The organism is Cohaesibacter marisflavi, assembly GCF_900115225.1.
GTDB classification, from domain to species: domain Bacteria; phylum Pseudomonadota; class Alphaproteobacteria; order Rhizobiales; family Cohaesibacteraceae; genus Cohaesibacter; species Cohaesibacter marisflavi.
Genome location: NZ_FOVR01000020.1, coordinates 1 through 40,877, shown reverse-complemented (window position 1 = coordinate 40,877; position 40,877 = coordinate 1). Strand labels below are relative to the sequence as shown.

The following is a 40,877-nucleotide window of genomic DNA, read 5'->3' as shown; positions in this document are numbered from 1 at the left end:
ACCGTCCACCGCCAGGTGAAGTATCTCAACAATGTTGTCGAGGCCGATCATGGCAAGTTGAAGCAATTGATCAGGCCTGTTCGTGGGTTCAAAACGATGAAAACAGCGTATGCGACCATCAAGGGATTTGAGGTTATGCGCGCCTTGAGAAAGGGGCAGGCCAATCATTTCAATCTCTCAAATGACATCCTTGGAGAAGCTCGGATTGTCGAGCGGGCCTTTGGTGTTGGTCCGGGAGCTATAGCAGAGGCTATCACTCTGCTCGAGAAAAGAGCATCGAGCTCTATGGCCTAAGTGGCAGCCGGGCTGAGCCTCTCGACTGCTCCTCAGAGTTTTTGCAACAGAGCCCTCCGGCAGCCCTTCGCACTGCAATAGATGCCGGTGCTGACACCGTCAATTGCGGATTTCGCAATGAGACTAACGCTCGTAACTTTCCTGGGCTCAACTTCTCGATCAAAGAAATGCGCCAGGGAATCGAATATGCCGTAGCTCGAGGGTCCAAGGTGTTGACGGCAGTAAACACCTTCGCACAGGCTGGCAATATAGTTTTATGGCAGAAGGCGATTGACGAAGTAGCGGTCTCCAATGCGCATGCCATAATTCTTGCCGATCTCGGCATGCTCGATTATGCAGCCAACAAACATCCTGATCTACGGCTGCACCTCTCGGTTCAAGCTGCAGCTGCCAATGCCGACATGATCAATTATTATGTCGATGAATTCGGTGTAAAGCGTGTTGTACTGCCCCGTGTTTGAACTGTTCAGGAAATCGCGGCAATCAATGCTAAGATCAATTGCGAGACCGAAGTCTTCATTTTCGGCGGCCTCTGCGTCATGGCCGAGGGACGCTGTTCCCTCTCCTCCTATTGCACCGGCAAATCTCCCAACATGAACGGCGTCTGCTCCCCTCCCGGATCGGTCAAATATGAAGATCGCGGCGCCCATTTGGAAAGCTCCCTCGAAGGCATCACTATCAATCAATATCCCAAAGGGGAACCTGCTGCTTATCCAACCCTCTGCAAGGGGCGCTTCGAATCCGATGGTAAGATTGGGTATGTTTTTGAAGATCCAGTCAGCCTCAATGCCGCTCATCTACTGCCCCAATTGCAGGAAGCGGGTGTCACAGCCCTCAAAATCGAAGGACGACAGCGTGGCAAGGCCTATATGGCGCAGGTGGTAAAAAGCTTCCGACAGGCAGTGGATGCTATGGCATCCGGCAGAAGTGTCGATCTAGACGCCATGCTTGCCCCGCTAACGGAGGGTCAGAAGAGCACCAAAGGCTCCTACCAGAAGACATGGCGCTAACAGCGCAAAAGGGAAATGATAATGAGTCCGCGCTGAACAATGCCTAAGCCATTGAAGTTTTGTATGTGCGAAGCAATGGTACAATATTCGTTTTGACTGTTTTCGGCGTGATTGTTCCCAGCCAGAGCAGCAAAAATATGATCGCATTGAGGATCAGACGCAGGTTATGCCCCGCTGCTGCCAAGAGGGCGTTGATGGCATCGCCATCTTTGCCATTGAGGAAGTTCCGGTCAAGTCGTCCATCTGTTTTCATGTGGCCGATGGTCGCCTCGATCGCTGATCGCCGTTTCAGCTCGCGCTTCATCTGTGCCGTCAACCCGCGCCTCTGGCCGGAGATCATGACCTTGGCTTCACCTTCATAATCATGGCCACGATACCCACGGTCCACATAAACCCGATCAGGCTCTACCCCGCAAATCTGTTTGGCCTGACTGATAGTGTCATTCAAGGTGTGCCCATCATAGGGATTGCCCCGAAACGCTCTGGCTGCAAGAACCAGTCCTTCCCGGTTGGTAGTGGCAATGCCGATCTTGGACCCAAATTCATAAGGCGTTCGCGCCTTGCCCTTGGCAATACAGGCCACTTCCGGCGCATGCATGGAATAGAGCTTGTCCTTATCCTTGGGCTTCTGGGCCAGAAGCCGCTCCACCAGGCCCAGAAGGCGAGCAAAGCGATGCTTGAGGCCATCATTGTCAGTAATCTTGCGGCAGATGTCGCGATAGACCCGACCCAGATAGGTCTTCAGCTTCTTGAGCTCCCGGCGCATGCGCTTGAACTGTCTGGCATGCGCATAGCGTCCTGCCATCAAGGCCGCTTTCTTGGCTACCCTGGTATGGCTGCGGCGTAAAATGATGCCTGCCCGTTTGGCCTGACGAACCAGGAGCAGCAAGGCCTTGTGATAAAGCCGGCTATCGGTGGGGTGTGCGATGGCTTTGGGCTGGACAGTTGTGTCAACCGAGATCCGCTCAAGGCTGCTTTTCTTGATGGTCCCACGCTCAATCGCCACCCCGACAGTAGCGGCCAATAGTTTTTCCATTCCTTCCGGACCAATCCGCTTGCGCCAACGGGTCATTGTTGAGGGGTCAATCGGCAACTGGTGCTGAAAGAACTCAAAACCGCAGAAATACTGCCAGTATGGGTTCTCGACCCAACGCTCCACCGTCTCTTCATCAGAAAGATCGTGCATGTGCTTGAGATAATGCAGGCCAGCCATCAGACGCGTAGGCTTGGCTGGCCGCCCCATAGGTCGATAATGCTTGCCAAAGTCCACGTCAAACACATCCCAAGGCACCAGGCCGGAAAGCCGTACCAATGAATGGTCCATGTCGATGATTGCATCAAGGCGTTCCTTGAAAAGATCGCCACTCCGTCTCTTGCGCTTCGAAGGTCTCATGAAAATATGCCAGAAAATGAATGCCCAACTTAAACTCCTTGGCATTTTCTCATATCCAAAACCACAAGGGAATCCATATCCTTCAATTACTTAAAGGGTTCTTCAGTGCGAACTAATGAAAAAACCAGAACTCACCCTTGGCCCTTGCCTGTTCAACTGGTCTGAGGATGATTGGCGAGATTTTTACTTCAAGATCGCCGATGAGGGAGATTTTGATCTCGTCTATATTGGCGAAGCAGTCTGTTCCAAACGGCTTCCCTTTCGCGACAAAATTCTGCCCGATGTGCTCGATCGCTTGGAAAGCGCTGGCAAAAAAGTGGTGCTCTCCACCCTTGCCCTTGTCACCACCAAGCGGGAACGCAAAATCCTCGCCGAGCAATGTGAGCAGGATATGTTGACGGTTGAAGCCAATGACCTCACCGCCCTCGCCTTCCTCAAGGGTCGCCAATATATTATCGGCCCCTATATCAACATCTATAACGAAGCGACTATTGAAACCCTGGCCAAACGCGGTGCCGTCCGCTTCGTTTTGCCGCCAGAAGTATCCGCCAAGACCGCAGCCAAACTGATTAAGGTAGCCCCGCAGCCGGATTATGAAATGCAGGTCTTTGGCCGTTTGCCGCTCGCCCTCTCAGCGCGCTGTTATCATGCCCGCCTGCATAATCTTTCAAAGGATAACTGCCAATTCATTTGTGACAAGGACCCCGATGGTCGCGACGTCAGAAGTCTCACCGGTCAGCCCTTCCTTGCCGTAAATGGCGTTCAAACCTTGTCTTATAGTTCTCAACTCATACTTGAAGAATTGCAGGGACTTCGAAACATAGGTATATCCGCCTTTCGACTCTCACCTCATACCGGAGATATGTTAGGATTGGCAAAGATGTTTCGATCTGTACTTCATGGCCTTATTGACACTACCGACGCACGCGCAAAAATCTCGCGACTTATGCCCGATCATCATTTCATCAACGGTTTTGTCTATGGCCAACCTGGCATGTATCAGATCGACCACGGTTTGGATATATGAAATACCAGCCAGAAGCGTATGCTCATCAAGCATATGATTTACTTAGACGTAATCTGTTTTTCATCGCTTATCAATACTTCTTGCCGCCAATTCTCGACGTAGGTTTTTCACTTCCTCAAATTTTTCAGATACATCACGCATAATAGCGACTATGCCTTCAACCCTCCCTTCGTCATTGCGAAGCATTGTGATCGTAAATTCAACAGAAATCTTGCTTCCATTTTCTTTAATAGCTGGGACAGCTAGAAGAGAGCCGCTCCCATATCGACTGGTACCCTTATTGATCGAATCCCACCAACCCGCCCAATGGCGTGCTCGTAAATTCTCAGGAATAATAATATCGAGCGTTTGCCCAATGGCTACGTTCGCCGCAAAACCAAAAATGCGCTCTGATCCAGGATTCCAAAAAGTGATAACACCTTCGCGATCGGTGCCAACAATCGCATCTGCCGAGTTATACAAAACTGCATTTGCGATTATTTCATCAGTCTTACTGCTGTACATGTTTTCATTCATCCATTCAAAATTATGCTATTTCTATCATTCGCTTTGCACGAAAATTGCCTAACCGTGACGCGCTATAAATCTATCAAATGTCAACTAGACGATCACAGCCATCGGTTCACCCGACTGGTTTGAAACTCTTGATTACATTTGGATCTGTTTCGATTTCGCCAGCTCCGATCAAGTGAAGACAATATGGGATGGCAGGAAAAACCGCATCCAGACACAACTGAATTGCGGCAGGTTTACCAGGTAGGTTGATGATCAAGGTTCGCCCTCGAGTGCCAGCAGTCTGGCGCGAGAGGATGGCGGTCGGTGTCTGGTCCAGACTGATGCGGCGCATAAGTTCTCCAAAGCCCAAAAGCTCTTTTATCAGAACGGCACGCATCGCTTCTGGAGTTTCATCGCGCGGGGCAGGCCCCGTTCCTCCTGTCGTGAGTACGAGATCCACTCTCTCCTGATCGCAAAGGTCAATTAGGGTGTCGCGAACGGATTCAAAACCATCAGGAATGATGCGTCTTGTTACATCAAAAGGGGATGTAATCGCTGTTGTAAGCCAATCTTCAATCAACGGCCCACTCAGATCCTCATATATGCCTTTGCTGGCGCGATCAGAAATGGTAACGACAACAATATGCATCTTAACCTCCCAAGACAGACATGTGGCGATCAATACCTTTGACCAAATGACTTTCGATTTTGAATGAGTGGCCTTTTGGTTTGTTTCGAACGGTATCCCGGATGAGCCTCTCCAAGGCAGCATCCCCCTCGCTCCCTCGTAATGCTGCGCGCAAATCAACCGAGCCTTCATTCCCCATGCATGTGTAAAGACCGCCCGTACAGCTCACTCGCACCCGGTTGCAGGCAGAACAGAAATCGCAGGACAGAGGTGTAATGAACCCAAGGCGGCCGCCTGTTTCCTTGACCCTTACATATTTTGCCGGTCCACCTGTTGTCTCGCTTAGCGTTTCAAGGGTCCAACGGCGCATCAGGTCAGCACGCAGTTTGACAAGCGACAGATGACTGTCGCTCCTTTGATGAGAGACTTCTCCCAAGGGCATCTCTTCAATCAGGGTAATATCCATGCCATCCCCATGCGCGAACCTGATCAGGTCATCAACCTCATTTTCAAAACTCCCCGCTGCGGCGACCACATTGATCTTGACCTTCAGCCCGGCACTACGTGCTGCTTCAAGACCTGACAAAACCTTTTCGATTCTGCCAAGACGGGTGATAGTCGCATAGCGTTCAGCATTGAGTGTATCGAGAGAAACATTGACCCGACGTACGCCTGCAGAAAAGAGATCTCGGGCATATCGTGAGAGTAATGTGCCATTGGTTGTTAATGTGAGCTCATCCAGATCGTTGTGTTTGACATGTGAACCAAGAAGCTCGAACAATTGCAAAATATCTTTGCGAACCAATGGTTCACCGCCAGTAATGCGTATCTTGCGCACACCATAGCGCATAAAAACAAGGCTTAGACGATAAAGCTCTTCGTGAGTAAGCACCTCTCTCCTCGGCACAAAGGTCATATGTTCGGCCATGCAATAGGTGCAGCGTAAATCACACCTATCTGTCACGGACAGCCGCAAATAGTCCGCCGTCCTACCGAAATTGTCACGTAAGAAGTAGTTTGGATATTGATCAGGCGGCATTTCGTAGCCTCCTCGCATATTTAATGGCTTGACGACACCAAACAAGCACTGCTTGTTCTTCTTGCTCAAGTGAAATTGAAAACCCGTCCGAAAACTCCACCCATGGTTCAATGTAAGATTGTTTGACTGGGGTCAGCAGAGGAATGTTGGCAATGGCAACGGTTTCAAACACTGACCTCAAGCCAGTTCCTTCACTTTCCCCTTTGCCGAAACGATTCAAAATGACTATATCTGGATGAAATTCCACCGCTTTAGATAGGCTTGCTGTTAAAGTCGTCATTGCATGAGGATCAAGCCTGCACCCCCTGGCGTGTAGGCCAAGTGTCTGCATAATCTGATGACGTTCGCCCGTTTCAATATTTTCCACTTCGATGGCTCTGCGACACTCTCCCACCTCATCTGTTGCAAACTGCAGAAAGCCAACTACCCTGTACCCTTCAGCGAGAAGTGTCTCCGTCACTCTTTTAAGAATGGAATCGACTGGGTCGTCCTGTACAAAAGGAACCGCTGCGACAAGCTTGGTGTTATTGATCATAAAAACTTGCTCCCAAGGCCTTGCTAGTGGTCGAGAGCGGAAACCAAGAAAACGTATCTCCAGCGTTGGTATGTCCAACCTCTGAAGATAAAACCACCATTCCATCAGCTTGCGCTAGAGGGAAAAGCGTGCCAGAACTGCCATGTCCTAAAATCTCAATAACCGGCAGACCCTCATCATACCCAACGATACGCGCTGGCAGAAATTCAGTCCTGCCGCTTTTTCTTTTGATTGGGTGCCTCAAGATGGCCCTTACCTTCGTTGTTCTTCTAGGATTAGCACCGGAAAGAATATCAATCTGCGCGCGCACGAAGATTTCAAACCCCACAAACACGGCCAACGGATTACCTGGCAAACCTGTATATAAAGACGCTCCCAGTTTGCCAAAAAAAACCGGCTTTCCAGGCTTGAGGGCAACACGATGCGCAACAATCTCTCCGTTTGCAACGCCGAGAGCTTCTCGCAAAAGATCTCGCGCACCCAATGAAGCAGCGCCAGTCGATATGATCAGATCGTACAGGCACGAGATCTCACACAATTTATCGGTCATCAATGCCAGATTGTCAGGCAAAATCCCTAGATCAGTGACGTCAGTCATGGAACTCTCGCACAAGGCCATCAACATTGGTGCGTTGGCATCAAATATATTGGCAGGTCCATCCAATTTGTCGTTACGTCTCAATTCATCGCCAGTTGACAAAATACCTATCCTAACTGGGCGTGTTACACTTACGTTGAGAATACCATTAGAAGCGAGCAAGCCAACATGATGTGGCTCCAACCTCGTCCCAGCAACCAGTAAAAGCTCGCCCTGAGCGATGTCTTCACCACGATAGCGTATGTTGTCACCATGAGAGGGTCTTGAACGCACTGATACCATCGAACCATTAGCCACACAGTTTTCCTGCATGACGACTGTATCAAATCCAGAAGGCACCGGAGCACCTGTAAAAATACGGTAAGCACCAGCTTGGGCTGGAACAGGTCTTGGAATGTTGCCAGCAGCAATAGTGCCTAAAACTGGGAAGGTCCACGGCCCATCTCCAAGCATGTCTTCTACTCGCAGGACATACCCGTCCATCGCTGAGTTATCGAAAAACGGCATAGACCGATCCGCGTAAAGACTTTTTGCCAGCACACGACCACAGGCATTACGAATTGAGATCGTTTGCTCAGTTACGAGCGGTTTTGCAAGCCCTTTCGCAACCTCGACCGCTTCCTCAACTGACATCAAGCCTTTTTGTAGATCAGATACTTCGCAGTTACAGGCTTTCTGTGTAACTTCAGGCATTGGTTCTATTCCTCTTTTCAAAAGCCGCCTTTACCTTTGACTTCTATCCCACGTCGAGCGGCCATACGGGCGCCTATCATGACCAGATCAGTTGCACTGAGGCACGCCCGTGCCAAGGGAATAATGATAGCGTTTTCAACGATAAGATGACGACGTTCAGCCACTGCAAAATCATGAAGCAACTCCAGAAATTCTATAGAAAATGGGGCTCCATCATTAAGACCTATCAATATAAGCCTCGCTCTTTCTCTATCGCGTGTGTGTTCGGAACTGAGTTTCCCAAGTAGGTGCTCAAGTTGACCGTCGTCGTCGACACGACGACGCAGGAGAGGAAACAAATCCTCTTCTTCATCGAGGGAATGAAGCGCAAAATCAGATTTCAGAAAGCTGATGGCTGCCTCTACATATGCTGCGCCCAGATGAGCGCCAACACTCAAATTGTCGAGAAGGCCAAATAAGGCCCGCTGGCGCATATGCTCATCAAGCAAGAACTCAAGCGGCGAAGCAAAGCAGTCTTTATTCTGCTTTTTACGAAGCAGATCCAAAGCAATACGATTGGCCTCATCATGCTTCTTCATCGCAATACCCTACTGCACCAGTGAGCTTTCAGCACCGGTCATGCTGATACCTTTGATTTCGGCATTAGAGGTCAGCAGAGCAATATATTGAGAAACTGCCCTAGACCATGCCGATGCTTCCAACCAACCGGCAACGCGCTCCTGAACCATATCAAAGGGCAATTGGCTTCCTTCGATCTTGCGATCCAGCCGAATGATGTGAAAACCGTAACGGCTTTCAACCGGTTCTTGCGTTATTTCCCCCTCCTGAAGCTCTTCAAGCGCATTTTCAAATTCATCGACAGTGCTGCCTCTGGAGAGTTGGCCAAGATTGCCACCTTGCGACGCTGAGGGACAAACGGAAAAATCTCCTGCAAGTGCAGAGAATTCAGCCGGCTTTTCCTTCAAGATAGCCAAGAGCTTTTGAATTGTGTCGAGGGCTGCTTGTCTGGAGCCTGATTGCTCGAAGCCAATTAGAATATGGCGCGCTTCCCACAGCGGCTCAGAGCTGAACCGCTCTTTGTTATTTTCGTAATATCTCAGACACTCATCTTCACTGGCTTGAGGAACGTCAATTTCTGTCTCAATCAGAAGGCGGATGGTTGCGTCTTCCTCGGTTTCAGTTCGGCTTTCGGTCTCATCGCGGAGCTCAGCCTTTACGCCCAGTTCTTTTGCGCGACAAAGAAGCAACTGCCTCACAACGAGCGCCTTTGCTGCAGCGAACAGCGCCTCGCTGGGATTGTCTGCCGGATGGTTCTGAGCTTCGCTCAGAATCGATTGCTCGGGAATTTCGTCCCCATTGACGCTAATCTGATCGAAACACGGCCTCGCTTTGGGCGGGACGGTTGTGTCTATTTCCTGATAAGTGCCATAGCTTTCAGATGCATCTTGCGCGGGCCTGGCACTCTTCTTTCTAATTGTGTTCAAAAGATTGGCCATTGTGATTTACTCCGCAGGTGCCCGATTGGCTTTGGAACCGTCCCCTTTTTGACGCACAACCTGATAGCCCGGGCGCCAGATATAACGAACCGGTACGCTCAGCATATGTACGAGGCGGGTAAAGGGAAACAGGAAGAGAATTGTCAGCCCCAGAAACAGGTGCAGTTTGAATATGATCGGCGCATCAGTAACATAGCTCGAAGCAGATAAGTCAAATGTGAAGATGCCTTGAGCCCAACTCATGAATTTCAGCATCTCGTGACCATCAATATGGGCAATCGAGACCGGTATTGTCGAAAGACCAAGAAAAAGCTGCACCCAAAGCAGCACGATAATGAGCGTATCTGTGCTGCTTGATTGAGCGCGCACGCGCGGATCGAAAAGCCGTCGGTGAACGAGCAATGTAGCACCCACAATTCCCATGGTACCTGCAATGCCTCCAGCTACCACAGCAAGCGTTTGCTTGGCCTGGTGACTGACACCTAAAGCATCCCATATCCAGATGGGTGTAAGCAAACCAACGAAATGACCCGCAAAAATGAAGAGGACACCCAGATGAAACAGCACTGAGCCCCACATGAGCTGTTTGCGACGAAGCAATTGGCTGGAACCGGATCGCCAGGAATAGGGTTCCCGGTCATAGCGGATAATCGAGCCGACCACCAATACCACCATTGCGATATATGGATAGATCCCGTAAAGAAGCGTGTTGAGATAGCTAAACATTGTCATTCCTCTCAGACCATTGGATTGGTTGCTGCCCCGTCTGGTCGCCGCTGGGCGGCGCGCATTTGGGTTCTCAAACGATCCGGGCCACAGGCTCCTTCACCCGCATTCCCGCCAAAGGTGACAACCTCCTCTTCCCAGATACGATCAAGTGCAGTGAGGTCGTCCGGGTCGTCTTCTTTCATCGACAACAATTCCGAAAGAAGCGCCTCGTCAGGTTTCACCCCCGAAAATAGGGACAGCGCTGCAAAAGCATGGGCATAAGCTGATCCCCGCTTTTTCAATCTTGCACCGACGACTGCAGTGATATGGGCGGTTTCGGCTAATAGCGCACAGGCTTCTTGCGATGGCAAGACGGAAAGAAACTCTAGAAAGAGCGGCAGATAATCCGGCATTTCTTTGGTGTCGAGTTCGAAACCATGATCCTCATACATCGCTTTCAAATCGACCATCGCCTGCCCCCTATCACGGCTTTCTCCATGCACATGTTCAAACAGATGCAGAGACAGGGATCGGCTGCGATCAAAGAGAGAAACATAGCGTTCCTGGGCTTCATAGAGATCCAGACTGGCGAGATCATCGATCAGCCTGGAAAGAAGCTCAGGAACGCCCTTGGGGGCCTCAGAATTACTAAGAGCCTGTTTCATCTCCGTAAGACCATCCAGCTGCGTTTGTTCTGGATAGCTCAAGAGCAGCGAAATAACCTTCAGTGCGATAGTCATTAGACCTGCTCCTTGAAAATGTCTGTCGGTGTCTGGACGACTTTGCGGCGATTTGCTCCGAATAGGTCCGCTTTGGAATTCCCACCAGAACAGCCATTTCCGAAAGAAAACCCACATGAACCACGTATGTCGTAGGCATCCTCTGAGGCCTCTCGGTGGGTCGTTGGAATGACGAAACGATCTTCGTAGTTGGCAATTGCCATGATCTGATACATGTCTTCGATCATCTGGCTGCTCATGCCGACCCTGGCGGCAATAGTCTCATCAATGACACCGTCAATCGTCTTGGCTCGCATATAGCTGCGCATGGCCAGCATGCGTTCGAGCGCCGAGACGACCGGCTCTTCTTTGCCTGCGGTCAGCAGATTGGCAAGATAGCGAACGGGAATACGCAAGGAACGTACATCCGGCATGTCTCCGTCCATACCCAGTTTTCCTTCCTGAGCGGCGGACTGAAGTGGAGAAAGCGGAGGGATGTACCAGACCATCGGCAATGTCCGATACTCAGGGTGCAGCGGGAAAGCAACCTTCCACTCCATCGCCATTTTATAGACAGGGGATGTTTTAGCAGATTCCAACCATGCTTCCGGCACCCCATCCTTGCGGGCTTGCTCGATAACAGCCGGGTCATTGGGGTCGAGAAACACCTTCAGTTGCTCCTCATAGAGATCTTTTTCGTTCCCTGTCGATGCGGCTTCAGAAATCTTGTCTGCGTCATACAGAACGACACCGAGATAGCGAATGCGGCCTACACAGGTCTCAGAACAAACTGTTGGTTGACCGGCCTCGATGCGCGGATAGCAGAAAATGCATTTTTCCGACTTGCCTGAGTTCCAGTTGTAATAAATCTTCTTGTAGGGGCAACCTGAAACACACATTCGCCAACCGCGGCATTTCTCTTGGTCAATCAGAACTATGCCATCGTCTTCGCGCTTGTAGATTGCTCCCGAAGGGCAGGCCGCGACGCAAGTGGGGTTGAGGCAATGCTCGCACAGGCGCGGCAGGTACATCATGAAGGTATCTTCGAACTGGCCGTAGATTTCCTTCTCAATACCTTCAAAGTTTACATCTTTCGATCGCTTCTCGAACTCACCACCAAGGATTTCTTCCCAGTTGGGGCCCCATTCGATCTTCTCCATCCGCTCACCCGTCAACTTCGATCGCGGACGCGCGGTTGGCATGGTTTTGCCTTCCTGCGCACTTTGAAGGTGGCCGTAGTCGAAATCAAAGGGTTCGTAATAGTCGTCGATTTCCGGCAGGTCCGGATTGGCGAAGATCTTGGCGAGGATGCGCCATTTGGGGCCCATTTTGGGTTCGATCTTGCCATTCTTCTTGCGGACCCAGCCACCGTTCCACTTTTTCTGGTTTTCCCACTCCTTGGGAAACCCGATGCCTGGTTTGGTCTCGACATTGTTGAACCAGGCATATTCAACGCCTTCACGATTTGTCCAAACATTCTTGCAAGTGACGGAACATGTATGGCACCCGATGCATTTGTCGAGGTTCAAAACCATACCGATTTGTGCGCGGACCTTCATTCTGCCACCTCCAGGGTTTGAGGGATTGTGTCGCTGTCTGGCTCGTCCATCCAATCGACCTGATCGAGCTTTCTGACCACGACAAATTCATCGCGGTTCGCTCCCACCGTCCCGTAATAGTTGAAGCCATAAGACTGATGGGCATAGCCACCAATCATGTGCGTTGGCTTGGTAATGGCCCTCGTAACGGAATTATGGATGCCACCGCGTTGCCCAGTTGTTGGAGAGCCCGGTGTATTCACGATCTTTTCCTGTGCGTGGTACATAAAGATCGTGCCGTCTTTCATGCGTTGGGAAACTACCGCGCGGGCAATGAGAGAACCATTGGAGTTATAGACTTCGACCCAGTCATTATCGATGATGCCAGCACGCTTGGCGTCAGGCTCCGAGATCCAGACAACCGGGCCACCCCGGTTGAGGGTCAGCATCATCAGGTTGTCTGTATAGGTTGAATGGATGCCCCATTTTTGATGCGGCGTAATGAAGTTCAGCACCAGATGCGGTTTGCCGTCGGCCTTATCGACAATGGTCGGCGTAACCGATTTGGTGTCGATTGGCGGCCGATAGACACAAAAGCCCTCACCAAAAGCACGCATCCACAAATGATCCTGATAGAGCTGCTGGCGGCCGGTAATCGTACGCCACGGTATCAGTTCATGCACGTTGGTATAGCCCGCGTTGTAACAGACCTTCTCCGACTCCAGGCCCGACCAGGTTGGTGAGGAAATGATCTTGCGCGGCTGCGCCACGACATCACGGAAGCGGATCTTTTCATCCTCCTTGGGGATAGCCAGATGGGCGTGATCGCGGCCTGTAAACTTTGAAAGCGCATCCCACGCCTTCACAGCCACTTCGCCATTGGTCTCTGGAGCGAGCGACAGGATGACTTCGGTCGCATCAATGTCAGTTTCAATTTTCGGGCGACCATTTGTGACACCCTCTTCTGTTACCGTGCCATTGAGGCGCCCCAGAAGCTCGACCTCGTGTTCCGTGTTCCACGAAATTCCCTTACCGCCATTGCCGAGTTTGTCCAGAAGCGGACCAAGTGCGGTGAAGCGCTTGTAAAGGTTCGGATAGTCACGTTCGACAACAGCGACGGTCGGCATGGTCTTGCCGGGCACCGGATCGATCTCGCCGGTCTTCCAGTCTTTCACATCAAACGGCTGGGCCAGTTCGCCAGGCGTATCATGCAAAGTGGGCACCAGCACAATATCCTTTTCAACGCCCAAAACCTCTGGGGCGACATCAGAGAATTTCCGCGCAATGCCCTTGAAGATCTCCCAGTCGCTGCGTGCATCCCATGCCGGATCCGCGGCACTTGAAAGAGGATGGATGAACGGGTGCATATCCGAGGTATTGAGATCATTCTTTTCGTACCAGGTCGCAGTAGGTAGAACGATGTCGGAATAGACACAGGTAGTCGACATGCGGAAGTCAAGTGTCACCAGCAGATCGAGCTTCCCTTCCGGCGCTTCATCGTGCCATACGGCCTCTTTGGCTTGTTGTCGACCTTCCTCACCCAGGTCCTTGCCAAGCACGCCATGCGATGTGCCAAGCAGGTGTTTGAGGAAATATTCATGCCCCTTACCAGACGAGCCGAGCAGGTTGGAACGCCAGACAAACAGATTGCGTGGCCAGTTTGCCTCCGCATCCGGGTCTTCGCAGGACATCGAAAGCGTGCCTGTCGTCAAGGCGTCAGCAACATAGTCCTTTGCCTCCTTACCTGCAGCCGCCGCATCTCTGGCAACCTGTAGCGGATTGGTTTTCAGCTGTGGTGCAGACGGCAACCAGCCCATGCGTTCCGCCCGGATATTGTAATCAATGAGCGAAGCATCCCAATCGCCGTCCGGCGCTGTTGGTGAGAGGATCTCATCCACTTTCAGTGTTTCGTAGCGCCATTGGTCTGTATGCGCGTAGAAGAAAGAGGTGGAATTCATGTGTCGTGGCGGACGGCTCCAATCAAGCCCGAATGCCAGTGGCAACCAACCGGTTTGCGGACGCAATTTTTCCTGACCGACATAGTGGCTCCACCCCCCTCCGGACTGTCCAATGCAACCGCACATCACCAGCATGTTGATGATGCCACGGTAGTTCATATCCATGTGATACCAGTGGTTCAGCCCCGCCCCGAGAATAACCATGGAACGGCCATTGGTCTTTTCGGCGTTGGATGCAAATTCTCGTGCGACCGCGATGATCTGGTTCTTCGGGACACCCGTGATTTTTTCCGCCCAAGCGGGTGTATAAGGTAGGTTTTCATCATAGGATTTGGCGCAATTCTTGTCTTTCAGGCCGCGTTCGAGACCATAATTGGCAACAAACAGATCGAAAACCGTAGCAACAAGCGCCTCACCATCAGCGAGTTTGATCTTTCTTGCAGGCACCTTGCGAACCAGAACGCTGTCATGGTCTGTCCCTTCAAAAAAATCATGTTCTTTGTTGCCGAAATATGGGAAGCCGACATTTGCGATCTCGCCATTGTCGCCATCGCGAATGAAGGACATTGTGAGGTCGACATCTTCACCCTTTCCATCTTTGGCCTCAAGGTTCCACTTACCCTGCTCACCCCAGCGAAAACCGATGGAACCAGAGGGCGTGACATAACTCTTCGATTTGCTGTCATAGGCCACTGTCTTCCATTCGGAATTGTTCTTTTCTTCCAAGTCGTTCTCAAAATCTGACGCGCGGATGAAACGGTCTGGAATATAGTGGCCATTTTTTTCGACGAGCCGCACCAGCATGGGCATGTCCGTGTATCTGCGGCAATAATCGTCAAAATAGTCCGTTTGGCGATCCAAATGAAATTCTCGCAGGATGACATGGCCCAACGCCATTGCAAGCGCCGCGTCCGTACCTTGCTTGGGGTGCAGCCAAAGATCCGAGAATTTTGCCGCTTCCGAGTAATCCGGAGAGACCACAACCGACTTTGTTCCCTTGTAGCGCGCCTCAGTGTAGAAATGCGCGTCCGGGGTTCGCGTTTGTGGAACGTTGGATCCCCAGAGCATAAGGAAGCCAGCATTGTACCAGTCAGCAGACTCTGGAACGTCCGTCTGCTCACCCCAGGTCATGGGAGATGCAGGAGGCAGGTCACAATACCAGTCATAAAATGACATGCAAACGCCGCCCAACAAGGACAGATAGCGCGAGCCTGCTGCATAAGAAACCATGGACATGGCCGGGATGGGAGAAAAGCCGATGACGCGATCCGGGCCCCATGTTTTCGCAGTATAGGCATTGGCTGCGGCGATGATCTCATTCACTTCATCCCACGTGGAACGAACGAAGCCTCCAAGACCACGCACTTTCACATAGTCTGCCCGCTTTTTAGGGTCTTCCTGGATGGCAGCCCAAGCCCCTACGGGTGTTTTCAGTGTTCGTTCTTTGCGCCACAGCTTCAACAAACGGGAGCGGATCAGGGGATATTTGACGCGATTTGCGGAATACATGTACCAGCTGTAGCTGGCGCCACGCGAGCATCCTCTCGGTTCATGGTTCGGTAGATCCGGACGTGTACGGGGATAGTCTGTCTGCTGTGTTTCCCACGTCACAATGCCGCCCTTGACATAAATCTTCCACGAGCAGGAGCCGGTACAGTTCACGCCGTGTGTCGAGCGCACAATCTTGTCATGCTGCCAACGCTTGCGATAGGAATCTTCCCAGTCGCGGTTTTCGCTGGTCGTAACACCGTGGCCCCTGGAAAAGGTGTCGACATTCTTTCGCGACAAAAAGTTGAGACGATCAAGGAGATGAGACATGTTGTTTTCCTTCTCTGTCGGCCGGGCTCAACAAGGAACCGAGGCGCCCTTGCGGGTGTAGAAGACATGCGTGATAAGAACACACAGCACATAAAAGGCACCAAAGCACCACAGAGCAGCCTCCGGGCCGCCGGTCATGCTGATGGATGTTCCATAGGCCTTTGGAATGAAGAATGCTCCGTAGGCAGCAATGGCGGACGTGAATGCAATGATAGCTGCGCTCTCACGCTCTGCCTGTTTCAATTCTGCAGCCTGATCCAATTCAGGCATAAGGCGGGCAACCTCTTTGCGCATGATTGTGGGGATCATCTGGAAGGTTGATGCGTTGCCCACACCAGTCAGGAAGAACAGGGCCATAAAGGCTGCAAAAAATCCCCAAAATGCCCCGGATTGATCCTTTGTTGCGAGAAAATAGAGAACGCCAGCAACAGCAAAAGTCATGCCGACAAACGTCCAGAAGGTGACACGGCCACCGCCAAATTTGTCGGAAATCCAACCGGTACCTGCACGGCTCAATGCTCCAACCAATGGCCCCAAGAACGCATAGGACAAGGCATCGACTTCAGGAAACTGCGTCTTCATCAGCAGCGGAAAACCAGCAGAATAACCGATAAATGATCCGAATGTGCCGGTGTAGAGAATGCACATGATCCAGTTATGCGCGCGTTTGAAAATAATCGACTGTTCTTTGAAAGAAGCTTTTGCGTCAGCAATGTCATTCATTCCGAACCAGGAGGCTAATGTTGAGATGACTAGAAAGGGCACCCAGACAAAGCCTGCATTCTGAAGCCATAGAGGGGTGCCATCTCTGGCTACTTGGGCATCACCCACAAACACCGTGAATGTAGCGGTTGAAATGACTAGAGGGACAAGGAACTGCATGACAGAGACGCCAAGGTTCCCAAGCCCTGCATTCAGCGCCAGGGCGTTGCCCTTTTCCTTTTTCGGGTAGAAAAAGGAAATATTGGCCATGGACGAGGCAAAGTTTCCGCCCCCAAAACCGCAAAGCAACGCCAGGATCAAGAATATGGAATACGGTGTCTCAGGATCTTGAACGGCGAAACCAATTCCGATTGCCGGCAGCAACAATGATGCGGTCGACAAGGTGGTCCACAAACGTCCCCCGAAAATCGGGACCATGAACGAATAAAAGATGCGGAGTGTTGCGCCTGAAAGCCCCGGCAAGGCCGCAAGCCAGAATAATTGGTCCGTTGTGTAATCAAACCCGATTGCGGGTAACTTGGCAACAACCACGCTCCAAACCATCCATACAGAAAAGGCTAACAGCAAGGCCGGAATAGAGATCCAGAGGTTTCGGGCTGCTATCTGTCGGCCTCTTTCTTCCCAGAACTGTTTGTCCTCTGGCCGCCAGTCATTGAGCGTGTGTCCTTGATCTTGATGTATCGATGAAATCGCCATGGGCCTCCCCTTACAGCGCATGTTTCAAATGGGTCGCCCGATTAGGGCGAACTACTGTATTTTCGAATTTGTTTAATCGGCAGACTGATGCTTGGTATCCAGGATCTTGAAAGGCTCAGCCTTGCCTTTCGGTGCGGCCAGCGGCTGATCTGGAGTATCTGAGAGATACAGCTCTTGCTCCAAGGCGGGATGGCGACGCTTCTCCATTTTACGGATTGCGACGTGCATCCAAACGGAGGAAATTGCGACCAAGAGAAACATCAGCATGAAAGGAGCTGTCCAAACGCCTGTTAAGTCGAGCAGGACGCCAAATGCGATTGGCAAAAAGAAACCACCAAGCCCACCAATCATTCCAACCAGCCCTCCAACAGCCCCAACATGGTGGGGATAGTATACCGGGATGTGTTTGTAGACAGCGGCTTTGCCAAGGCTCATCATGAAGCCGAGAACCACGGTTAACCCAACGAACACGGACACACTGATGCCAAAGTGAAAATTGATCGGTTCGTTGATACCCGATACCGTGTATGTTGTTTGGGGATAGCTCAGGATGAAAAGAGCGACCAGTGACACGATGAACGTTAAATACATGACAAAGCGTGCGCCCCACTTGTCTGACATCCAGCCACCAAGAGCGCGGAATACAGAACCAGGAAGCGAATAGAGACCCGCAAAAATACCCGCTGTTGTCAGCTCCAGATTATAAGCCCCCACATAATAGCGCGGAAGAAACGACGCCAACGCAACAAACCCTCCGAAGACGAAGAAGTAATAAGTCGCGAAGCGCCAAACCTGAATATTTTTGAGCGGAGCCAGCTGCGCAGCAGCTGAAACAGCTTTGGCTCCCGTCTTCTTGCGAGCAGATTGCGCCGGATCATCTTTACTCAGTAGAAAAAACAAAACCCCCGTAGCTGCCAATACGATGGCATAAACACGGGCTGTCCCTTCCCAACCGAGTGCAACAACAAGAAAAGGCGCTACGAAGTTCGTAACCGCCGCCCCAACATTGCCGGCTCCGAAAATGCCAAGAGCCGTCCCTTGATGCTCTTTCTCAAACCATTGCGAAACATATGCAACACCAACGATGAATGATCCCCCAGCCAACCCCAGTCCAAGCGCTGCGAGCAGAAAGATTTCAAATGTGTGAACAGAAGTGAGCAACCATACGGCTACCGCCGTCACCAGCATTTGCAAAGGAAATACAATTCGACCACCAAATTGCTCTGTCCAAACACCGAGGAAGATACGACTCACCGAGCCGGTTAGCACTGGGGTGGCCACAAGCAGGCCAAATTCCGTGTCGGAAAGCCCGAGTTCCCCTTTTATCTTAACACCAATAATTGAAAAAATGGTCCATACAGCAAAACATACCGTAAACGCAAATGTGCTGAGACCCAATGCTCGGTATTGGTCAGACTTAGTGACTCCATCAAGAGCATGCATGGGTCACCCCTCCCCTTGTTCACCATGTTTATGAAAGCGCAGTAGCTTCTATGTGAGAGCAAGTTAGGCGCGCCGGACCGCATAGAAGACTTGATGCAAATCAAACCATTCAGCTTTTGCTGAAGAAACAAGTTCCTTGCTTGCAGTTGGCAAGTGTTACTATTGGGATAATCAAGGTGCGAGGTTGTCAGCACTATCTGGCTGAGCTAAAAATGTTAATTAAGGACCAAACTTTCATCAAGAGACCACCAGATGAGATCAACAGATCTGCCGCAGGTCAGAGAGCTTCAATTGTTTGAAACCACCAGCGGCCCAAATTTTGAAGAGCTCATGCAAGCTGCCTACTTGCAAACCTTTCCAGCGCAGCTAACGCTTATCCATGAAGGGGACCCTGCAGATTTCCTTTATGTTGTGGTTGAAGGGAAAGTAGAATTGTTCGCCAGTTCGAATGGTCGTGAAGCAACCATGGCAGTAGTACAACCATTCGGCACTTTTATTTTGGCTGCCGTATTAAAGGATGCCGTCTATTTGATGTCGGCCCGCACCACAGAGAGATCAAAACTCCTACTAGTTCCCTCCGAAGATATTCGTAAAGCTTTCGAAAAGGATGATGCTTTCGCCAGAGCCATTGTCGGGGAACTTGCCAGCTGCTATCGCGGCGTTGTAAAAGACCAGAAGGACATCAAGCTTCGTACCTCTGTTGAAAGGCTAGCTAATCGTCTAATTCGTTACGACAAAGATCAGGGAAAAACAGGATCATTGGAATTACCCTATGACAAAAGAACCCTGGCTTCTTTATTAGGTATGACACCGGAAAATCTCTCGCGTGCTTTTAACACGCTCAAACCTTACGGTGTTGAAGTTGAAGGTAGCAAAGTTCATTTGAATGACATGAAAAGCTTACTGATACTGGCGAAGCCAAATCACTTGATTGATGACCGTAAGACCTGATATTGTATATGCCATTCTCCCGAGCTGATCTCTGCACGATAGCGTCAACAGTTATGTTGTCTAGCGCGAAGTGATAGCAATTACCTTAGAAGAGCTGTAAACATCTCGTAATCGGACGCCTCCCCTCCTGTCAGCAGGAAACCAAGAGGGCGCCCCAAACCGGGCATGGATCTTGCTCGTAAAACCGTCGTGCGATCGACCAAAGCCTTCCTTGAGACTCCCCTTTGCATCAGCTGCCTGCGAATGGCGCCGGATGATCGCGTTGTCTTCCATATGTCGCCAGTCATCGGTTAGACCGAGCTCGATGAGCGTCCCCAGCATGGCGTCCCAGACGCCTTATTTAGCCCAGCGCCAGAAACCCACATAGACCGAATGCTCATAAAGGTCTTGGTAAAAGCGCCCTTCATTCAGAAATCAACTGATTTGAAACCTCTTTTGTCAATACGGCCTAGTTTCCTTTCAAAATACTATTGAATCTTGGTTGTAAACCGCCCTGCTCTCAGTATTTCACTGTAAAAAGAATTTGCCAGTCGTACAGCTTGACTTTGGTTGTACCCGAGGCCACATTGGTCTTATGACCTACATTTGCTCCACCCTCTTTCTCAAACGGATGTGCCTTATCGCAGGCGGGTAGCCCCCGACTCGGACGCGTCGCGCCCGGTCGAGGGGTAGCGGCAACAAGCCATCCAGCGTTCATAGTATCGTTGGTCACGCGACATTTCACCTGAAAATTTACACTCAGATCCGCACCAACGGATTACATACTTGCCGTATTTGCGGCAGGCATGGAGCAATTGTAGCCATGAGCACAGATGCCTTCCTCAAACCAGATATTACGATCACACAAACTGACGCCAACCGGCTGATGCTGTTGGCCGAAAAGAATGAAAGCACCATATCTTCCGTGGTTGAGGTTCTATATGCCGAACTCGACCGAGCACGCGTCGTTCCCGACGAGGCCATCAGTAGCGACGTAATCCGAATGGGATCCTATGCGCGTTTTTCAGGAAACTCCGGCCCTTCCCGCCAGATAACACTGGTGTATCCGGGCAAAGCTGACATCGCTTTAGACCGGCTCTCCATTCTGACACCCATTGGAGTGGCACTGATAGGCCTATCCAAGGGTCAGTCAATGGATTGGCAAACACGGGATGGCCGCATCCAACGGTTGGTTGTTGAAGCAGTTACTCCTCCGGTCGAGAAAGCCTGAGCCTTTCGCACATCATGTGAAGGCATCTTCCTACCCCCCTAAAGAACTGAAGAAACATTTAATAAGCAAGGAACAGACGCTCATGAAAGTTACTGGACCGTCATTTGTCTCCAACGACGAGTTAGGCTTTGGCCGCGGACTAGTTTGGATGGCGCTCAGCATGATCTCCTTTATCGGCATGTCGATTGGCTCCCGCGAGCTGGCAAGCTCCCTTTCCATCCAGCAGGTGCTGTTTTTCCGAGCGCTCGTTGGCCTAATTATTATTCTTGTTCTGGCTCGAAAGCTGTTGCCGGAAGTGCGGGAAAAGAAAATGCTGCGCCTGCATTTCATTCGCAACATTGTGCATTTTACTGCTCAGTATTTCTGGACGATTGGCGTGGTATTTTTGCCTCTTGCATCGGTCTTCGCATTAGAATTCACAATGCCGATCTGGGTTGCTTTCTTCGCTTGGCTCATTCTTGGAGAAAGGCTTACGGGACCGCGACTTCTTGCCACGATCGGAGGCTTTGTCGGTGTTCTCGTTATTGTGCGGCCAGGAATCAGCATGGTTGATCCTGCGTCAGTGTTCGTGCTGTTGGCTGCGGCAGGCTATGGTCTATCGCTAATCTGCGTGAAACAGCTAACCCAACAGTGTTCCGCCGGAGCTATCGTTGTCTGGATGATCCTGATCCAATTGCCCTTGGGCTTTGTGCTCGCTCTAACTGACTGGGAGCCGGTTCACTGGCATACTTTGCCCTGGATGGTACTGGCAGGAGCCGGTGCGTTGAGTGCACATTTCTGTCAGGCTCAGGCCCTGAGAATACTGGATGCGTCGGTTGTCATCCCCATCGACTTCCTCCGAGTGCCAATGGCAGCCATTGTTGGCTACTACGCCTATGGCGAGTTCATCGATGTCTGGGTGCTGCTGGGCGGAGCTATTATTCTCTTCTCCAACTATCAGGCGGTAATGACAGATCGGCGCAATCGAGCTGCCTGATATCCGCTTTGCCCCCCCCCCAAAAAAAGCTTCACGGCCATCAGAAAACCTTTCTTCTAGCCGGATTAGGCCGCTCCACAAAACCGACAAAGGAACTTCACCATGTTTTATTGCCAACCTCACCCCTATGAGTTGGTGCCGATTGGCACGATCTGGACAACAGATTGTTGCCCGATGGACACCACTTCATGCTCTTATCGAGATTACGATCGCAACTATGTCCTTGAACTGGATGCAGTCTATTTTGATGGCTGCATTGGCCTCGAGACAATCAGCGAGCTGACAATTCTATACTGGCTTCGAGAGGCAAATCGCAGCGTTCTGAAAAGTAATCCGCCGGACGATGCAGAGGAACTCGGCGTTTTTGCAACTTGCACACTTGACCGTCCTAACCCGATTGGAATCGGGTTAGGACTTGTCCGAAAGATCGAAAAGAACCTCATTCACGTATCTGGAAGACTGAAGTGTCCAACGGGCACTCCCATTCTGGATTTGCGACCGGAGACCCTTTACTGCGGCAGAACGCAGCTACCCGCACATTTAACAGCAGTTTGATTACCAGTTATGCACATATTATGGATTGAACTGACCACAAAATGTGCAATGTGATTAAAGTGCGTGCAAATTTAATTATTCTCGGAGGCAAGATATCATGAAGAAACTTGAAGCGATCATTAAGCCGTTCAAGCTTGAGGAGGTCAAAGAAGCGCTGCAGGAAGTGGGCCTGCAAGGCATCACGGTGATTGACGCCAAGGGCTTCGGTCGTCAGAGAGGCCATACCGAAATGTACCGTGGCGCCGAGTATGTGGTGGACTTTTTGCCAAAAACAAAGGTGGAAGTTGTGCTCGATGAAGGTCAGGTCGACATGGCCATTGAAGCAATCCAAAAATGTGCCCGGACTGGACGCATCGGTGACGGCAAGATTTTTGTCTCAGATATCGATCAGGTGATCCGTATCCGCACCGGCGAAACAGGCAATGAAGCCGTTTGAAATATTAGCATATCTCTCGATCAGTGTGTTGAAAACAGAAAGCTTACCGAAACCCTGGTCGACCAATCCAAGCGCTCAAGAACAAAGGACACCGGAATGAACACACCAGCTGAAATTGTGAAGATGATCGCAGATGAAGAAATCAAGTATGTTGATATTCGCTTCACCGACCCGCGTGGCAAGCTGCAGCACGTCACCGTTATGGAAGACCAGGTAGATGAAGACTTCCTCGAAGAAGGCCTCATGTTTGACGGTTCCTCTATCGCGGGCTGGAAATCGATTGAATCTTCCGACATGAAACTGATGCCGGACTGCGACAGCGTTTACATTGATCCGTTCTATACAGAAAAAACCCTCTGCGTACATTGCTCCGTCGTTGAGCCAGGCACCGGCCTGCCTTATGAGCGCGACCCGCGCGGCACCGCAGAAAAAGCTGAAGCTTATCTGAAATCTTCCGGTGCCGGCGACGTCTCCTACTGGGGCCCAGAAGCAGAATTCTTCATCTTCGACGATGTTCGTTATGCCAACACCATGAACAAGGTTTCTTTTGAAGTCGACGCAATCGATGCCGCATGGAACAGCGACACCGAATACGAAACCGGCAACACCGGCCATCGTCCGGGTGTTAAAGGCGGCTATTTCCCCGTCAACCCTACCGACTATGCGCAGGACATCCGTTCTGAAATGCTCTCCACCATGAAGAGCATCGGCATGAAAGTTGATAAACATCATCACGAAGTGGCGTCCTGCCAGCACGAACTCGGTATGATCTTCGGCCCCCTGACCAAACAGGCTGACGAACAACAGAAATACAAATACGTCATCCACAACGTAGCTCAGGCATACGGTAAAACCGCCACTTTCATGCCTAAACCAATCTATGGGGACAGTGGTTCCGGCATGCACTGCAACATGTCCATTTGGAAAGACGGCAAACCCCTCTTCGCTGGCGACAAATATGCTGACCTGTCTCAGGAAGCCCTTCACTTCATCGGAGGTATCCTGAAGCACGCCAAGACCCTGAACGCCTTCACCAACCCGTCCACCAACTCCTACAAGCGTCTGATCCCTGGCTTCGAGGCCCCTGTTTTACGCGCATATTCTGCTAGCAACCGTTCCGGCTGCATCCGTATTCCTTGGACCGAATCTCCAAAGGCAAAACGCGTTGAAGCTCGCTTCCCGGATCCGTCCGCTAATCCGTACCTCTGCTTCTCTGCTCTGCTGATGGCTGGCCTTGACGGCATCAGGAACAAGATCCATCCGGGCGATGCAATGGACAAGAACCTCTACGATCTGCCTGCTGAAGAACTCGAAGGCATTCCGACCGTTTGTGGTTCCCTGCGTGAAGCCATCGATTGCCTGAAAGCTGACCACGAGTTCCTGCTTGCTGGCGACGTCTTCACCAAAGGTCAGATCGAAGGCTACATCGAGCTGAAAATGGAAGAAATCGAGCTGTTCGAACACACACCGCACCCAGTTGAATTCGCTATGTATTACAGCTGCTAATCTAACATTCCTTATGTTGATATTAGTCGAGAGGGCGGCAGGTGGTTGCCCTCTTTTTGAGGTTCCTTTTCTCCACTAAACTCTTTTATTCCACACCACTGGTCGCGCTCATTTATCACTATACTCACCCTTATTTTCCACATTCAGAACAATCTCAGACAACTAAAGCGTTCATACAATTCAAACTTTTCAAATTGCTTCTCTGTCAACAAGGAACAATGAGTCAGTCCACTCAAAGTTTTTTGGATGGTGCTTGACGATCGTCAAAAGATGAGAACCATATTCAAGATATAGTTACCCAACGATCCGCGCTGGACCATTCGTGGATTCAAAGATTCAGGACCATAAAGCAAGTCAGATTCATCAAAGAATGGATAGCTATGGTCCGTCGTATTTTCCCCCAACAACAAATCGAAAATGCAAACCGCCTTCAGCTTACCTGCGGACGGGGCACAGACGCATGATACGGCACCTGTTTGCATTTGTGGGAAGCTTGTGGTCGGGCTGGACAACTCTGTCCGTGATCTGTTTGGTCTTTGCCTTTTGGCAAATCGGTTTTGAGACCTTTGGCCCCTTGGTATTGCCAGAACCGCTAGAAACGATCAAAACGGTTGGTACACTGATTTCGGAGTCGCACGGGTTAAACTACATACTCATCACCTCGGAACGGGCCTTGCTTGGATTCCTGACCGCGAGCTGTGTAGGCATCATTCTCGGACTAATGGCAGGTTGGTCCAACACGCTGTCTGTCTTGAGCAGACCTTTGGTCACCATGATGCAAGGAATGCCGCCAATTGCGTGGATTGTCATCGCGCTGCTCTGGTTTGGCGGTGAAGGCACTCCGATCTTTACCGTCTTTGTCACAACCTTGCCTCTCATCTTCGCCGGAACCATGCAAGGCGTTCGCATGCGGGACGGTAATCTGGACGAAATGGCCGACAGTTTCCGTATCTCTCGTGCGGAAAAATTCATCCATGTCCAGGCACCGCAAATCGTCTCCTATCTTTTCCCTGCCTGGGCCACATCCTTTGCGATGAGCTGGAAAGTCGTAATGACAGCAGAGCTGCTCGCATCTGGTGATGGCGTTGGCGCCGGCCTTGCAGAAGCGCGTGTCAACATCGACACCGTCGCCACCATGGCGTGGATTGTCGCGGTGGTCGGTTTATTGCTGCTCTTTGAGGGATTTGTTCTGAACCCCGTGAAATCTCATGTCGAGGGATGGAAGAACGATGTTTAAACCGTCCCAGAGAGATAACGAAATACGCAGCGGCACTTCGTCTTCACAAAGGCCGAGAAAAAAGACGATCCTGCATCTCCGGTTGAAGGAACACCGTTATCTTCCCATTGAGCAGGTTCTTGATGCGTGTGAGCTCAAAATGGCGCCTGGTGAGATTGTAAGCCTGATCGGCCCGTCTGGCTGCGGGAAAACCACCCTAGTCAAAATTGCAGCGGGGCTTATTTCCCCCAGCGATGGCTCTGTCGAAAGAAACACGGACTCCGGCGCTGTTCTTTTTCAAGATCATCGTTTACTGCCCTGGAAGCGTCTTTACGACAACATGGCCTTTGGCCTCAAAGCCGCAAAACTGACCCGGCAAGAGCAATTTGAGCGCGTATCCGTGGCAGCAAAAGCCATGGGATTTTCTCAAGCTGATCTAAAGAAATTTCCTGCTGAGCTATCCGGTGGCATGAAGCAACGGGCGGCCATTGCCCGGGCCATGGTGACGGAACCAGATTTGCTATTTCTTGATGAGCCATTCAGCGCGCTGGATGTGGGACGTCGACGCGAGATGTACCGCGCATTGCTGACAGAGATAGAAAGCCGTGCCTGCACAGTTCTCATGGTGACCCATGACATTTTTGAAGCGCTCTCTCTTAGTGATCGGGTTCTTGTCATGGCACCCGATCCGGGCCGAGTTATCAAAGAAGTCACGATCAAGATGCCGCTTCATCTCAGAACGCGACAGCTGGCCCACGAACTTGAGGCTGAGCTGCTGTCTGATGATATGATCGCCGATTTGTTCCGAATGAAGAACTGGGAGAAAGTGCTGTGAGTGAAAGTATCTTCAAACCCAATGGCGATAGTTCGCTCTCTTCCAGCTTTCAAAACTGGCCGATTTTTCAGGAGGGCTTCAGGACTTTTTTCCCCCTCGCGGCCCTATTTGCCCTTCTTTATGTTGTCTATTGGGGTATTTCCCTGTCCGCAGGAATAGAAGTAGCCGGGCTGGTAGATCCAGTGCTGCTCCATCAGTATGACATGATTTTTGGCTACCTCATGGCCGCGATGGCTGGGTTTCTGACCACCGCTGTGCCAGCCTGGAGCGGCACACCAAAGGTGCAGGGGCGCGAACTATTCGGCCTAACATGTCTGTGGCTCTTTGGACGTCTGGCTTTTTGGTTTATCGACAATTTGCCCGCTTGGCTGGTTTTCGGGTCGCATTTACTTTTCATGTTTTTCCTTATTCTGCGCCTTGCGAAGCCAATTCTGAGTGTGCGCATGCGCCATTTAATATGGCCAGTCTTGCTGCTGGGCTGTGCGCAGATGATTGCATCCATTGGGTACATCTTCGGAGAGATACCACTTAGCAAAACATTAAGTCTGACATTTGAAACCGGCGTGATACTAGCTGAAGGCTCTTTCATGGTCATGATCCTAGTTGCCCTGTCAGCGATCAGCACGGCGATCGTCAATCTGACCCTGACAGATAACGGCGAGAAGGATATCAAGTTTCTGCCGCGTCCGCCGGTCCGCCGGGTGGCGATAACCTGTGTCAGCCTTTTCACTACTGCCCGCATTCTACCGACCAGCGAAGCCCTTCAAGGTTGGCTCGCCTTAGCATCAGCTTGTGCGGTGCTGGCGATCCTGCAGGATTGGCATATCCGCAAAGCTCTATCGTCAATCTACACAAAGGGGCTCTATGCGACCTACTGGTTGATGACGGCAGGTCTGGCTCTTCAAGCGGCGGGGTTGCTGGGGATTGCGGATTACGCAGCGGTGATCAATGGGCGCCATGCGATTTACATTGGCAGTTTTTCCTTCACAACTCTGATGGTTCTGATCATCGCTGGCAGTCGCCATTCTGGTCATCAACTCATATTCCGTCCGCTGTTCGCTCTGGCCATGGGTTTCATGATCGCCGCCTGTTTCCTGCGCGCCATCGCGCCCCTCTTCTGGGACGAGATCGATTGGATGGTGGCGGCCTGGATGTGTTTCGCACTCAGTTACGGATGTTATCTGGTTCAATTTGTTCCATGGGCTTTTAGCAGGAGCTCCTAGAAAGTTGCAATCACCGTACTGGAATTGATCGCGCCATAGACAAGACCCGAGATGGTTCAAAGAAAGCTTCCGGTATCGAAATTACCGATGCCGCAAAGGCCGACCACCGAATTCAAACACAAATAACTCATGAAGAATGTGAGAAAGACAATGTTGGGTAAGAAAAAACTATTCATGTCAGGCATCAGTCTGATTGTCGTCGCAACAGGAGGCTTTGGAGCTCAGGCCGAAGACTTCATAGACACACTGTCAATGGAGCGCCATGCGTTAGCAGGCCCGCCTTCTGTACCATCACCGCTTGAGCTGTTGCTTGCAGATCCCTACCAGCAGTTTGATGATGATAGCAGCTTGTCGACGACTATTGGCGTTGAATCGGATGTCGCAAACGCGAACAAGACAGTAAAAGTCATGGGGGGCTACGATGGTAAGAGCAACGCCTTCTATACTGGCGCACAAGCAAAGCTCATGGCACCTGGTGTCGTCATGCTGTTTGGCAACCGGTTTGTGAAAGCGAACGACTATAAAGATGCCAATGGCGACGATGTCACCTTCGGGTATACGCGAAGTACACAACAGGTGATGATCCAGTGGAAACCAACCCCTGTCGGAACATTCCGCTTTGTGGGCGTGCGGGATGTCATCGAAGATGAACTGCAACCCCATCACAGTATGGATGTAAAAAACACAGAACGACTGGTTGGTAAGCTCAGCTACGATCAGGTTCTGGAGGGCGACCGTTTGACCGGTTTCTCTGTCGACCTGTCTTCAAGAAATGTCGAACGCGAACCGGATAATTACAGCAACCGAGATAATTCCTCGGTCAAGATGCGTGCCCACACAGAACGCCATATTCTCGATGGTAAGGTGAACACACGATGGGACTTGGGAAGTTGGTCCACAAATGCAGCAGTTTTTGGTGGTTGGGACAATCAGGATGCGCGTCGGTATAACGATACGCTTGGTGTGGTAAACACAATCAAGGTGCCCGACGTGACCCGGAAAACCGTTGGAGCATCCCTTGATGGCAAACGTTCCTTTGGCGAGGGGTGGGGAATGCAGCTTGGAATGCGTTATGACCTCATCCATGCCGATCCTGCGGACGCCAATGAGACCGGCGATGTTCCATCTGGAGCCACGGGGGCTGCTGCTTGGAATATGTCTCCAGCTTCCCTTTATCGATCCTACTATGGAGCGACCGGTGATTTGTCTCGCACTGACAACAATATTTCTGCTCGCATGCGTGTAACCAAAGCATTCATGGATGAACGCTTCTCGGTGTTTGGGGATCTCAGCCGCAAGGTCCGCTCACCTGATAATATTGAAGCCTATCATGCAGTCACACATCCTCAAGCCATAAACCGCTGGATCGGCAATCCTGATCTAGATCCAGAAGCCCACCATAAGGCAGAGCTTGGCATGGCCTGGAAAGGGAATAACTATGTTGACTATGGCGTGATGGGGCCGAATGCAGATGGTCCGTTCAGCTCAGAAAATATCGAAGTCAAACTCTCGGGATATGTTGACTGGGTGAATAATTTCATCACCTGGGATCGAGCCTATGGGCAGAGTGGAGTGAACCTATCAGATGGTGCTCTAATCTATCGTAACGTAGATGCGCTGTTTGCTGGAGCAAACTTTGAAGCGCGATGGAATCTGACAAATCATTGGTCCGCAACCGCCAAGGTCGCTTACCTGTGGGGGAACAACGACAGCGATGATCGTGCTCTTTACCAAATAGCGCCACTAGAAGCCAACTTTCTTCTCGATTATCAAGGCATGCTTGCGAGTTCGGGCACATGGAATGTTGGGGCGAAGCTACGCCTTGTTTCAGACCAGACCCGCGTGGATGAAGACATGACCACAGCGTTAGGACTTGATGATGGAGAAGGCAAAGGCTTCGCTACCGTTGATCTCTATGGTGGATTGCAGTTGAGCAATCGCTGGTCTCTCTCGGCTGGTATCAACAATCTGTTTAACACCGATTATCAAGAACACATCACCGGGACCAGTGTTGCTTCCGCAACGAGAACAAAAGTCAACGCACCTGGACGTACATTCTTTGTCCGCTCTCAAATGAATTTCTAAAGATCAGGAGACAACAATGTTATCTCGACGTAAATTCCTTGGTCATTCCGCATTCGGCATCGGGTCTCTCGCAGTGAGTGGGCTTTCCACATCAATGCTCTCGACGCCGGCCCTCGCGAAGATCAAAGACGAATTGACCATCTATGGCCCTCCAGCAGGACCATCTATAGCCCTGGCCCATCTGGCTCAGTCCGGCGCATTGCAGGATCATGTTGGAAAAGTGCAGTTCAAGGTTTGGAGAACGCCGGATCAATTACGGGCTGGAGTTCTTGATGGCAGTATGAGCATCACCGGGACACCGACATATGTAGCAGCAAACCTGTACAACCGCGGAATTAATGTAAGATTATCCAGCGTAGTGACGTGGGGACTATTATATTTGATGTCACGCGAAGGCAAGGTTGCCTCTCTTGCAGCTGTTCGCGGCAAAACGATTGTCATGCCCTACAAGAATGATATGCCCGACCTTGTCTTTCGTGCCATGGCATCGAAGATTGGACTAAAGCAGGGACGGGATTACAAACTGCAATATGTCGGCACACCCATGCAGGCGATGAAAATGATGATTGCAGGCGATGCCAAGATGGCTGTTTTGCCTGAACCCGCTGCGACCGGGGCCCAGATGCAGGGCATGAAAAACGGCATTGAAGTAACGCGTGCGTTGGATTTGCAAAAGGCCTGGGGTAGTGTTTTTGGTGGGCGCTCTGCCATTCCTCAAGCAGGCATGATGATTTCAGGTAAATTGCTCACAGAGCAACCAGAACTCGTTTCAGCCTTCAACAACGCTCTAGTTGAATCAGGCCGCTGGGTGAGCAATAACCCAACTAGTGCAGCCAAGATCGGCGCCGCCTATTTGGGTCTGAAAGCTCCCATCATTGAGCGTTCAATCCCATTCAGCCATATCGACGTAAAATCTGGCAAACAGTCAAAGGCGGAGTTGGAAAAATTCTTTGTCGTCTTGAAGGGCATGTCTCCTGCAATCATTGGAGGAAAACTTCCAGCTGGTACATTCTATCAATAGCGGGACCCGCGTGACAATTCATCAACCATAGAGCATCTGATACTTGTATCTACAAATGCAGAGGCAGATGCTTTTTATCGCATCTTTTCATTAAATACGTCAATGAAGTCGTTGATAGACTCTTCCACAGATGCGGACGGAAGAACTATTGTGACGATCCCAATCAGGAACCGAACATTTTAGCTGTTGATCTGTTACCCACAGATTGAGATTTATTCGAGCTCCGCGCGACGATGGGGGCTTGGATTCGGGGTGCTCCAACTGCATTAAAGTTCAGAATCCGCCTATTCTCCCCATTGGGAGAAGTCGTATCAGCGGTGGGTAATTGACAGCGCAGCTTGAGAATGTTAAATATGAGTTATGAACTCAAGTTATTTCATTACGTAACTATTAATTTGGGTTTGTCTCGATTACCTGAAGATTTTGAATCGAGTCGCCTCAATAGCTGGTCACTTTGAGATGACGTAGGATTCGAGAAATCAGATCGTACATAGAAAATATGTCTCATAGGCAAATGATGCGGCTCGCCTGCGGAGACACATTGGAAATGTGCAAAACGTCCGAGTAACATGACTGGTCCTCGTGTCTTGCTCTTGACGTCCTGCAAGTCCAGTTTGCCTTAGGCAAAGTGTGGACACGAACTCCGCGAAGATTTGGTCCTCTTCCCGGAAGGCGTGAGCATCATATGGGCTTGTTGAAAAGGTAGGGATTGGTCCTCAATCCTTTTTTGTAGCGTCACAATTCTTTTGAGTTGTGGCGCTTCTTTATGTCAGAAGGACTGATGCACTGATGCAGCAAAGGCGACCCAAGGTCGCCTTTGCGTTGTTCCCGAACCGGCCCGCGTTTCAGCGATAAGGACATTTATGTCCCGATCAACTCAATGGTCCTCGCGCGCTCAGCTCGTTTTCAGATTGTTCGTTCATCGCTATTCATGCGCTTTAACACCGGGAAAAAACGCCCAGAAAGCTGTAACGACCAGCAAGCCGGATATTTAAGCCGATTTGCGATCCCCTTCGAAATGGCCGCACCAGTCGTTGTTTGCAACGATGGGCCATTTCGCTTTGGTTTCCTCCTCAGTGAGAAAGACCGGAGGATTGAAATGGCAAACGCCCGTGTCAGCAGCTTTGGTTTCAGATGCGGCGTAGAACGTGCATTCACCACAAGAAGATTTGGTAGCCATACGTAGTCCTTTCTTGAGTTGCTGAGTTAAGTTATTATTGTTGAATGTAAAATTCAACAATTTAGAATTAGTCTAATAATATCATTGTCGCCTAAAATGAACAAGAAATATCTTTGCAAGTGATTGTTAGAAGCATTTCCGAAGGGGCGTTGAAGTAGATCAGCCGTTACACTTGTATTTAATCTTTCGTTTTCTGCGGATGCTTCGGTATGGGGCGAATTTTATCCAGAATATGATACATCGCGAGCCAGGGATGCCAAACCATCATCCGTGGTCCTGACCAACGCATAACGTCTTTTATGCGCTTACGCATTTCGCGTTTGTAACAATGGACCACACAGAGTGAGCAAGCAGGTTTTGCATCACCAAAAATGCAACGCTCCAGCCTCCGTGTTGCATAGGTTAACAGGATCGCACATTCTTCACATATGATCCCGTTTTTCCTATCATGATGATGTCGGCAATATAGGTGGATCATTATTTTTATTGTTTTCAATTCTCGCTTTCTGCGCACAAAGCGTTTGTCTGTTGTGAAATCAATATAGTTTTTTGCCATCTAAAGGTTCCCCCAAGGCGCTAGTCAGGGAATCCCTCCTTTCGAACGGTTTTGGATGAAGTCTCCTTTATTTCCTGGCGATGATTGCGATTCCTTCCAGATTTGATTGATAGCGTCTAAATGTTCGTCTCATCATCAAAACACGGCGACGAGCTTCTGGGCTCTTGACAACATTTAGCGAGAAACGAATTGTGCGAAGTAATCCCTCGTCTGCAAGGATGCGTTTGGGTTCCAAGAGGGCCATGGGAGCGGTGTGGACCTTCTCGATAACGAAGCCTGCCTCTTCAAGACAGGTACACCATTGATTGCGAGTTAAGGGACGCGCTCCGACGTGTATCGCTTCGGAAAGACTTTTCGAGATTATTGCTTGGATGTCGGCTGCCGCATCTTCAGGGCAAATCGCCAATTCATGGATGGCGTATTGACCTCCTCTGCGCAATATTCGGTAAGCTTCCTTTGCAATTCTGATTTTGTGTTCTTGGTTATTCATCGTCAGCATTGCTTCGGCAAGCACGATATCAGTGCACGCATCATTAAGGCCTGTTTCCTCCGCGTTGCTAATATGAATATTGATCGGAGAGAATTGTGCTAGCCGTCTTTTGACAATTGCAGCGGCATCGCTGTCGCGTTCAACGGCGTTGTAACTGCGCGGCTTGCGTTCAAGCAACAGACGTGCTGTCAGGCCAAGTCCAGGGGCGAGTTCGACGATATCGGTTTTATCGTCAATTTTGAGATCATCAACCATTTGCTGCGTTAGTTCGCGGCCTCCAGGGCGCAGGACACGCTTTCCCATGCGGGCTAGTAACCAATGCCCGGGCATTTTAGCTTCATTAAGATCTGCACCAGGTAACCTCTCGGCAGGCTGCCGGGGCTGCTCCTCGAGTTGTGCTTTGGATTGCGACATTTATAGCCTCCTTCTCCCAGCACCCAATCAACGGCATGTTTGCTTTAGATTCGTTGTATACCCGTTAAGTGAGTGCTTAAAAGCTCATGATAACTTGAGTAGCTCATTCATCTTTTGACGATCATCAAGAAAAAATGGCGATAGTTTTCCGGTCAATTTAGTTAGCTGGGTAGAAGGCGGGCTCAATTTTTTTTGCATGACAACAGCACGTTCCAGCTGCACCATCTCATCCAGAATTTGCAGATCTTCGATGATAGCGAGATTTCGCTTTACCGAAACTCCGTAGCCCCGCAATTTCTGGAATGCCCTAGAGAGGCTTTCTGGCTTGATACCAAGGCGGGATGCTATCAGCGCTTTGTCGTAAGGGAGCTCCAACGTACAAGAACCTGATCGCGCCTCCGTAAGGGACAGCAGAAACGAGGCGAGTCGCTGGGCACCTGTGTGCGCTTTAAGCTGTTCTATTTGCTGTACCAGCATATGAATGCGCTGTGAGCTGGCACCTAGCATCGCAAGGCCGACCTCAGGTGTGCGTTTTATCACTGCAATAAGATGGCGAGCTGAAATCCTGAGCAACCGACAATCGGTTACCGTCGTTCCGGAAGCTGGATATTCACCTTTTATGAAAGCAGCGGCTTCGGCAAAACTTTCCCCGCGTGCAAAGACATTTACCAGCGCCTCGTCTCCGGCTGGAGTAATACGATAAATTTTCACCCAGCCTTTGAGTATGATGTAGATCGCTTCCGCCGGATCACCCTGTACGAAAAGGTTTGTATCGCGCTCATAGACTTTTACTTGTGCGGCTTGAAGAATTTCCCCAATCACTTCATCTTTCAGCCCTTGAAAGATCGGAGCATGGCGCAGGGCTGAAATTTCATTGTCGTCTATGAGAGAATAAAGCATCCAAACATCCATAGTTTAGTTATGCCCGGCAGTGATAGATCTATGCCCTAAGACCTGACCGCCACTAATGGGGGGACGGAAAGATCGCGTTCGCACAGCTTCGCGGTGTGTCTTTCTCATCATAAGACGCTTTATCCGGGATATGTGCCAAATAATCGTGTTTCACTTGACTTTCAACAATTTTTTCTTGAGTTCCATATACCACAATTAGGCCGTCTGATTTCAGCTTTAAGTGTCTCCAAGACATTCATGAGCTTAAGTTTCGACGTTTTCATATTCTGTGAACGAGAAAAATGTTATGAAGTACCGCTACTTATCGGCCATGATTGTTTCTATTCTGATATCTTTCAGCAATCAGGCGCAAGCTCGCGCTGACAAAATCGTTCTGGCTAGCCCCTTCGCGCCGCTTGTTATGCCGATGGCCTATATTCTGGATAATGGCTTGCTCAGTGAGATTGCCGAAAAAACCGAACTAAAAATATGGAATAACCCCGATCAATTACGGGCGATGATGACCACGGGAGAAGTTGATTTTGCTTCCGTTCCTTCGAACGTGGCCTCTCTTTTCTATAACAAGGGCGTGAAGCTGAAGTTGGTGGATGTTTCCATCTGGGGCGTTATGTATATCGTCAGTCAGGATGTGAAGGTCTCCAGCCTTTCAGACCTGAAGGGTCAACAGATTTATGTACCGTTCCGTGGAGATCAACCTGATTTAGTCTTTCAGACAATTGCCAAGCATCAAGGCCTCGATCCAATGACGGATTTTGATGTGCAGTATGTTGCCTCACCTCTTGATATCGTTATGGGTCTGCTGGCGGGGCAGGTCAAGAATGCGCTGTTGATTGAGCCTGTTTCCTCCATGGTCATTATGAAAGGCAAAAGCAAAGGAAAAGAGTTCAGACGCGTTATCGATATCCAGAAAGAACTCGGCAAGATCGATGGTTGGCAGGATCGTTTCCCTAATGCAGGCGTCGTGGCTTTACCCTCTATACTCCAGAATCCTAATGCAGTTGAAGTTTTTTCCAAAGCATATGAAGAAGCGGTGAAATGGACAGTGTCTCATCCTAAGGAAGCCTCTGAACTAGCTGTCAAATATGTTGAAGGCATCAATGCTGAGTCCTTTGAGGAAAGCCTCAAATATACCCAATTCGAAGCCATCAAATCCGGCAAAGTCAAGGAAGAAATAGAGAATATGTTCGACGCTTTCAAGGCTCTTAATCCTAAATCCATCGGCGGCGAACTTCCTGATGCCGGCTTCTATTATCCCTGACGCGGCACCAACAATTGTGGACATACTTAAATCATGTTTTTACAAACAAATGGCGTTCGCGTCATGACATCCCGGAAAATCTGGGGCTGTATTGGCGTAGTCATTCTGATTATAGTTTGGTGGCTGTTTTCTTTACTCTTTAGCGATCTTGTCATCGCCTCTCCCCTGCAGACCGGGGTCGGGCTTTTGCGGCTCCTGAATGAGAACGAATTCTGGGGTCATTTTGGGATCACCTTGTATCGTTTCGTTGTCAGCCTGTTTTTGGGAGCTTTGATGGGATTGGTTCTAGGAATTTGGGCTGGTTTTGAAGAGCGGGTGAAATGGCTGCTCGAACCGCTCAACTGGATTTTGATGACCTTGCCTCCTGTGGTGCTGGTAATGGTAAGCATGATCTGGTTTGGCATGGGCAGTTTACAGACAATCTTCGTCACAAGCTTGCTCATTTTTCCATTGATCTATGCCAACACGATTGCAGGCATTAAGGCTATTGATGAAGGCTTGATCGAAATGGCTCAGGTCTATCATGCAAGTCACAGCCAGATGATCCGGCAAGTATATCTCCCGGGCGTGTATGGTCCACTTTTCGCAGCGATGGGCCTATCTGCGGGAATGGGAATTCGCATTGTTGTGTTGGCTGAAGTGTTGGGTGCTAGCAAGGGCATTGGCCATGCCTTTTCACTAGCGCGCGCTAATATTGACACACCAGCCTTGTTTGCATGGATTCTTGTCTGCCTTTTCCTTGGTGGAGGCATAAATGGACTATTGTTCGCTCCATTAAAAAGGCATCTGCAGCATTGGAGAGAACAAGAATGATCCAACTGAACCATGCTAGCAAATCCTATGGAAGCAAAGTGGTATTGCAGGATATCTGTCTTAACCTGAATAAGGGTGATGTGGTGGGTTTGCTTGGCCCTTCAGGATCCGGAAAGTCGACGATCCTTGGTTTGATTGCAAAAGTCATACAACCCGATAGGGGGGGCTGTGGAACAGCAAGCGATCACATCGGCTATGTGTTTCAAGATCATCGATTGCTGCCATGGAAAACGGCTCTGGAAAATGTTCTTTTCGCATTGGAGGCAACATCCGATAAATCTTCGCAATCGAACATGAAACAGCGAGCACGAAAGGCATTAACCGACGTGGGCTTGGAAAAGGCTACACATTACTTTCCTAAACAATTGAGTGGGGGCATGTGCCAGCGTGTATCTATCGCTAGAGCCTTCGCCATCGAACCGGACATCTTACTGCTGGACGAGCCTCTGAGCGCGCTGGATAGCTCACGCCGCTCAAGTATATTGGCAGACTTAAAACGGATGATCCGGCAGCGCCCTGACATGGCCGTTATATATGTGACACATAATCGCAATGAACTGGCCGACATCGTAAAATACACCTATGAAATTAGCGGCGGCCAACTCCTTCTAGCAGACAAGAGTATATGATGAAGCTTTTAAAAAATCTCCCGTCCCAAAATCCTGAAAGCATCACTTCCTTGATTGAATGTGAGCCCAATCAGGTGGTTAGCATGGCGCTTTCGAATTCAGATCACGTCGATATCTCCCTTTTCACCTTCGCGGATGGAGAAATAGTCAGCGAGGAATCTTATCTGGGCGACACCTTTTATCTGCTTCTCAAAGGAGAAACCAATATCTCCATTGATGGCAAGGACGTGTCTTTAAAGGCTGGAGATATCTTCGCTGTCGCCGCCCACAAGGGGCATTCTATTGGAGGTGGAAAAGCTTTCAAAATGCTGAAACTTACCCTCAACGATTAAGGAAAAACAATGAGCGAGCACCTCATCAAGAATATAGAGCATTCCCAAATACATGTCCTTGCTGACTTGATTGACTACAAACCCAGCAAGGTCGCTAGCATAACACTGACGCAGAAACAGTCTGTTGGTATGACTCTTTTTGCAATCGACAAAGGTGAAGGTCTGAGCACGCACTCAGCAACGGGAGATGCAATGGCGCAGATTCTAGAAGGTTCAGTAGAGATTACCATTGATGGCGTTGCGCAGATCGTCAAAGCCGGGGAGACCATTATTATGCCAGCAGAAATACCCCATGGGTTGAAAGCTGTCGAAGCATTCAAGTTTCTACTCACCGTGGTGAAGATGGAAGACAAAAAATATCAATGGAAGCCAGAATAGGCGCTAAAGGGCACCTCGATGAATAATCATAAAAAACCCAACTCACCAGGTTTATGTGGCTCTGTTGCCGTTGATGTTACTGAGGATAAGAATCAAGCGCTGTTAGATCAAGCTCTGATGCAATTGCGTGGCTTTGGCTGGCGGATTGGCGGCAGGCAGGCACAAATAGTGATTGTCGGGCCTTATTCTAAGCCTTCTATGGGGCAGGCAGCAATCATTCTATGCAAAAGCAAAGAAGAATGCCTGCAGCATAACGCAATTAGCCCAGATGGTTATGCTATTCTGGCCTCCCTTGGTGGCGGCAGAATGGAGCGGATGCTGGCAGACAGTGTTACCGGTGAGCATATCGTCGACAAGGTGATTGTCGGTTTCAACTGGACCATGGTGCGCGCAGGAGGTCTCTGCGGCATCGCGCGCAGTCCGATGCGAGGCACAGAAGGGGCGCGAACCATCCGCCCAAGAGAAGGATTTGGAGGTAAAAGCCTCTCGGAACTCGCCGCCGATCTATGCTCAAGTGACACGCTGCGCCGCTCTGTTGGGTTGGCTGCGGTGAATGCCTTCTGGAACCGCGAGGAAGCGATGGAGATCCAGTCGGGCATATTTTTAGAGAGCGGTGGTCTTTCAGCAATCGAAGCGCCTGGGGATGGGGTGATCATAATCGGCGGCTTCAGAGGTGCCGCTAAGAGATTGCCTGCTGCTAAAATTGTCGAACGCGAACCAAAGCCGGGGGATATCTCGGTTGAAGAAGCCCCTCAAGCTTACAAGACAGCACAGAAACTGGCGATAACCGCCCAGACCATGATGAATGGCAGTCTGGAACCAATCCTGCAGTCAAGCCACATGGTGCCACACCGAATGCTTGTAGGACCCAGCGCTCCTCTTTGCCCGTTTCTCCTTGGTGATGATATCAATGAAATCAGCGGAGCTGTTATTGTCAACGCCGATGCCGCGGAGCAATTTATCGTCGAAACCGGCACAATGATCATGCTCGATCATATTGCCCACGACCGGTATCTACGTGGATATGAACAAAACCGGGACCACCAATCCGCTAACGCTTTCTAGATGTCATCAAATTCGGTGGAGATCTCTTCGCCAGAATGTCAGAATTTCTCAGGCTTGCCTGTCTTTCGTATGCGGTCGGTTTGCAGCTTCGCTTAGGCCTGCCTCCACTCAATCGGTTTGACCCGACGGCCATAATTCAGAGGGTTTTATTCCGAATTGGCGTTTAAAGAGCTCAGAAAAGCGGCTTGGATTGGAATAGCCGACCCGGAATGCGGATTCGGTAACACTTAGTCCACGCTCCGTGATTAGCATATGTGCTTCTTCAAGACGTGTTTTTTGCAAATAGCGATAAACGGACAACCCCGAAAGGCGCTTAAATTCCTGTTGCAGTTTCTTTTCACTGAGCCCAACTTCCCTTGCCAGCGTTTTGATTGCCCACGGGCGTGTCAGATCCGTTTGCAGGAGATGCTTGACCTCTTCGACCTTTTGTTTCAGGGATTGTGATTTTATCTGCGCCCGCGTGCTCGATGGCCCATTCGGTTTGAGGGCTCCTAGTGTCAGGCGCAACATATCGAGCGCTCTGGCTTCAATGACAAAATCATCTTGTACAGATGACCCCGCGCTTGCTAGAACAAGTTGAACAAACTCGTCAATCTGTCCTGGTGTCTCGCGCTCGCCGATCCATATCCCCTCACCAGACAATAGTGACCATGGATGCGTTTCATCAAGGTCGTCGAGCATCGCCTCTATGCCGCTGCGTTGAAGAAATGCTCCGTCGAGCCGAATTTCAACTCCACAAAATCGTATGGAAGGTCGAATGGACGAATGTGCCTCCATCGGCTCTCTCGATTTGGCGATGATCGACAGATCCTTTCGGTAGGTGATGGCTTTGGGATGTTCCGAGCCTCGGGGCCAGAGTGCGATTTGTCCATCGCCCTTGACAACATATGCCAGCAGCAAGCCACCTGGTGCGATAACTCTCTCCTCGACCTGTTTCTCGACCGTAAAATCAAACACCAGCAGTTCCATGCCGTCTCGAATGCCATAGCGGTTCAGGAAACCGTTGGACATAGTGTATTTTTGCAGCAGCCGAATCTCTGAATGTCCTTCAGGAAGCTGGTAGTCAAGCGCTTGAACTAACGAGCGCTGGCGAATCTGAATTGCCATATTTCATCCTGATTTATGAAATGTTGAACTTCAAAAGCATGCTTGGAGGCAGGCTTTTCGTTGCCAGAAAACAGGCTGGCAATCACATTGTATGAAAATATGTATTACTAACTCAAGTTTTTCCGGATCAGGGTGGCTAAAATCTGTATTGAGGTGGCTGGAAAGACCGAAAACTCATATGCATAGAGCCATGCTTCTGCCCCTCTCAAGGAAGGACAGGCTTTCTACGATTAGTAACACGGACCGGAATGGGCAATAAAATGGTATGTCACTTTCTCAAAACCAGCACTTCTCTGTTCGCACTTGGATGCGTTTGCATGGGCGCTTCTCTGGCCCCTACGATGGGAGAGGCTGCCTTCGCGCAAGAAATAGAAGACGTGGATGACGATGCGATATATCATCTTGAGAGGATTGTCGTTGCCGCAACCAAACGCGTCGAGAACGCATTTGATGTGGTTGCCGATATCGCTGTTGCCAATAGCGAAGAATTGCAAGAGCAGGATATTACAAGCGTCGATGAGCTGGACACGATATTCTCCGACCTGCATATCCGCAGGCTCTGTTGCAAAAACTCTGAGGAGCAGTCGAGAGGCTCAGCCCGGCTGCCACTTAGGCCATAGAGCTCGATGCTCTTTTCTCGAGCAGAGTGATAGCCTCTGCTATAGCTCCCGGACCAACACCAAAGGCCCGCTCGACAATCCGAGCTTCTCCAAGGATGTCATTTGAGAGATTGAAATGATTGGCCTGCCCCTTTCTCAAGGCGCGCATAACCTCAAATCCCTTGATGGTCGCATACGCTGTTTTCATCGTTTTGAACCCACGAACAGGCCTGATCAATTGCTTCAACTTGCCATGATCGGCCTCGACAACATTGTTGAGATACTTCACCTGGCGGTGGACGGTATCTTTCGGGCACTT

40 protein-coding genes and 2 pseudogenes are annotated in these 40,877 nt (G+C 50.2%); 21 read left to right on the top strand and 21 right to left on the bottom strand.

Annotated features, from left to right (window positions below; all coding sequences use genetic code 11):
* On the top strand, positions 1–294 hold a 294-nt coding region (locus BM258_RS22645), incomplete at its 5' end, for a DDE-type integrase/transposase/recombinase (RefSeq protein ID WP_139229354.1).
* A 41-nt stretch (positions 295–335) separates the two neighbouring features.
* Positions 336–1,304: pseudogene (gene ubiU, locus BM258_RS22640) on the top strand (ubiquinone anaerobic biosynthesis protein UbiU).
* A 43-nt stretch (positions 1,305–1,347) separates the two neighbouring features.
* Here ubiU and BM258_RS22635 read toward each other — a convergent pair.
* Entirely contained in the window at positions 1,348–2,697 is a 1,350-nt protein-coding gene (locus tag BM258_RS22635; RefSeq protein ID WP_090075522.1) for an IS5 family transposase, read from the bottom strand.
* A gap of 115 nt (positions 2,698–2,812) precedes the next feature.
* On the opposite strand from BM258_RS22635, the gene ubiV reads away from it, so the two are divergent.
* On the top strand, positions 2,813–3,724 hold the full coding sequence (gene ubiV, locus BM258_RS22630; RefSeq protein ID WP_090075519.1) for a ubiquinone anaerobic biosynthesis protein UbiV: 912 nt from the start codon (positions 2,813–2,815) through the stop codon (positions 3,722–3,724).
* Between the two features lie 60 nt (positions 3,725–3,784).
* On the opposite strand, the gene BM258_RS22625 is transcribed toward ubiV, so the two are convergent.
* The 13 genes from BM258_RS22625 to BM258_RS22565 all read right to left on the bottom strand — a co-directional run bounded on the left by BM258_RS22625 (position 3,785) and on the right by BM258_RS22565 (position 18,811).
* Positions 3,785–4,228, bottom strand: a complete 444-nt coding sequence (locus BM258_RS22625) for a PAS domain-containing protein (protein WP_090075521.1) — start codon at positions 4,226–4,228, stop codon at positions 3,785–3,787.
* A 118-nt stretch (positions 4,229–4,346) separates the two neighbouring features.
* Positions 4,347–4,868: a molybdopterin adenylyltransferase gene (gene mog / locus BM258_RS22620; protein WP_090075518.1), complete on the bottom strand. Its 522-nt coding sequence runs from the start codon at positions 4,866–4,868 to the stop codon at positions 4,347–4,349.
* Position 4,869: 1 nt separating this feature from the next.
* Positions 4,870–5,886 (bottom strand): GTP 3',8-cyclase MoaA, encoded by a 1,017-nt coding sequence (gene moaA, locus BM258_RS22615; RefSeq protein ID WP_090075517.1) that lies wholly within the window; start codon positions 5,884–5,886, stop codon positions 4,870–4,872.
* Positions 5,876–6,421, bottom strand: a complete 546-nt coding sequence (locus BM258_RS22610) for a DUF2478 domain-containing protein (protein WP_175528220.1) — start codon at positions 6,419–6,421, stop codon at positions 5,876–5,878. Before BM258_RS22610 ends, moaA begins: the two co-directional genes overlap by 11 nt.
* Positions 6,411–7,712 carry a molybdopterin molybdotransferase MoeA gene (locus BM258_RS22605; RefSeq protein WP_090075515.1) on the bottom strand — a complete coding sequence of 434 codons (1,302 nt, stop codon included), beginning with the start codon at positions 7,710–7,712 and terminating at the stop codon, positions 6,411–6,413. The genes BM258_RS22610 and BM258_RS22605 overlap by 11 nt, the downstream gene beginning before the upstream one ends.
* A 17-nt stretch (positions 7,713–7,729) precedes the next feature.
* Positions 7,730–8,290, bottom strand: a complete 561-nt coding sequence (locus tag BM258_RS22600) for a hemerythrin domain-containing protein (RefSeq protein ID WP_090075514.1) — start codon at positions 8,288–8,290, stop codon at positions 7,730–7,732.
* Between the two features lie 9 nt (positions 8,291–8,299).
* A complete protein-coding gene (locus BM258_RS22595; RefSeq protein ID WP_090075513.1) occupies positions 8,300–9,208 on the bottom strand; it encodes a peptidylprolyl isomerase in 909 nt (302 codons plus the stop codon).
* Between the two features lie 6 nt (positions 9,209–9,214).
* On the bottom strand, positions 9,215–9,934 hold the full coding sequence (narI, locus tag BM258_RS22590) for a respiratory nitrate reductase subunit gamma (protein WP_090075512.1): 720 nt from the start codon (positions 9,932–9,934) through the stop codon (positions 9,215–9,217).
* A gap of 11 nt (positions 9,935–9,945) precedes the next feature.
* The gene (narJ, locus tag BM258_RS22585; RefSeq protein ID WP_090075511.1) at positions 9,946–10,656 is read right to left on the bottom strand and encodes a nitrate reductase molybdenum cofactor assembly chaperone; all 711 of its coding nucleotides are present in this window, start codon (positions 10,654–10,656) and stop codon (positions 9,946–9,948) included.
* Positions 10,656–12,194 (bottom strand): nitrate reductase subunit beta, encoded by a 1,539-nt coding sequence (gene narH, locus BM258_RS22580; RefSeq protein WP_090075510.1) that lies wholly within the window; start codon positions 12,192–12,194, stop codon positions 10,656–10,658. The genes narJ and narH overlap by 1 nt, the downstream gene beginning before the upstream one ends.
* The gene (locus tag BM258_RS22575) at positions 12,191–15,949 is read right to left on the bottom strand and encodes a nitrate reductase subunit alpha (RefSeq protein ID WP_090075509.1); all 3,759 of its coding nucleotides are present in this window, start codon (positions 15,947–15,949) and stop codon (positions 12,191–12,193) included. The genes narH and BM258_RS22575 overlap by 4 nt, the downstream gene beginning before the upstream one ends.
* A gap of 27 nt (positions 15,950–15,976) precedes the next feature.
* On the bottom strand, positions 15,977–17,368 hold the full coding sequence (locus BM258_RS22570) for a NarK family nitrate/nitrite MFS transporter (protein WP_090075508.1): 1,392 nt from the start codon (positions 17,366–17,368) through the stop codon (positions 15,977–15,979).
* Between the two features lie 72 nt (positions 17,369–17,440).
* Positions 17,441–18,811, bottom strand: a complete 1,371-nt coding sequence (locus BM258_RS22565; protein WP_090075507.1) for an MFS transporter — start codon at positions 18,809–18,811, stop codon at positions 17,441–17,443.
* Positions 18,812–19,063: 252 nt separating this feature from the next.
* Here BM258_RS22565 and BM258_RS22560 point away from each other — a divergent pair, with 252 nt between their 5' ends.
* Positions 19,064–19,762 carry a cyclic nucleotide-binding domain-containing protein gene (locus BM258_RS22560; protein ID WP_090075506.1) on the top strand — a complete coding sequence of 233 codons (699 nt, stop codon included), beginning with the start codon at positions 19,064–19,066 and terminating at the stop codon, positions 19,760–19,762.
* 86 nt (positions 19,763–19,848) lie between these two features.
* Here the strand turns inward: BM258_RS22560 and BM258_RS25185 are convergent.
* Positions 19,849–20,137: pseudogene (locus BM258_RS25185) on the bottom strand (IS5 family transposase); the annotation flags it as partial.
* A gap of 427 nt (positions 20,138–20,564) precedes the next feature.
* Here BM258_RS25185 and rnk point away from each other — a divergent pair.
* From rnk to BM258_RS24320, 10 genes are all read left to right on the top strand, one after another.
* Positions 20,565–20,972: a nucleoside diphosphate kinase regulator gene (rnk, locus tag BM258_RS22550; protein WP_090075505.1), complete on the top strand. Its 408-nt coding sequence runs from the start codon at positions 20,565–20,567 to the stop codon at positions 20,970–20,972.
* An 82-nt stretch (positions 20,973–21,054) separates the two neighbouring features.
* A complete protein-coding gene (locus BM258_RS22545; RefSeq protein WP_210186860.1) occupies positions 21,055–21,948 on the top strand; it encodes a DMT family transporter in 894 nt (297 codons plus the stop codon).
* Between the two features lie 102 nt (positions 21,949–22,050).
* Positions 22,051–22,503, top strand: a complete 453-nt coding sequence (locus BM258_RS25140; protein ID WP_090075503.1) for a TrmO family methyltransferase domain-containing protein — start codon at positions 22,051–22,053, stop codon at positions 22,501–22,503.
* A 97-nt stretch (positions 22,504–22,600) separates the two neighbouring features.
* Positions 22,601–22,939 (top strand): P-II family nitrogen regulator, encoded by a 339-nt coding sequence (locus BM258_RS22535; RefSeq protein ID WP_090075502.1) that lies wholly within the window; start codon positions 22,601–22,603, stop codon positions 22,937–22,939.
* Between the two features lie 96 nt (positions 22,940–23,035).
* Entirely contained in the window at positions 23,036–24,445 is a 1,410-nt protein-coding gene (glnA, locus tag BM258_RS22530; RefSeq protein WP_090075501.1) for a type I glutamate--ammonia ligase, read from the top strand.
* A 322-nt stretch (positions 24,446–24,767) separates the two neighbouring features.
* Positions 24,768–25,682 carry an ABC transporter permease gene (locus BM258_RS22525; protein ID WP_210186859.1) on the top strand — a complete coding sequence of 305 codons (915 nt, stop codon included), beginning with the start codon at positions 24,768–24,770 and terminating at the stop codon, positions 25,680–25,682.
* On the top strand, positions 25,654–26,496 hold the full coding sequence (locus BM258_RS22520; protein ID WP_210186858.1) for an ABC transporter ATP-binding protein: 843 nt from the start codon (positions 25,654–25,656) through the stop codon (positions 26,494–26,496). Before BM258_RS22525 ends, BM258_RS22520 begins: the two co-directional genes overlap by 29 nt.
* Complete coding sequence (locus BM258_RS22515) at positions 26,493–27,719, top strand: NnrS family protein (protein ID WP_175528219.1); 1,227 nt, start codon at positions 26,493–26,495, stop codon at positions 27,717–27,719. The genes BM258_RS22520 and BM258_RS22515 overlap by 4 nt, the downstream gene beginning before the upstream one ends.
* Positions 27,720–27,869: 150 nt before the next feature.
* Entirely contained in the window at positions 27,870–29,804 is a 1,935-nt protein-coding gene (locus BM258_RS22510; RefSeq protein WP_175528218.1) for a TonB-dependent receptor, read from the top strand.
* Between the two features lie 16 nt (positions 29,805–29,820).
* Positions 29,821–30,825, top strand: a complete 1,005-nt coding sequence (locus BM258_RS24320) for an ABC transporter substrate-binding protein (protein ID WP_139229353.1) — start codon at positions 29,821–29,823, stop codon at positions 30,823–30,825.
* A gap of 991 nt (positions 30,826–31,816) precedes the next feature.
* Here the strand turns inward: BM258_RS24320 and BM258_RS22500 are convergent.
* The 4 genes from BM258_RS22500 to BM258_RS22485 all read right to left on the bottom strand — a co-directional run bounded on the left by BM258_RS22500 (position 31,817) and on the right by BM258_RS22485 (position 34,365).
* On the bottom strand, positions 31,817–32,005 hold the full coding sequence (locus BM258_RS22500; RefSeq protein WP_090075495.1) for a hypothetical protein: 189 nt from the start codon (positions 32,003–32,005) through the stop codon (positions 31,817–31,819).
* A 178-nt stretch (positions 32,006–32,183) separates the two neighbouring features.
* Positions 32,184–32,561: a nitrous oxide-stimulated promoter family protein gene (locus tag BM258_RS22495; RefSeq protein ID WP_090075494.1), complete on the bottom strand. Its 378-nt coding sequence runs from the start codon at positions 32,559–32,561 to the stop codon at positions 32,184–32,186.
* Positions 32,562–32,628: 67 nt separating this feature from the next.
* Complete coding sequence (locus BM258_RS22490) at positions 32,629–33,465, bottom strand: class I SAM-dependent methyltransferase (protein ID WP_090075493.1); 837 nt, start codon at positions 33,463–33,465, stop codon at positions 32,629–32,631.
* 84 nt (positions 33,466–33,549) lie between these two features.
* A complete protein-coding gene (locus BM258_RS22485; protein WP_090075520.1) occupies positions 33,550–34,365 on the bottom strand; it encodes a Crp/Fnr family transcriptional regulator in 816 nt (271 codons plus the stop codon).
* Positions 34,366–34,663: 298 nt separating this feature from the next.
* Between BM258_RS22485 and BM258_RS22480 the strand changes: the two genes are divergently transcribed.
* Genes BM258_RS22480 through BM258_RS22455 form a run of 6 tightly spaced genes read left to right on the top strand, consistent with a single transcriptional unit; the run spans position 34,664 to position 38,852 of the window.
* Positions 34,664–35,635, top strand: a complete 972-nt coding sequence (locus tag BM258_RS22480) for an ABC transporter substrate-binding protein (RefSeq protein WP_090075492.1) — start codon at positions 34,664–34,666, stop codon at positions 35,633–35,635.
* A gap of 33 nt (positions 35,636–35,668) precedes the next feature.
* Positions 35,669–36,448 (top strand): ABC transporter permease, encoded by a 780-nt coding sequence (locus tag BM258_RS22475; RefSeq protein ID WP_090075491.1) that lies wholly within the window; start codon positions 35,669–35,671, stop codon positions 36,446–36,448.
* Positions 36,445–37,077, top strand: coding sequence for an ABC transporter ATP-binding protein (locus tag BM258_RS22470; RefSeq protein WP_175528217.1), 633 nt, complete (start codon positions 36,445–36,447; stop codon positions 37,075–37,077). Before BM258_RS22475 ends, BM258_RS22470 begins: the two co-directional genes overlap by 4 nt.
* Positions 37,074–37,409 (top strand): cupin domain-containing protein, encoded by a 336-nt coding sequence (locus tag BM258_RS22465; RefSeq protein ID WP_210186857.1) that lies wholly within the window; start codon positions 37,074–37,076, stop codon positions 37,407–37,409. The genes BM258_RS22470 and BM258_RS22465 overlap by 4 nt, the downstream gene beginning before the upstream one ends.
* A gap of 9 nt (positions 37,410–37,418) precedes the next feature.
* Positions 37,419–37,787 carry a cupin domain-containing protein gene (locus BM258_RS22460; RefSeq protein WP_090075488.1) on the top strand — a complete coding sequence of 123 codons (369 nt, stop codon included), beginning with the start codon at positions 37,419–37,421 and terminating at the stop codon, positions 37,785–37,787.
* Between the two features lie 18 nt (positions 37,788–37,805).
* Entirely contained in the window at positions 37,806–38,852 is a 1,047-nt protein-coding gene (locus tag BM258_RS22455; protein ID WP_090075487.1) for a Rossmann-like domain-containing protein, read from the top strand.
* 108 nt (positions 38,853–38,960) lie between these two features.
* On the opposite strand, the gene BM258_RS22450 is transcribed toward BM258_RS22455, so the two are convergent.
* Positions 38,961–39,959 (bottom strand): helix-turn-helix transcriptional regulator, encoded by a 999-nt coding sequence (locus tag BM258_RS22450; protein WP_090075486.1) that lies wholly within the window; start codon positions 39,957–39,959, stop codon positions 38,961–38,963.
* 317 nt (positions 39,960–40,276) lie between these two features.
* On the opposite strand from BM258_RS22450, the gene BM258_RS22445 reads away from it, so the two are divergent.
* Positions 40,277–40,579: a hypothetical protein gene (locus tag BM258_RS22445; protein ID WP_139229352.1), complete on the top strand. Its 303-nt coding sequence runs from the start codon at positions 40,277–40,279 to the stop codon at positions 40,577–40,579.
* Here the strand turns inward: BM258_RS22445 and BM258_RS22440 are convergent.
* Positions 40,569–40,877: DDE-type integrase/transposase/recombinase (locus BM258_RS22440; protein WP_139229351.1), on the bottom strand; the 309-nt coding region annotated here is incomplete at its 5' end. The genes BM258_RS22445 and BM258_RS22440 overlap by 11 nt on opposite strands.

What these genes read in the sequence shown, in the direction of transcription:
- BM258_RS22595 (WP_090075513.1), bottom strand. Translation starts at nt 9,208, where the DNA reads ATGGCCAATCTTTTGAACACAATTAGAAAGAAGAGTGCCAGGCCCGCG.
- BM258_RS22635 (WP_090075522.1), bottom strand. Translation starts at nt 2,697, where the DNA reads ATGAGACCTTCGAAGCGCAAGAGACGGAGTGGCGATCTTTTCAAGGAA.
- BM258_RS22475 (WP_090075491.1), top strand. Translation starts at nt 35,669, where the DNA reads ATGTTTTTACAAACAAATGGCGTTCGCGTCATGACATCCCGGAAAATC.
- BM258_RS22470 (WP_175528217.1), top strand. Translation starts at nt 36,445, where the DNA reads ATGATCCAACTGAACCATGCTAGCAAATCCTATGGAAGCAAAGTGGTA.
- ubiV (WP_090075519.1), top strand. Translation starts at nt 2,813, where the DNA reads ATGAAAAAACCAGAACTCACCCTTGGCCCTTGCCTGTTCAACTGGTCT.
- BM258_RS22485 (WP_090075520.1), bottom strand. Translation starts at nt 34,365, where the DNA reads ATGCTTTATTCTCTCATAGACGACAATGAAATTTCAGCCCTGCGCCAT.
- BM258_RS22610 (WP_175528220.1), bottom strand. Translation starts at nt 6,421, where the DNA reads ATGATCAATAACACCAAGCTTGTCGCAGCGGTTCCTTTTGTACAGGAC.
- rnk (WP_090075505.1), top strand. Translation starts at nt 20,565, where the DNA reads ATGAGCACAGATGCCTTCCTCAAACCAGATATTACGATCACACAAACT.
- BM258_RS22605 (WP_090075515.1), bottom strand. Translation starts at nt 7,712, where the DNA reads ATGCCTGAAGTTACACAGAAAGCCTGTAACTGCGAAGTATCTGATCTA.
- BM258_RS22490 (WP_090075493.1), bottom strand. Translation starts at nt 33,465, where the DNA reads ATGTCGCAATCCAAAGCACAACTCGAGGAGCAGCCCCGGCAGCCTGCC.
- narH (WP_090075510.1), bottom strand. Translation starts at nt 12,194, where the DNA reads ATGAAGGTCCGCGCACAAATCGGTATGGTTTTGAACCTCGACAAATGC.
- BM258_RS22565 (WP_090075507.1), bottom strand. Translation starts at nt 18,811, where the DNA reads ATGCATGCTCTTGATGGAGTCACTAAGTCTGACCAATACCGAGCATTG.
- BM258_RS25140 (WP_090075503.1), top strand. Translation starts at nt 22,051, where the DNA reads ATGTTTTATTGCCAACCTCACCCCTATGAGTTGGTGCCGATTGGCACG.
- BM258_RS22560 (WP_090075506.1), top strand. Translation starts at nt 19,064, where the DNA reads ATGAGATCAACAGATCTGCCGCAGGTCAGAGAGCTTCAATTGTTTGAA.
- narI (WP_090075512.1), bottom strand. Translation starts at nt 9,934, where the DNA reads ATGTTTAGCTATCTCAACACGCTTCTTTACGGGATCTATCCATATATC.
- BM258_RS22495 (WP_090075494.1), bottom strand. Translation starts at nt 32,561, where the DNA reads ATGGCAAAAAACTATATTGATTTCACAACAGACAAACGCTTTGTGCGC.
- BM258_RS22575 (WP_090075509.1), bottom strand. Translation starts at nt 15,949, where the DNA reads ATGTCTCATCTCCTTGATCGTCTCAACTTTTTGTCGCGAAAGAATGTC.
- BM258_RS22455 (WP_090075487.1), top strand. Translation starts at nt 37,806, where the DNA reads ATGAATAATCATAAAAAACCCAACTCACCAGGTTTATGTGGCTCTGTT.
- mog (WP_090075518.1), bottom strand. Translation starts at nt 4,868, where the DNA reads ATGCATATTGTTGTCGTTACCATTTCTGATCGCGCCAGCAAAGGCATA.
- BM258_RS22445 (WP_139229352.1), top strand. Translation starts at nt 40,277, where the DNA reads ATGGGCGCTTCTCTGGCCCCTACGATGGGAGAGGCTGCCTTCGCGCAA.
- BM258_RS22535 (WP_090075502.1), top strand. Translation starts at nt 22,601, where the DNA reads ATGAAGAAACTTGAAGCGATCATTAAGCCGTTCAAGCTTGAGGAGGTC.
- BM258_RS22450 (WP_090075486.1), bottom strand. Translation starts at nt 39,959, where the DNA reads ATGGCAATTCAGATTCGCCAGCGCTCGTTAGTTCAAGCGCTTGACTAC.
- BM258_RS22480 (WP_090075492.1), top strand. Translation starts at nt 34,664, where the DNA reads ATGAAGTACCGCTACTTATCGGCCATGATTGTTTCTATTCTGATATCT.
- BM258_RS22520 (WP_210186858.1), top strand. Translation starts at nt 25,654, where the DNA reads ATGTCGAGGGATGGAAGAACGATGTTTAAACCGTCCCAGAGAGATAAC.
- BM258_RS22460 (WP_090075488.1), top strand. Translation starts at nt 37,419, where the DNA reads ATGAGCGAGCACCTCATCAAGAATATAGAGCATTCCCAAATACATGTC.
- BM258_RS24320 (WP_139229353.1), top strand. Translation starts at nt 29,821, where the DNA reads ATGTTATCTCGACGTAAATTCCTTGGTCATTCCGCATTCGGCATCGGG.
- BM258_RS22465 (WP_210186857.1), top strand. Translation starts at nt 37,074, where the DNA reads ATGATGAAGCTTTTAAAAAATCTCCCGTCCCAAAATCCTGAAAGCATC.
- BM258_RS22500 (WP_090075495.1), bottom strand. Translation starts at nt 32,005, where the DNA reads ATGGCTACCAAATCTTCTTGTGGTGAATGCACGTTCTACGCCGCATCT.
- BM258_RS22600 (WP_090075514.1), bottom strand. Translation starts at nt 8,290, where the DNA reads ATGAAGAAGCATGATGAGGCCAATCGTATTGCTTTGGATCTGCTTCGT.
- glnA (WP_090075501.1), top strand. Translation starts at nt 23,036, where the DNA reads ATGAACACACCAGCTGAAATTGTGAAGATGATCGCAGATGAAGAAATC.
- BM258_RS22625 (WP_090075521.1), bottom strand. Translation starts at nt 4,228, where the DNA reads ATGTACAGCAGTAAGACTGATGAAATAATCGCAAATGCAGTTTTGTAT.
- BM258_RS22570 (WP_090075508.1), bottom strand. Translation starts at nt 17,368, where the DNA reads ATGGCGATTTCATCGATACATCAAGATCAAGGACACACGCTCAATGAC.
- narJ (WP_090075511.1), bottom strand. Translation starts at nt 10,656, where the DNA reads ATGACTATCGCACTGAAGGTTATTTCGCTGCTCTTGAGCTATCCAGAA.
- moaA (WP_090075517.1), bottom strand. Translation starts at nt 5,886, where the DNA reads ATGCCGCCTGATCAATATCCAAACTACTTCTTACGTGACAATTTCGGT.
- BM258_RS22545 (WP_210186860.1), top strand. Translation starts at nt 21,055, where the DNA reads ATGAAAGTTACTGGACCGTCATTTGTCTCCAACGACGAGTTAGGCTTT.
- BM258_RS22510 (WP_175528218.1), top strand. Translation starts at nt 27,870, where the DNA reads ATGTTGGGTAAGAAAAAACTATTCATGTCAGGCATCAGTCTGATTGTC.